The 57,671-nt window shown below is 71.7% G+C and carries 48 protein-coding genes (1 of these 48 only partly in view); 12 read left to right on the top strand and 36 right to left on the bottom strand.

Annotated features, from left to right (window positions below; all coding sequences use genetic code 11):
• The 9 genes in view from AB0F13_RS23230 to AB0F13_RS23190 are tightly spaced (at most 17 nt apart) and all read right to left on the bottom strand, a layout consistent with a single transcriptional unit that may run on beyond the window.
• Positions 1 to 975, bottom strand: partial view of an NADH-quinone oxidoreductase subunit M gene (locus tag AB0F13_RS23230; protein ID WP_362085543.1) — the 5' portion only. Its footprint begins 612 nt before the window's first position; 975 of the gene's 1,587 nt are visible here — the first part of the coding sequence; the start codon lies at positions 973 to 975; the stop codon falls past the left edge of the window.
• A 17-nt stretch (positions 976 to 992) separates the two neighbouring features.
• On the bottom strand, positions 993 to 3,002 hold the full coding sequence (locus AB0F13_RS23225; RefSeq protein WP_362085468.1) for an NADH-quinone oxidoreductase subunit L: 2,010 nt from the start codon (positions 3,000 to 3,002) through the stop codon (positions 993 to 995).
• Positions 2,999 to 3,367 (bottom strand): NADH-quinone oxidoreductase subunit NuoK, encoded by a 369-nt coding sequence (gene nuoK, locus AB0F13_RS23220; protein WP_362085465.1) that lies wholly within the window; start codon positions 3,365 to 3,367, stop codon positions 2,999 to 3,001. The genes AB0F13_RS23225 and nuoK (AB0F13_RS23220) overlap by 4 nt, the downstream gene beginning before the upstream one ends.
• The gene (locus AB0F13_RS23215; protein WP_362085462.1) at positions 3,367 to 3,951 is read right to left on the bottom strand and encodes an NADH-quinone oxidoreductase subunit J; all 585 of its coding nucleotides are present in this window, start codon (positions 3,949 to 3,951) and stop codon (positions 3,367 to 3,369) included. The genes nuoK (AB0F13_RS23220) and AB0F13_RS23215 overlap by 1 nt, the downstream gene beginning before the upstream one ends.
• On the bottom strand, positions 3,948 to 4,511 hold the full coding sequence (locus AB0F13_RS23210) for an NADH-quinone oxidoreductase subunit I (RefSeq protein ID WP_362085459.1): 564 nt from the start codon (positions 4,509 to 4,511) through the stop codon (positions 3,948 to 3,950). Before AB0F13_RS23210 ends, AB0F13_RS23215 begins: the two co-directional genes overlap by 4 nt.
• Entirely contained in the window at positions 4,511 to 5,482 is a 972-nt protein-coding gene (locus AB0F13_RS23205; protein ID WP_362085456.1) for a complex I subunit 1 family protein, read from the bottom strand. Before AB0F13_RS23205 ends, AB0F13_RS23210 begins: the two co-directional genes overlap by 1 nt.
• Entirely contained in the window at positions 5,479 to 7,002 is a 1,524-nt protein-coding gene (locus AB0F13_RS23200) for an NADH-quinone oxidoreductase subunit C (protein ID WP_362085540.1), read from the bottom strand. The genes AB0F13_RS23205 and AB0F13_RS23200 overlap by 4 nt, the downstream gene beginning before the upstream one ends.
• Before the next feature lie 8 nt (positions 7,003 to 7,010).
• Positions 7,011 to 7,616, bottom strand: coding sequence for an NADH-quinone oxidoreductase subunit B family protein (locus AB0F13_RS23195; RefSeq protein WP_362085453.1), 606 nt, complete (start codon positions 7,614 to 7,616; stop codon positions 7,011 to 7,013).
• Positions 7,607 to 8,023, bottom strand: a complete 417-nt coding sequence (locus AB0F13_RS23190; RefSeq protein WP_362085450.1) for an NADH-quinone oxidoreductase subunit A — start codon at positions 8,021 to 8,023, stop codon at positions 7,607 to 7,609. The genes AB0F13_RS23195 and AB0F13_RS23190 overlap by 10 nt, the downstream gene beginning before the upstream one ends.
• 172 nt (positions 8,024 to 8,195) lie before the next feature.
• Between AB0F13_RS23190 and AB0F13_RS23185 the strand changes: the two genes are divergently transcribed.
• The 8 genes from AB0F13_RS23185 (at position 8,196) to AB0F13_RS23150 (ending at position 19,872) form a co-directional block, all read left to right on the top strand.
• Positions 8,196 to 9,416 carry a sensor domain-containing protein gene (locus AB0F13_RS23185; RefSeq protein ID WP_362085447.1) on the top strand — a complete coding sequence of 407 codons (1,221 nt, stop codon included), beginning with the start codon at positions 8,196 to 8,198 and terminating at the stop codon, positions 9,414 to 9,416.
• 199 nt (positions 9,417 to 9,615) lie between these two features.
• Positions 9,616 to 10,971 (top strand): sensor domain-containing protein, encoded by a 1,356-nt coding sequence (locus AB0F13_RS23180; protein ID WP_362085444.1) that lies wholly within the window; start codon positions 9,616 to 9,618, stop codon positions 10,969 to 10,971.
• Positions 10,972 to 11,163: 192 nt separating this feature from the next.
• Positions 11,164 to 11,823: a response regulator transcription factor gene (locus AB0F13_RS23175; protein WP_362085537.1), complete on the top strand. Its 660-nt coding sequence runs from the start codon at positions 11,164 to 11,166 to the stop codon at positions 11,821 to 11,823.
• A gap of 264 nt (positions 11,824 to 12,087) precedes the next feature.
• Positions 12,088 to 14,058 carry a 2-oxoacid:acceptor oxidoreductase subunit alpha gene (locus tag AB0F13_RS23170; protein WP_362085442.1) on the top strand — a complete coding sequence of 657 codons (1,971 nt, stop codon included), beginning with the start codon at positions 12,088 to 12,090 and terminating at the stop codon, positions 14,056 to 14,058.
• A complete protein-coding gene (locus AB0F13_RS23165; protein WP_362085439.1) occupies positions 14,051 to 15,112 on the top strand; it encodes a 2-oxoacid:ferredoxin oxidoreductase subunit beta in 1,062 nt (353 codons plus the stop codon). Before AB0F13_RS23170 ends, AB0F13_RS23165 begins: the two co-directional genes overlap by 8 nt.
• A gap of 187 nt (positions 15,113 to 15,299) precedes the next feature.
• Entirely contained in the window at positions 15,300 to 17,270 is a 1,971-nt protein-coding gene (locus AB0F13_RS23160) for an APC family permease (protein WP_362085436.1), read from the top strand.
• 127 nt (positions 17,271 to 17,397) lie between these two features.
• Positions 17,398 to 18,390 (top strand): EamA family transporter RarD, encoded by a 993-nt coding sequence (gene rarD / locus AB0F13_RS23155; protein WP_362085433.1) that lies wholly within the window; start codon positions 17,398 to 17,400, stop codon positions 18,388 to 18,390.
• A gap of 111 nt (positions 18,391 to 18,501) precedes the next feature.
• Positions 18,502 to 19,872, top strand: a complete 1,371-nt coding sequence (locus tag AB0F13_RS23150; protein WP_362085430.1) for a M28 family metallopeptidase — start codon at positions 18,502 to 18,504, stop codon at positions 19,870 to 19,872.
• 94 nt (positions 19,873 to 19,966) lie between these two features.
• On the opposite strand, the gene AB0F13_RS23145 is transcribed toward AB0F13_RS23150, so the two are convergent.
• From AB0F13_RS23145 to AB0F13_RS23120, 6 genes are all read right to left on the bottom strand, one after another.
• Positions 19,967 to 20,851, bottom strand: a complete 885-nt coding sequence (locus tag AB0F13_RS23145; RefSeq protein ID WP_362085427.1) for an ABC transporter permease — start codon at positions 20,849 to 20,851, stop codon at positions 19,967 to 19,969.
• Positions 20,838 to 21,800 carry an ABC transporter ATP-binding protein gene (locus AB0F13_RS23140; RefSeq protein ID WP_362085424.1) on the bottom strand — a complete coding sequence of 321 codons (963 nt, stop codon included), beginning with the start codon at positions 21,798 to 21,800 and terminating at the stop codon, positions 20,838 to 20,840. The genes AB0F13_RS23145 and AB0F13_RS23140 overlap by 14 nt, the downstream gene beginning before the upstream one ends.
• 43 nt (positions 21,801 to 21,843) lie before the next feature.
• The gene (locus tag AB0F13_RS23135) at positions 21,844 to 23,148 is read right to left on the bottom strand and encodes a DUF2092 domain-containing protein (RefSeq protein WP_362085422.1); all 1,305 of its coding nucleotides are present in this window, start codon (positions 23,146 to 23,148) and stop codon (positions 21,844 to 21,846) included.
• A 259-nt stretch (positions 23,149 to 23,407) separates the two neighbouring features.
• Complete coding sequence (locus AB0F13_RS23130) at positions 23,408 to 24,418, bottom strand: polyprenyl synthetase family protein (RefSeq protein ID WP_362085419.1); 1,011 nt, start codon at positions 24,416 to 24,418, stop codon at positions 23,408 to 23,410.
• A 209-nt stretch (positions 24,419 to 24,627) separates the two neighbouring features.
• Positions 24,628 to 25,833, bottom strand: a complete 1,206-nt coding sequence (locus AB0F13_RS23125; protein WP_362085416.1) for an NAD(P)-binding domain-containing protein — start codon at positions 25,831 to 25,833, stop codon at positions 24,628 to 24,630.
• A 106-nt stretch (positions 25,834 to 25,939) separates the two neighbouring features.
• On the bottom strand, positions 25,940 to 27,205 hold the full coding sequence (locus AB0F13_RS23120) for an ATP-grasp domain-containing protein (RefSeq protein WP_362085413.1): 1,266 nt from the start codon (positions 27,203 to 27,205) through the stop codon (positions 25,940 to 25,942).
• Positions 27,206 to 27,437: 232 nt separating this feature from the next.
• Here AB0F13_RS23120 and fahA point away from each other — a divergent pair, with 232 nt between their 5' ends.
• The 3 genes from fahA to AB0F13_RS23105 all read left to right on the top strand — a co-directional run bounded on the left by fahA (position 27,438) and on the right by AB0F13_RS23105 (position 29,995).
• Entirely contained in the window at positions 27,438 to 28,634 is a 1,197-nt protein-coding gene (gene fahA / locus AB0F13_RS23115; protein WP_362085410.1) for a fumarylacetoacetase, read from the top strand.
• Entirely contained in the window at positions 28,631 to 29,359 is a 729-nt protein-coding gene (locus AB0F13_RS23110; protein WP_362085407.1) for a GPP34 family phosphoprotein, read from the top strand. The genes fahA and AB0F13_RS23110 overlap by 4 nt, the downstream gene beginning before the upstream one ends.
• 108 nt (positions 29,360 to 29,467) lie before the next feature.
• The gene (locus tag AB0F13_RS23105) at positions 29,468 to 29,995 is read left to right on the top strand and encodes a hypothetical protein (protein WP_362085404.1); all 528 of its coding nucleotides are present in this window, start codon (positions 29,468 to 29,470) and stop codon (positions 29,993 to 29,995) included.
• 88 nt (positions 29,996 to 30,083) lie between these two features.
• Here AB0F13_RS23105 and nuoN read toward each other — a convergent pair whose 3' ends face one another.
• From nuoN to AB0F13_RS23035, 14 genes are read right to left on the bottom strand one after another with little or no spacing between them, the layout of a single operon-like run.
• Positions 30,084 to 31,739 carry an NADH-quinone oxidoreductase subunit NuoN gene (nuoN, locus tag AB0F13_RS23100; RefSeq protein ID WP_362085401.1) on the bottom strand — a complete coding sequence of 552 codons (1,656 nt, stop codon included), beginning with the start codon at positions 31,737 to 31,739 and terminating at the stop codon, positions 30,084 to 30,086.
• Positions 31,736 to 33,343 carry an NADH-quinone oxidoreductase subunit M gene (locus AB0F13_RS23095; RefSeq protein WP_362085398.1) on the bottom strand — a complete coding sequence of 536 codons (1,608 nt, stop codon included), beginning with the start codon at positions 33,341 to 33,343 and terminating at the stop codon, positions 31,736 to 31,738. Before AB0F13_RS23095 ends, nuoN begins: the two co-directional genes overlap by 4 nt.
• Positions 33,344 to 35,284, bottom strand: coding sequence for an NADH-quinone oxidoreductase subunit L (gene nuoL, locus AB0F13_RS23090; protein ID WP_362085396.1), 1,941 nt, complete (start codon positions 35,282 to 35,284; stop codon positions 33,344 to 33,346).
• Between the two features lie 13 nt (positions 35,285 to 35,297).
• The gene (gene nuoK, locus AB0F13_RS23085; RefSeq protein WP_362085393.1) at positions 35,298 to 35,597 is read right to left on the bottom strand and encodes an NADH-quinone oxidoreductase subunit NuoK; all 300 of its coding nucleotides are present in this window, start codon (positions 35,595 to 35,597) and stop codon (positions 35,298 to 35,300) included.
• Positions 35,594 to 36,415, bottom strand: coding sequence for an NADH-quinone oxidoreductase subunit J (locus tag AB0F13_RS23080; RefSeq protein ID WP_362085390.1), 822 nt, complete (start codon positions 36,413 to 36,415; stop codon positions 35,594 to 35,596). The genes nuoK (AB0F13_RS23085) and AB0F13_RS23080 overlap by 4 nt, the downstream gene beginning before the upstream one ends.
• Positions 36,412 to 36,990: an NADH-quinone oxidoreductase subunit NuoI gene (gene nuoI, locus AB0F13_RS23075; protein ID WP_362085387.1), complete on the bottom strand. Its 579-nt coding sequence runs from the start codon at positions 36,988 to 36,990 to the stop codon at positions 36,412 to 36,414. The genes AB0F13_RS23080 and nuoI overlap by 4 nt, the downstream gene beginning before the upstream one ends.
• Complete coding sequence (nuoH, locus tag AB0F13_RS23070) at positions 36,983 to 38,308, bottom strand: NADH-quinone oxidoreductase subunit NuoH (protein ID WP_362085534.1); 1,326 nt, start codon at positions 38,306 to 38,308, stop codon at positions 36,983 to 36,985. The genes nuoI and nuoH overlap by 8 nt, the downstream gene beginning before the upstream one ends.
• A gap of 38 nt (positions 38,309 to 38,346) precedes the next feature.
• On the bottom strand, positions 38,347 to 40,866 hold the full coding sequence (locus AB0F13_RS23065; RefSeq protein WP_362085384.1) for an NADH-quinone oxidoreductase subunit G: 2,520 nt from the start codon (positions 40,864 to 40,866) through the stop codon (positions 38,347 to 38,349).
• A complete protein-coding gene (nuoF, locus tag AB0F13_RS23060) occupies positions 40,863 to 42,233 on the bottom strand; it encodes an NADH-quinone oxidoreductase subunit NuoF (protein ID WP_362085381.1) in 1,371 nt (456 codons plus the stop codon). The genes AB0F13_RS23065 and nuoF overlap by 4 nt, the downstream gene beginning before the upstream one ends.
• Positions 42,230 to 43,039: an NADH-quinone oxidoreductase subunit NuoE gene (gene nuoE / locus AB0F13_RS23055; RefSeq protein ID WP_362085531.1), complete on the bottom strand. Its 810-nt coding sequence runs from the start codon at positions 43,037 to 43,039 to the stop codon at positions 42,230 to 42,232. The genes nuoF and nuoE overlap by 4 nt, the downstream gene beginning before the upstream one ends.
• A gap of 35 nt (positions 43,040 to 43,074) precedes the next feature.
• Positions 43,075 to 44,415, bottom strand: coding sequence for an NADH-quinone oxidoreductase subunit D (locus tag AB0F13_RS23050; protein ID WP_362085378.1), 1,341 nt, complete (start codon positions 44,413 to 44,415; stop codon positions 43,075 to 43,077).
• Positions 44,415 to 45,137, bottom strand: coding sequence for an NADH-quinone oxidoreductase subunit C (locus AB0F13_RS23045; RefSeq protein ID WP_362085375.1), 723 nt, complete (start codon positions 45,135 to 45,137; stop codon positions 44,415 to 44,417). The genes AB0F13_RS23050 and AB0F13_RS23045 overlap by 1 nt, the downstream gene beginning before the upstream one ends.
• The gene (locus AB0F13_RS23040; protein ID WP_362085372.1) at positions 45,134 to 45,688 is read right to left on the bottom strand and encodes an NADH-quinone oxidoreductase subunit B family protein; all 555 of its coding nucleotides are present in this window, start codon (positions 45,686 to 45,688) and stop codon (positions 45,134 to 45,136) included. Before AB0F13_RS23040 ends, AB0F13_RS23045 begins: the two co-directional genes overlap by 4 nt.
• A 13-nt stretch (positions 45,689 to 45,701) precedes the next feature.
• Positions 45,702 to 46,061: an NADH-quinone oxidoreductase subunit A gene (locus tag AB0F13_RS23035; protein WP_071964090.1), complete on the bottom strand. Its 360-nt coding sequence runs from the start codon at positions 46,059 to 46,061 to the stop codon at positions 45,702 to 45,704.
• Between the two features lie 735 nt (positions 46,062 to 46,796).
• Here AB0F13_RS23035 and AB0F13_RS23030 point away from each other — a divergent pair.
• On the top strand, positions 46,797 to 47,612 hold the full coding sequence (locus tag AB0F13_RS23030; RefSeq protein ID WP_362085368.1) for an NlpC/P60 family protein: 816 nt from the start codon (positions 46,797 to 46,799) through the stop codon (positions 47,610 to 47,612).
• 574 nt (positions 47,613 to 48,186) lie between these two features.
• Here AB0F13_RS23030 and AB0F13_RS23025 read toward each other — a convergent pair.
• From AB0F13_RS23025 to AB0F13_RS22995, 7 genes are all read right to left on the bottom strand, one after another.
• Positions 48,187 to 49,470 carry a geranylgeranyl reductase family protein gene (locus AB0F13_RS23025; RefSeq protein WP_362085365.1) on the bottom strand — a complete coding sequence of 428 codons (1,284 nt, stop codon included), beginning with the start codon at positions 49,468 to 49,470 and terminating at the stop codon, positions 48,187 to 48,189.
• Positions 49,471 to 49,571: 101 nt separating this feature from the next.
• On the bottom strand, positions 49,572 to 51,962 hold the full coding sequence (locus AB0F13_RS23020) for a hypothetical protein (RefSeq protein WP_362085362.1): 2,391 nt from the start codon (positions 51,960 to 51,962) through the stop codon (positions 49,572 to 49,574).
• Between the two features lie 291 nt (positions 51,963 to 52,253).
• Complete coding sequence (locus tag AB0F13_RS23015; protein ID WP_362085359.1) at positions 52,254 to 52,949, bottom strand: demethylmenaquinone methyltransferase; 696 nt, start codon at positions 52,947 to 52,949, stop codon at positions 52,254 to 52,256.
• Positions 52,950 to 53,135: 186 nt separating this feature from the next.
• The gene (locus AB0F13_RS23010) at positions 53,136 to 53,750 is read right to left on the bottom strand and encodes a Uma2 family endonuclease (RefSeq protein ID WP_362085356.1); all 615 of its coding nucleotides are present in this window, start codon (positions 53,748 to 53,750) and stop codon (positions 53,136 to 53,138) included.
• A gap of 88 nt (positions 53,751 to 53,838) precedes the next feature.
• On the bottom strand, positions 53,839 to 54,489 hold the full coding sequence (locus AB0F13_RS23005; protein ID WP_362085353.1) for a hypothetical protein: 651 nt from the start codon (positions 54,487 to 54,489) through the stop codon (positions 53,839 to 53,841).
• A gap of 4 nt (positions 54,490 to 54,493) precedes the next feature.
• Positions 54,494 to 55,690, bottom strand: coding sequence for a cyclic dehypoxanthinyl futalosine synthase (mqnC, locus tag AB0F13_RS23000; RefSeq protein WP_362085350.1), 1,197 nt, complete (start codon positions 55,688 to 55,690; stop codon positions 54,494 to 54,496).
• Between the two features lie 80 nt (positions 55,691 to 55,770).
• Complete coding sequence (locus tag AB0F13_RS22995) at positions 55,771 to 57,414, bottom strand: serine/threonine-protein kinase (protein ID WP_362085347.1); 1,644 nt, start codon at positions 57,412 to 57,414, stop codon at positions 55,771 to 55,773.
• Between the last annotated feature and the right edge of the window lie 257 nt (positions 57,415 to 57,671).

Raw genomic sequence — 57,671 nt, 5'->3', positions numbered from 1 at the left:
GACCGAGGAGTACGCGATGAGCCGCTTGAGGTCGCCCTTGGCGCCGGTACGGGCCAGGGCCAGGCAGACCAGGGAGCCGTAGACGATGCCGACGGCCGCGAAGGCGGCCAGGTAGGGGGCGAAGGTGTGGGCGCCGTCGGGGGTGATCGGCAGGACGATGCGCACGAACCCGTACGTGCCCATCTTCAGCAGCACGCCCGCCAGGAGCACCGAGCCGACCGTGGGGGCGGCGGTGTGGGCGTCGGGCAGCCAGCTGTGCAGGGGCCACATCGGAGCCTTGACGGCCAGTCCGGTCCCGATGGCGAGAACCGCGATGACCTGCGTGGTGTGGCTGAGCCCGGACCCGTTGTCAGTGGCGAGTGCCACCATGTCGAACGTGCCGCCCTTGATGCCGATGACGAGGAGGCCGAGCAGCATCACGACGGAACCGAGCAGGGTGTAGAGGATGAACCGCCACGCCGCGCGTGTCCTTCCCTCGCCGCCCCAGCGGGCGATGAGGAAGTACATCGGGATGAGCACCATCTCGAACGCGAGGAAGAACAGCATCAGGTCGAGGACGGCGAAGGTCGCGAGGGTGCCGGCCTCGAGGACGAGGAGCAGTGCGACGAATGCCTTCGGGCTGGCGCTCCGCTCACGCGGAGGTGACCCGTAGCTGTACAGCGCGCAGAGGAAGGTCAGCAGCGCGGACAGGACGAGGAGGGGGAGCGAGACGCCGTCCACGCCGAGGTGGATCCGGATGCCGAGGGCCGGGATCCAGCTGATGTCGGTGGTCGCCTGCATGCGCGCCGGGTGGTCGTGGTCGAAGCCGGCGGCGAGGGCGATGGACAGCGCGAGCACGGCGCCCGTGACGGTGACGCCGTGCCGCAGTACGGCCTGGCCGGGGCTGGTGCCCTTGAGGCCGGGCGGGGCCGGAAGCAGGGCGGCGACGGCTCCGAGGAGGGGGACGACGACGATCGCAGCGAGGAGGATCTGCATGACGGTATGACTCACGGTCAGGCTCCGGTGGCTACGAGAACGGCGGCGACGGCCAGGACGACGGAGCCGGCGAGCAGGGCGCTGAGGTAGGTCTGCACATTGCCGGTCTGGGCGCGGCGGACGACCGCGCCGAGCAGGCGGGGGGCGGCGCCGGCGCCGCGCACGTACGCCTCGACGACCTCGCGGTCGAGGAAGTGGGCGAGCCGGGCGGCACCGCGCACGGGCCGGACCAGGAGTGCGGAGTACACGGCGTCGAGGTGGAAGCCGGTGACCGCGTGCCGGTGGAGGGCGCCCAGGAGGAGCCTGCCGGGGTCGGCGGGGTCGGGGGCGCCCGCGATGCCGCCGTAGGCGGCCTCGTGGGAGGCGATCGTCTCCTCCTCGGAGACGTACGGGGCGCCCTCGGGGTCGGCGGCGACGGCACCGAGCGGGGCGCCGGCGGCGAGCAGGCTGGTGCGGCGCCACGCCGCGTACATGACGATCGCGCCGGCGAGGGCACAGCCGGTGGAGAGGACGGAGGTGGTCAGCGTGGGGGTCAGGGAGCCCCCGTCGAACCAGTCGGGCAGCTTCCAGGCGGCCAGGCCGAATGCGGCGGTGGGCAGGAACAGCACCCACAGCACGGCGTTCATGGCCGGCGGCTGGCGGCCGTGGTCGGCGGCGTCGGCGCCCTTGCCGTGGAAGGCGAGGAGCCACAGGCGGGTGGCGTAGCCGGCGGTGAGGAGGGCGGTGACCAGTCCGGCGACCAGGACGATCCAGCCCGCCGCGCCGGGAATGCCGTGCCCGTCGCCGGTGGCGGCGTGCTCGGCGGCGCCGAGGACGGCTTCCTTGGAGAAGAAGCCGCTGAACGGGGGGATCGCGGCGAGCGCGAGGAGGGCGACGGTCATCGTCCAGTAGGCGTCGGGGATGCGCTTGGCGAGGCCGCCCATGCGCGACATCGCGGCGAGCGAGTTCGTACCGGCGGCGTGGATGATCACGCCTGCCCCGAGGAAGAGGAGTGCCTTGAACGCGCCGTGCGAGATGAGGTGGAAGACGGCGGCACCACGGTCGCCGACGGCCAGGGCGCCGGTCATGTAGCCGAGCTGGCCGACGGTCGAGTAGGCCAGGACGCGCTTGATGTCGTCCTGGGCGAGGGCGGCGAGCGCGGAGCCGGTCATGGTGACCGCGGCCATGACGGCGAGGACGACCAGCGCCGCCGCCGAGGCGGCGAAGACGGGCAGGAGCCGGGCGATGAAGTAGACACCGGCCGCGACCATCGTCGCGGCGTGGATCAGCGCGGACACCGGGGTGGGGCCGGCCATCGCGTCGGGCAGCCAGGTGTGCAGCGGGAACTGCGCGGACTTGCCGGCGACTCCGGCGAGGAGCAGCAGCGCGATGAGGGTGGGGTGCTCGATGTCGCCGGAGACGGCGGCGGTGAGGATGCCGTTGACCCGGAACGTTCCGGCGTCGGCGGCCAGCGCGAAGATGCCGATCAGGAAGGGGACGTCGCCGAGCTTGGTGACCAGGAAGGCCTTGAGGGAGGCGGCCCGCGCGGCCTCGGTCTCCCAGTAGTGGCCGACGAGGAAGTACGAGCAGATGCCCATGATCTCCCAGCCGACCAGCAGCACCATCAGGTCGCCGGAGTAGACGACGAGCAGCATCGCGGAGGTGAAGAGGGAGACGAGGGCCGCGTAGGAGGGGTAGCGGGGGTCGTCGCGCAGGTAGGCGGTGGAGTAGAGCTGCACGCAGGTCGCGACGACGCCGACGAGCACGGCGACCAGGACGGCGAAGCCGTCCAGGTGCAGGGCGAGGTCGATCGGCACGGATCCGGTGGGGGTGAGCCGGGTGGCGGCGTCGATGGCCGCACCGCCGCTGCCACCGCCCTGCCGCCAGGCGACGACGACCGCGAGGACGGCGGCGGCGAACGTCGGCAGCACGGCGAGGGGCCGTACGAACCCGGGTGCGCGGCGGCCGAGCAGCAGCCCGCCGACGGCACCGAGGAAGGGCAGGAGGGGGACGAGAGCGGCGGTGCCGGCGGTGGTCGTGGTCGTCACGCGGCGGCCTCAGCCTTCTCGTCGCGGTCTGCCGGTTCGGACGGTCCTGCCGCGTCGGTCTCCTCGTGGAGGTCGCGGAGCCGGTCGACGTCGGCAGTGCCGCGGTTGCGGTACACGAGCAGGACGATCGCCAGGCCGATGCCGATCTCGGCGGCGGCGATGGTGATGGTGAAGAGGGTGAGCGCCTGGCCGGCGTGGAGCTCGTCGCGCAGCCATACGTCGAAGGCGACGAGGTTGAGGTTGACGGCGTTGAGCATCAGCTCGACGGACATCAGGACCAGGATCGCGTTGCGCCGGGCCAGTACCCCGTACAGGCCCACGCAGAAGAGGAGGGCGGCGAGGACGGCCGGGTAGACGAGATGCATCAGCGCTCCTCGTTCTTCCTGCGGGACAGGACGATCGCGCCGACGAGCGCGGCGAGCAGCAGTACGGACAGTGCCTCGAACGGCAGCACCCAGTGCCGGAAGAGGATCTCTCCGGAGACCTTGGTGGTGCCCTGCGGCGCGCCGTCGAGGCCGATCCAGGTCGCGCGGAAGGCGTCCACGACCACCCAGACCAGCGCGGCCGCCGCGGCGAGGGCCACGGCAAGGGCGGGCAGGCGGTTGTCGGAGTCGGCGTCCGGGGAGCGGCCGATGGGGGCCTTGGTGAGCATGAGACCGAAGAGGAGGAGGACCACGACGGAACCGACGTAGATCAGGACCTGTACCCAGGCGATGAACTCCGCCGTCAGCAGCAGGTACTCCACGGCGAGGCCGCCGAGCGCCATCACCAGCCAGAGGGCGGCGTGCACCAGCTGCCTGGTGGTCACGGCGATGACCGCCGCACCCAGGGTGACGAGGCCGACCAGCAGGAAGGCGATCTCGACGCCGGTCGGCGAGAGGAAGCCGTGCGCGTGCGCGGCGAGCACGGTGCCGGTGTGGGTGCTGGCGCCGGTGTGGGTGCCGGTCATGCTTCTCCCTCCTGGTCCGCTTCCGCCGCCTGCTGTGCTGCGGCTGCGGCCAGCTTCTCGGCCGTCTTGCGGGCCGCCGCGATCTCCTTCGGCTCCTCGGCCGCCGGGTCGAGCGCGGGCGGCTCGGGCACGGTCCACATCCACTCGCGGAGCTTGTCCCGCTCGTGGGTGAGCTCCTGGATGTCGGTCTCGGCGTACTCGAACTCCGGCGACCAGAACAGCGCGTCGAAAGGACACACCTCGATGCAGATACCGCAGTACATGCAGAGCGAGAAGTCGATCGCGAAGCGGTCGAGGACGTTGCGGCTGCGCTCGCGGCCGCCCGGGGTGGCGGCGGGCACCGTCTCCTTGTGGGAGTCGATGTAGATGCACCAGTCGGGGCACTCGCGGGCGCACAGCATGCAGACCGTGCAGTTCTCCTCGAACAGTCCGATGACGCCGCGCGTGCGGGGCGGCAGCTCGGGCTGGACGTCCGGGTACTGCGCGGTGACCGAGCGGCGGGTCATCGTGCGGAGGGTGACGGCGAGGCCCTTGGCCAGGCCGGAGCCGGGAATGGGCATTACTGGGTCACCACCTTGATGACGCCGGTCAGCGCGATCTGCGCCAGGGCGAGCGGAATGAGGACGGTCCAGGCCAGCTTCTGCAGCTGGTCCTCGCGCAGACGCGGGTAGGTCACGCGCAGCCAGATGATGACGAACGCCAGGACCGCCGCCTTGAGCAGCGTCCACAGCCAGCCGAGCCCATCGGCCCCGAAGGGGCCGTGCCAGCCACCGAGGAAGAGCACGGTCGTCAGGCCGCACAGGACCACGATGCCCGCGTACTCGGACAGCAGGAACATCGCGAAGCGGAGGCCGGTGTACTCGGTGTACGCACCGAAGATGATCTCCGAGTCGGCGACCGGCATGTCGAACGGCGGCCGCTGCAGCTCAGCGAGCCCGGCGGTGAAGAAGACGACCCCGCCGACGATCTGCCACGGCACCCACCACCAGTGGAAGGCGTCGACGATCCCGGGCAGCGAGACCGTGCCCGCCGCCATGGCGACCGAGGCCGCCGCGAGCAGCATCGGCAGCTCGTACGCCATCAGCTGGGCGGCGGTCCGCAGACCGCCGAGGAGGGAGAACTTGTTCGCCGACGCCCATCCGGCCATCAGCGAGCCGAGTACGCCGATGCCCATGACGGCGAGGACGAAGAAGATGCCGGCGTCGACGAACTGGCCGACGGCGTTGCCGGGCCCGACCGGGATCGCGACGAGCACGAGGAGGTAGGGCAGCAGTGCCACGGCAGGTGCGAGCTTGAAGATCCGCCGGTCCGCGCCCGCGGGCACGATGTCTTCCTTCTGCGCGAACTTCACGCCGTCCGCGACGAGCTGCGCCCACCCGTGGAACCCACCGGCGTACATCGGCCCGAGCCGGCCCTGCATATGGGCCATGACCTTGTGCTCGGTCTGCCCGATGGCGAGCGGCAGCACGAGGAAGACGGCGAACACGGCCAGGAGGCGCAGGACGACGTCGAGAGTGTCGCTGCTGCTCATGCGGGCTCGCCTCCGGCGGGGTTCGTATCGTTCTCGGACTCGCCACCGCCGCCACCGCTGCCACCGCTGCCTGCGGCGGGGTCCGCGTCGCGGGGCTCCGCTGCGGCTCCGGCTGCGCCGGGGGCCTCACGGTCCGGCACGTTCGGCACCGCCGGGCTCCGCCGCGCGGGCTGCTCGCCGCTGCGGCGGGAGGAATCCGGCTCGGCGGAACCCGCGGCGTCCGTGTCCACGTCGCCGGCCTCGGCTGCGGCTCCGGCTGTGCCGGGGGCCTCACGGTCCGGCACGTTCGGCACCGCCGGGCTCCGCCGCGCGGGCTGCTCGCCGCTGCGGCGGGAGGAATCCGGCTCGCTGCCGGGGCCGCCTGCGGCGGCGTCCGCGTCGCCGGGCTCGTTCTCGGCTGTCGGTGCGTCCGGGGTTGCCGACGTCTCGCTGAAGGCCGGGCGGGCGTGGTGCCAGGGGGCGTCGGACGAGCGCGGGACGGGGCGGGGGCTCGTCGGCTGGGGCTCGGAGGCGCCATCCTGCCGGCTCGCCGAGCCATCGCCCGCCGAGCGCGTGCGGCGCGGCGCAGCCTCCGCCGCCTGGCTCGCCGAACCCTCACTCACACTCCGAGTACGGCGCGGCGCAGCCTCAGCACCCTCCGCCGCCTGGCTCGCCGAGCCATCGCCCGCCGAGCGCGTGCGACGCGGCGCAGCCTCCGCACCCTCCGCCGCCTGGCTCGCCGAACCCTCACTCACACTCCGCGCTCGGCGCGGCGCGGGCGCCGCAGTGTTCTCCGTCGGCTGGGCGGCGCGGCGGGGCGGGCGCTCCGCGCCGGCGGTGCCGGCCGCGGTGCGGGGGGTGCGGGTGGGGCGGGTGGGGGCTGGGGGGAGTTGGCCCTTGAGGGGGCCCCATTCGTTGGGGTCGGGGACGCCCGGGGGAAGCATCTGGCGGCGCTTGGGGCCGCCTTCCGCCGACTCGCCGGGTTCCTTCGCGCCCGGCCAGGCCTTCGCGACGCGGGCCGCGAGGACGAAGTCCTTGCGGAGCGGGTGGCCCTCGAAGCCCTCGGGCAGGAGCAGCGGCACCAGGTGGGGGTGGCCGGTGAAGCCGATGCCGAACATCTCGTGCGTCTCGCGCTCGTGCCACGCCGCACCGGCGTAGACGCCGGTCGCGGTGGGCAGCGCGGGCGCGTCGTGCGGCAGGGTGGTCCGTACGACCAGGCGCCGGACCGCGCCGGTGCCGCCGCTACCGCCCGTTCCGCCCGTTCCGCCCGGCAGCGCCGCCACGTGCGCGCAGACGCGAAAGCCCGTGCCGGGCTCGTCGACCGCGCTGAGCCAGTCGAAGAACGTGCAGCCGAGCGTCGTGCGAGCCGTCTCCAGGGCAGGGATCCAGGCCCCGGCCGGGACGTCCACGGTGAGCAGGCCGTACCCCTCCTCGGCGGTCGCGCCCTCGCCGAACAGCTCCGCCGCCCCGCGCGGCAGCCATGCCACGACCGGCTCGGGCCCGGTCTGCGGCGACGGCTCCGGCGATGGCTCCGGCTGCATCGGCTCGCTCATCCGTCCGTCTCCTCGGAAGCCGGCGCCGCCGCTGGCACCGGCACCGGCGGCGTGACCAGGCCGCTGCGCAGCGCCGCCGCGGACGGCTGGGAGTACCGCTCGCTCAGCGACTCCTGCGCGATCTTCTCCTGAAGTTTGATGATTCCCTGCAGCAGCGCCTCGGGGCGCGGCGGGCAGCCCGGCACGTACACGTCGACCGGGATGATCTGGTCGACGCCCTTGGTCACCGAGTACGAGTCCCAGTAGGGCCCGCCGCAGTTGGAGCAGGCGCCGAAGGAGATGACGTACTTCGGTTCGGGCATCTGCTCGTACAGCCGCTTCACGGCCGGCGCCATCTTGTCCGTCACCGTGCCGGAGACGATCATGAGGTCCGCCTGGCGGGGGCCCGGCGCGAAGGGGATGACACCCAGGCGGATGAAGTCGTGCCGCGCCATGGACGCGGCGATGAACTCGATCGCGCAGCATGCGAGGCCGAAGTTGAAGACCCACAGGCTGTAGCGGCGGCCCCAGTTCAGGACGACCTTCATCGGCTCGGGGGCCAGCCGGGCCAGTGTGCCGAGCCGGCGCGGCTCGGGAAGGTCGACGGACGGTGTCACGTCCATTCGAGGACGCCCTTCTTCCATGCGTACAACAGGCCCACGGCGAGGAAGCCGAGGAAGATGAACATCTCCACGAGCGTCGCTCCACCGAAGCCCGGCGCGGCGAACACCGTCGCCCAGGGGAACAGGAAGATCGAGTCCACCGCGAAGATCACGTAGAGGAAGGCATAGACGTAGTAGCGCACCTGCGTGTGCGCCCAGCCCTCGCCGACGGGGTCGACCCCGCACTCGTACGTGAGCAGCTTCTCGGGCGTCGGTACCACCGGCCGCAGCAGCCGTGCCGACCCGAAGGCCACGGCCACGAAGAGCACGCCGATCACGGCGACGAGCCCGACCACCGCATAGCTGTGGAAGTAGTCCGCCGCGAGCTGGACATCGGCGCTACTGGTGCGCACGGTCGCCTCCGGCACGTCCGCCCCTCGTTCCCTGTCCCGTTTGTTCGACGATCTGTACGCACGCGAGTCTAGGCCCTGCCACGTCCGGGGCGAGCAGCGCTGCCCGGCCGGAGGTGGGGTTATCCCCACCCACCGCCACCCATGACCCCCATGGCGGCGGTCCGCCCGGCCGGGGCAGGCTTGCCGTATGACCGCCCACACCGCCACCAGCGGAATCGCTCACGAAGCCGGCCCCGAGGCCGAGGACCGGCTGCCTCCCGTCCGGTTCGCCTTCGGCTCCACGACCTGGAAGGAGGTCGCGCACCTCCTGCTGAACCTGCCGGAGGCCCTGATCGGCTTCCTGTACGTCTCCACCTGGCTCTACGCGGGCGCGGCGCTGTCGGTCACGGTGGTGGGGCTGCCGCTGCTGGCGGTCGGCCTGATGGGGGCGCGGCTGCTGGGCCGGATGGAGCGGGGCCGGGCGCGCAGGCTGCTGGGCGTACGGGTCGACGAGCCGAGTCCGCTCCCCCGCGACCTGCGCCGGAACGGGGGTGACGGGGGGTTCTTCGGCTGGTTGTGGACGACCCTGAAGGACCCGGTGGGCTGGCGCAGCACGCTGTATTCGTTCATCCGTCTGCCATGGGGTGTTCTCACATTCGCCATCACGCTCTGCGCCCTCTTCGTCGGCTGGCCGGTTCTGGGCCACCTCGCGCGGGGGATGACGAACGCGGACCGGGCGATGGTGCGCGGGCTGCTGTCCCCGTCGAGCGAGCTGGAGCGGCGGATCGCCGAGCTGGAGCAGGACCGCGGGGTGGTGGTGGATACGGCCGCCGCCGATCTGCGGCGCATCGAGCGTGATCTCCACGACGGCGCGCAGGCCCGCCTCGTCGCCCTCGCCATGGGCCTCGGCCTGGCCAAGGAGAAGGTGCTGGAGGATCCCGAGGCAGCCGCGAAGATGGTCGGAGAGGCGCACGGCGAGGTGAAACTCGCCCTCCAGGAGCTGCGTGACCTCGCCCGCGGTATCCACCCGGCCATCCTCACCGACCGCGGCCTGGACGCGGCCCTGTCGTCGGTGGCCGCGCGCTGCACGGTTCCGGTGAAGGTGGCCGTGGACCTGCCGGCCCGGCCCGCGCCGGCGATCGAGGGCATCGCCTACTTCACCGTCTCCGAGCTGCTGCAGAACATCAGCAAGCACAGCCGGGCCCGCACCGCCGACGTGCAGCTGTGGCGCCGGGGCGACCGGCTGCTGATCCAGGTCCGCGACGACGGGACCGGCGGCGCCTCGACCGCCACCGGCAGCGGGCTGGCCGGGCTGGCGGAGCGGCTGGGCTCGGTGGACGGGCTGTTCGTCGTCGACTCTCCCGTCGGCGGTCCCACCGTCGTGACGGCGGAGCTGCCGTGGCGCGACCGTACGCCCGCACCCCGGTGATCCTGCGCCGCAGCCCCGGTGACCTGCGCCGCAGCCCTGGGGGTGGGGACAGCCCCACCCCCAGGACACCGACCTGCCGCATGGTCCCGGACCCGTCCGGCACAGCAGTCTTGAGGCATCGGGCGAGCACCGGCGGACCGTACGAAGACGAAGCGGACCGTACGAAGACGAAGACGAAGCGGACGACGGGGACGAGGACATGGCCATCGACTACGGAACTCACGATCAGCCGGGGACGGCGCCGCGGCCCCACCGGGTGCCCGCGGTACTGCGCGCGCCGGTCGAAGGCCGCACCTGGCGCGAGTTCCTGTACCTCCTGACCAGCCTGCCCGTCGCGGTCGTGATCTTCGCGTACACCGTCACGATGACCGTCCTCGGCGTCGGCCTGCTGGTCACCTTCCTCGGCGTGCCGGTCCTGGCCGGCACGCTCGCCGGGGCACGCGGGCTGGGCGCCTTCGAACGGGCGCGGGCCCGGGCGCTGCTGCGGCTGGACGTCGCCGCCCCCGGCCCCGTACGGCCCCGGCGGCGCCGGGCCGGCAAGAAGGCGGGCGGTGGCCTGATGAGCTGGGTGGGTGCGCTCCTGAAGGACGGGGCGTCCTGGCGGCACGTGCTTTACGGGGTGCTGCACCTGCCGTGGGCGATATTCGCCTTCACCGTGTCGTTCGCGGTATGGGCGGTGAGCTGGTCGCTGTTCCTGTACCCGGCCTACAAGTGGATCTACCCGAAGTACGCCGGCCAGCCGGGGATGCAGGTGTACGGCGACGACACCGGCCGCGCCCTCTACCTCGACACGCCCTTCGAGATCGGTGCCACCGGTGCCATCGGCCTGCTCCTGGTCCTGGCCGCCCCGTGGATCATCCGGGGCCTGGCCGGCGTGGACCGGCTGATGGTGTCGGGGCTGCTGGGACCCTCGCAGCTGGCGGCGCGCATGTGGGAGCTGGAGGAGGGCCGCGGGGTCGTCGTGGACACCGCCGCCGCCGACCTGCGCCGCATCGAGCGTGAGCTCCACGACGGCGCCCAGGCCCGTCTCTCCGCCCTCGCCGTGGATCTCGGCCTGGCGAAGGAGAAGCTGCTGGAGGACCCCGAGGCGGGCGCGAGGATGGTCGACGAGGCGCACGGCGAGGTGAAGCTCGCCCTCCAGGAGCTGCGCGACCTCGCCCGCGGTATCCACCCGGCCATCCTCACCGACCGCGGCCTGGGCCCGGCCCTGTCGTCGCTGGCCGCGCGCTGCACCGTGCCCGTGACGGCCGAGGTGGACCTGCCGGCCCGCCCGGCGCCCGCCATCGAGGGCATCGCCTACTTCACCGTCACCGAGCTCCTGCGGAACGTCAGCAAGCACAGCCGCGCCCGCACCGCCCGCGTGGAGCTGTGGCGCCGGGGCGACCGGCTGCTGATCCAGGTCCGCGACGACGGGACCGGCGGCGCATCGACCACCACCGGCAGCGGCCTGGCCGGGCTGGCGGAGCGGCTGAAGGCGGTCGGCGGCCTGCTGCTCGTCGACTCCCCGGCGGGCGGCCCGACCACCGTGACGGCCGAGCTGCCCTGGCGCGGCTGACCCTCCCCTTCACCTCGACTTCGCCGCCGTCCCGCCGCCCCCCGGGCCCCCGCGGCTCGTGGTCACCGTCCCGCCCGGCCCCGGAGCGCCCCGCTCCGGGGCCGGTGCTGCGATGCTGGGAGCGCTCGCGCGGTGCGCGCGAGCCAATTCAGCGTCGCCAGGGGGCCGTGGATCGTGATGGTGGAGGACAGCGTGCGGGTGGTCATCGCCGAGGACTCGGTACTGCTCCGGGAGGGCCTGACCCGCCTGCTGATCGACCGGGGGCACGAGGTCGTCGCGGGCGTGGGCGACGCGGAGGCGCTGATCAAGGTCATCGGGGAGCTCGCCGCGGAGAACGCCCTGCCGGACGTCGTGGTCGCCGACGTGCGCATGCCCCCGACCCACACCGACGAGGGCGTACGGGCGGCCGTACAGCTGCGCCGCGACCATCCGGAGCTGGGCGTGCTGGTGCTCTCGCAGTACGTCGAGGAGCAGTACGCGACGGAGCTGCTGGCCGGCAGCAGCCGTGGGGTCGGCTATCTGCTGAAGGACCGGGTCGCGGATGTCCGCGAGTTCGCCGACGCGGTCGTCCGGGTCGCCCGGGGCGGCACCGCGCTGGACCCCGAGGTCGTCGCCCAGCTGCTGGGCCGCAGCCGCAAGCAGGACGTGCTGGCCGGGCTCACGCCGCGCGAGCGCGAGGTCCTCGGTCTGATGGCCGAGGGACGGACGAACTCGGCCATCGCCAAGCAGCTGGTGGTGAGCGACGGCGCGGTGGAGAAGCACGTCAGCAACATCTTCCTGAAGCTGGGGCTGTCGCCCAGCGACGGGGACCACCGGCGGGTCCTGGCGGTGCTGACCTACCTGCGCTCCTGACGCGCCATCACCTGGCGGCGGCGGACGGCCCGGAGCTGAGACCTGGTCCGAAAGGATGAGCAGGCCCCTGGCAGGAAGGTGCCTTTAAAAGGGCGCCCCAGGGGCCTGCTAAACCATGACAAGCGGGGGCATAGCCCTGCCACCTCCTGCGCTTTATCCGCTGATCCCTCCCGTGAAGGCCACCCTTGCCCACGTACGATGGCCAGGGGAACGCCGGTCGGCGCCACCGAGTGCGCGGCGCCGCCATAAGGGAGGTCCGAAGCAGTGACCAGCCAGGTCAGCAGCCCGGCCGAGCAGGCCGATTCCGCCGAGCAGCGCGGCCAGACCGCGACCGGGGCCACGGCCCCCGACGGCGCAAAAGAGGTGCGCCGGCTCGACCGGGTGATCATCCGATTCGCGGGTGACTCCGGAGACGGTATGCAACTCACGGGAGACCGTTTTACTTCCGAGACGGCGTCGTTCGGCAACGACCTGTCGACACTCCCGAACTTCCCGGCCGAGATCCGGGCGCCCGCCGGCACCCTCCCGGGTGTGTCCTCGTTCCAGCTGCACTTCGCGGACCACGACATCCTCACGCCGGGAGACGCGCCCAACGTCCTGGTGGCCATGAATCCCGCCGCCCTGAAGGCCAACCTGGCCGACGTACCGCACGGCGCGGAGATCATCGTCAACACCGACGAGTTCACCAAGCGCCCCATGGCCAAGGTGGGTTACGACACCAACCCGCTCGAGGACGGCACGCTCGACGCCTACAACGTGCACCCCGTGCCGCTGACGACGCTGACGATCGAGGCGCTCAAGGACTCCGGCCTGCCGCGCAGGGAGGCCGAGCGCAGCAAGAACATGTTCGCGCTGGGCCTGCTGTCGTGGATGTACCACCGGCCGACCGAGTCCACCGAGGTGTTCCTGCGGAAGAAGTTCGCGAAGAAGCCGCAGATCGCGGAGGCGAACGTCGCCGCGTTCCGGGCGGGCTGGAACTTCGGCGAAACCACCGAGGACTTCGCGGTCTCCTACGAGGTCGCCCCCGCCACGGCCGCCTTCCCGCCGGGCGCCTACCGCAACATCTCCGGCAACCTCGCCCTGTCCTACGGCCTGATCGCCGCCTCCCGCCAGGCGGACCTGCCGCTCTACCTCGGCTCGTACCCGATCACCCCGGCCTCGGACATCCTGCACGAGCTCTCCCGGCACAAGAACTTCGGCGTGCGCACCTTCCAGGCCGAGGACGAGATCGCCGGCATCGGCGCGGCACTGGGCGCGGCCTTCGGCGGCGCGCTGGCCGTCACCACCACCTCCGGCCCCGGCGTGGCACTGAAGTCGGAGACCATCGGGCTCGCGGTCTCCCTCGAACTTCCCTTGCTGATCGTCGACATCCAGCGCGGCGGCCCCTCGACCGGCCTGCCCACCAAGACCGAGCAGGCCGACCTGCTGCAGGCCATGTACGGGCGCAACGGCGAGGCCCCGGTGCCCATCGTGGCGCCGAGGACACCGGCGGACTGCTTCGACGCGGCCCTGGACGCGGCCCGGATCGCGCTCACCTACCGCACCCCGGTGTTCCTGCTGAGCGACGGCTACCTGGCCAACGGCTCCGAGCCCTGGCGGATCCCCGACACGGACGAACTCCCCGATCTGCGGGTGCAGTTCGCAACGCAGCCGAACCACCGGCTGGCCGACGGCACGGAGGTCTTCTGGCCGTACAAGCGCGACCCGCAGACCCTCGCCCGGCCCTGGGCCGTTCCCGGCACCCCCGGCCTCGAACACCGCATCGGCGGCATCGAGAAGCAGGACGGCACCGGCAACATCTCCTACGACCCGGCCAACCACGACCTCATGGTCCGCACCCGCCAGGCCAAGATCGACGGCATCACCGTCCCGCGCCTGGACGTCGACGACCCCTCCGGCGAGGCCCGCACCCTGGTGATCGGCTGGGGTTCGACGTACGGCCCCATCACGGCGGCCGTCCGCCGCGTCCGGGCCGACGGCGGCAGGATCGCCCAGGCCCACCTGCGCCATCTCAACCCCTTCCCCCGGAATCTCGGGGAGGTGCTCAGGCGTTACGACAACGTGGTCGTGCCGGAGATGAACCTCGGTCAGCTCGCGACCCTGCTGCGGGCCGAGTACCTGACCGACATCCACTCCTACACGCAGGTGAGCGGAATGCCGTTCAAGGCGGAGCAGCTGGCCGCCCGCCTCGAAGAGGCGATCAACAACGGCCTGAAGGAGACCGTCCATGGCTGAGACGACGATCGAAGCGCTTTCCCTGGTGCCCAAGGCCGAGGCCAGGCAGTCCATGAAGGACTTCAAGTCCGACCAGGAAGTGCGCTGGTGCCCGGGGTGCGGCGACTACGCCGTCCTCGCCGCCGTCCAGGGCTTCATGCCCGAGCTCGGCCTCGCCAAGGAGAACATCGTCTTCGTCTCCGGCATCGGCTGCTCCTCCCGCTTCCCGTACTACATGAACACCTACGGGATGCACTCCATCCACGGCCGCGCCCCCGCCATCGCCACCGGCCTGGCCACCTCGCGCCGCGACCTGTCGGTGTGGGTCGTCACGGGCGACGGCGACGCGCTCTCCATCGGCGGCAACCACCTCATCCACGCGCTGCGCCGCAACGTCAACCTCAAGATCCTGCTGTTCAACAACCGGATCTACGGGCTGACCAAGGGCCAGTACAGCCCCACCTCCGAGGTCGGCAAGATCACCAAGTCGACGCCGATGGGGTCGCTGGACGCGCCCTTCAACCCGGTCTCGCTGGCTCTCGGCGCGGAGGCGTCGTTCGTGGCCCGTACGGTCGACTCCGACCGCAAGCACCTGACCGAGGTCCTGCGCCAGGCCGCCGCCCACCCGGGCACGGCGCTCGTGGAGATCTACCAGAACTGCAACATCTTCAACGACGGCGCCTTCGACGCCCTGAAGGACAAGGACCAGGCGCAGGAGGCGGTGATCCGGCTGGAGCACGGGCAGCCGATCCGCTTCGGCGCGGACGGTGCGAAGGGTGTGGTGCGGGACGCGGCGAGCGGTGACCTGAAGGTCGTCGCGGTCACGCCCGGGAACGAATCGCAGATCCTGGTCCACGACGCGCACGCGGCGTCCCCGACCACGGCCTTCGCCCTCTCCCGGCTCGCCGACCCCGACACCCTGCACCACACGCCGATCGGCGTCCTGCGCAGCGTGCACCGGCCGGTCTACGACACGCTGATGTCGGACCAGCTGGAGACGGCCGTCGAGCAGAAGGGCAAGGGCGACCTCGCCGCGCTCCTGGCGGGCAACGACACCTGGACGGTGGTCGGCTAGGTCTCCCCCACCCGCCCCTTCCCGCTGTATCGATGTGCGGCCCCGCCGCGTGGCGGGGCCCGCCCCCGGACCCCCGGTCCTCGATCGCCGGACGGGCTGAATTCCCGGAAGGGGCGGGTGGGGGAAAGATCCCTACCCGCCGGAGCGTCACACCCCCCTTCCACGGGGTAGCCGCTCTCATATGGGTATGGCCGACTCCGAGACGACCCCCGTCGTACGCGACCGGCTGGCGTACCGCGCCAAGAGACTGCTCCTGGGCCCGCCCCTGGTCACCGAGCAGCTCGGCCGCGAAAAGCTCTCCAATCCGATGGCGCTGGGCGTTCTCGCCTCCGACTGCATGTCCTCGACCGCGTACGGCAGCGAGGAGATGCTGCGCATCCTCGTCCCGGTCGCCGGAGTCGCCGCGTTCACGCTGCTGATGCCGGTGACGGGCGCGATCCTGTTCGTCCTGCTGCTGCTGACGCTCTCCTACCGCGACGTCGTCTCCGTCTACACGCGCGCCGGCGGCTCGTACGTCGTCGCCCGTGAGAACTTCGGGCCGCGGGTCGCCCAGATCGCGGCGGTGGCCCTGCTGGTCGACTACATCGTCACGGTCGCCGTGCAGACCGCCGCGGGCACCGACGCGCTGATCTCCCTCGCCCACCTCACCGGCAGGGGCTACACCGGGATCGACCACCTCAAGCTGCCCATCACGGCGGGCGTGGTGCTGGTGCTGGCGTACGGGAACCTGCGGGGGGTGCGGGAGGCGGGGCGGGTGTTCGCGGCGCCCGCGTACCTCTTCATGCTCGCGGTCGCCCTGATAGTGGCCGTCGGTCTCGGCCGGGCCCTGGGCGCCGGGCTGCCGCACGCGGACGTGCACGCGCCGGGGGCGCTGCCGCTCGGCTCGCCGGGAAGCGGCTGGCTCTACGGGGCCTCGCTGTTCATGGTGCTGCGCGCCTTCGCCAACGGGGGCTCCTCACTGACCGGCCTGGAGGCGATCTCCAACAGCGTCTCCGCCTTCCGCCGCCCCCAGGGCACCAACGCCCGCCGCACCCTGACCGTCATGAGCTGCGTCCTGGGCGTCATGGTGCTCGGCGTCTCCACGCTCGCCCACTACACGCACGCCATCCCCTACGAGGACGGCAACCCGACCGTCATCGCCCAGGAGGCGCACCTGGTGTTCGGTGACAGCTGGCTGGGGACCGCCGGGCTGGTGTACGTCCAGCTGGCCACGGCGCTCATCCTCTACACGGGCGCCAACACGCCCTTCACCGGCTTCCCCTTCCTGGCCAGCTTCGTCGCCGAGGACCGCTTCCTGCCCCGGCAGCTGACCCGACGCGGGCACCGGCTCACCTTCTCCAACGGCATCATCTGCCTCACGGTCGTCTCGATGGCGCTGCTGCTGGTGACCCGGGCCAATGTCGACAAGCTCGTCGCGCTGTACGCCATCGGCGTCTTCACCGGCTTCACGATGGCGGCCGCCGGGATGACGGCCCACTACTGGCGCCGCCGGGAGAGTCACTGGAAGATCGCGGTGAACCTGGTCGCGGCCGTCGTCTCGGCGCTCGTGGTCCTGGTCTTCGCGGTCACGAAGTTCACCGAGGGCGCCTGGCTGGTCGTGGTGGTCTTCCCGCTGGGCGTGTGGGCCCTGATCCGCATCAACCGCGAGTACCGGGAGGAGGCCGAGGTCCTGGAGAACGTTCCCGCGTTCACGACGGACCGGCCCCACTGGCGGCGGCACGTCGTCCTCGTCCTCGTCGAGAACCTCGACCTCGCCACCGTCAAGGCGCTGCGCTACGCCCACGAGCTGCGGCCGGACGAGGTACGCGCCGTGCACGTGGTCATCGACGAGGCCCGGGCCCGGCATCTGACCGCCCGCTGGGACGCCTCCTCGGGCACCACCGTGCCCCTGGAGCTCGTCGACTGCCCCGACCGGCGGCTGCGCCACGCCGTGGCGGCCCTGGCCGCGCGCGTGACGGCCGACGGCACGACGGCCGTGACCCTGCTGATCCCCCGTCGCACGTACGCGCTCCCCCTGGGCAAGCTCCTGCACCGCGACACGGGCGACCAGATGGCGAAGGCCCTGGAGCAGCTGCCGAACGTCGCCGTGACGGTCCTGCCGTTCGACGTGTCGACGGCCATCGAACACCTGCGGGCCGCCGGGCGGACGGACGGCTGAGAGCGGCGGGCAGCCCGTCACCAGGCCCTGTCATGACCGTCATCCGATACGCGTATGACACATCCCCCGGAACGGCGTTACCTTCGCAAGGTCGTCGTGGGCATCGGCGCCCCCTGGGAGGAAACGCGTGGAGCCGCAGAAGTCGAGGAACGAGACCCGCACCGGGCTGGTGTGCGGGGTCCTGGCCTATGGGATCTGGGGGCTGTTCCCCCTCTACTGGCCGCTGCTGGAGCCGGCGGGCGCGCTGGAGATACTCGCGCACCGCATGGTGTGGTCGCTCGGCGCCGTCCTGGTGGTGCTGGCCGTCACGCGCCGCTGGGGCTGGATACGCCCGCTGCTGCGGCAGCCCGGGCGGCTCGGGATGGTCGCGCTCGGCGCGACGGTCATCTCGGCGAACTGGGGGGTCTACATCTGGGCCGTGAACTCCGGGCACGTCGTCGAGACCTCCCTGGGCTACTTCATCAACCCCCTCGCCACCATCGGCCTCGGCGTCCTCGTGCTGCGGGAGCGGCTGCGCCCCGCGCAGTGGGCGGCCGTGGGCGTCGGCGTGGCCGCCGTCGTCGTCCTGGCCGTCGGCTACGGCAAGCCGCCGTGGATCGCGCTCGCGATCGCGGCCACGTTCAGCACGTACAGCCTGGTCAAGAAGAAGGTCGGGCTGGACGGCCTGGAGTCGATGGCCGCCGAGACGGCCGTGCAGTTCCTGCCCGCGCTCGGCCTGCTGCTCTTCCTCGGCGCGCGGGGCGAGTCCACCTTCGCCTCCGGGGGCGCCGGCCACATGCTGCTCCTGCTGGGCACCGGTGCCATCACCGCGCTGCCGCTGATCTCCTTCGGCGCGGCGGCCGTGCGGCTGCCGCTGTCGGTGGTCGGCATGCTGCAGTACCTCGCCCCGGTCTTCCAGTTCGCCCTGGGCCTGACGGTCTTTCATGAGGAGATGCCCGCCGAGCGGTGGGCGGGCTTCGCGCTCGTCTGGCTGGCGCTCGCGATGCTGACGTGGGACGCGCTGCGCACGGCCCGTCACGCACGGGCAGAGCTGAGGGCCGCTCAGGCGCGGGCCGCAACTGGTAACACAGAAAACACAATTGCCCCTCAGGTCACAGAAACCACAGCTCAGCCCGGCTGACCCCGCGCCCGATATCCGGAAAGCAGTGTTCGGTGACCGAAATCTGCCCTTGACGGGGATTCTGGGGGCCCTCAACATCATGGCCACGTCAAATGGAGTTGGGAGCCCCCCATGCTTGAACTCACCGGACCCACCCTGCCCCGAAGATCACGACGCGCCGCCGCCCTGCTGGCCACGGGCGCGACCGTCACCGCCACCCTGCTCGGCGTCTCCCCGGTCCCGGCGAACGCGGCCCCCACCGCCGCTGCCGCCACCGCCAGGAGCACCGGCACGGCGGCCGCGGCACCCGACATATCCGTCGCCAACGTCAAGGCACACCTGGGCCAGCTGCAGTCGATAGCCACCGCCAACGGCGGCAACCGCGCGCACGGCCGCAGCGGCTACAAGGCGTCCATCGACTACGTGAAGGGCAAGCTGGACGCCGCCGGCTTCACCACCACCGTCCAGCAGTTCACCTCGAACGGCGCCGTCGGCTACAACCTCATCGCCGACTGGCCCGGCGGCGACGCCGACCACGTCATCTTCTCCGGCGCGCACCTCGACTCGGTCTCCCGGGGCGCCGGCATCAACGACAACGGCTCCGGGTCCGCCGGCATCCTCGAGGTCGCCCTCACGGTGGCCAAGCAGGGCTACAAGCCGGGCAAGCACCTGCGGTTCGCCTGGTGGGGAGCCGAGGAGCTGGGCCTGGTCGGCTCGCAGAACTACGTCCGCCAGCTGCCGGCCGGCGAGCGCTCAAAGATCGACGCGTATCTGAACTTCGACATGATCGGGTCGCCCAACCCGGGCTACTTCGTCTACGACGACGACCCGCAGCTCGAGGGCGTCTTCAAGGACTACTTCGCCACGAAGAACATCGCCACCGAGATCGAGACCGAGGGCGACGGCCGCTCCGACCACGCGCCCTTCAAGAACGCGGGCGTCCGCGTCGGCGGCCTCTTCAGCGGCGCGGACTACACCAAGACCGCGTCCCAGGCGACGAAGTGGGGCGGCACGGCGGGCCAGCCGTTCGACCGCTGCTACCACGCCTCCTGCGACACCACCGCCAACATCAACGACACCGCGCTGGACAACAACAGCGATGCCATCGCCCACGCGGTCTGGACGCTGAGCGGCGGCTCCACCACCCCGCCCGGCGGCAAGGTCTTCGAGAGCAAGGCCTCGCTCTCCATCCCCGACGCGGGTGCGGCCGTCGAGTCCCCGGTCACCGTCAGCGGGATCAGCGGCAACGCGCCCTCGACGCTGAAGGCCGGTGTCGACATCAAGCACAGTTACCGCGGTGACCTGGTCATCGACCTCGTCGGCCCCAGCAGCCGCACCTACCGGCTGAAGGACTCGAGCACCGACGACTCGGCCGCGGACGTCGTCGCCACCTACACCGTGAACGCCTCGGCCGAGCCGGCGAACGGGACGTGGAAACTGCGCGTCCAGGACGTGGCGGCTCAGGACTCGGGCAGCCTCAACAGCTGGAAGCTGACGTTCTAGGGGCGGCTGACGCTCCAGGGGCGGCTGACGCTCCGGGGCGTGCGCGTCTCGTTCCCGGGCGCCGGACGGGCTGGATCCAGCCCGTCCGGCTGCTTCACGCCGTGATGTCCTTCGCCGTGAAGCGCGCCCACGCCGCCGAGCCGAACACGGCCACGTACAGCGCCTGCAGGCCCAGGTTGCGCAGCAGCTGGTCCCAGTAGACCGGGTCCCGCAGCAGGTCGGCGAAGCTGAGCCAGTAGTGCGGGAAGAGATACGGCTGGACGGCGCTCAGCTGCGGGAACTGGTCGATGATCTGGACCGTGATCAGCAGGCCGACCGTCGTGGCCATCGCGGCGATGCCGCTGCCGGTGAGCGTGGAGACGAACAGACCCAGCGCCGCGACGCCGGTGAGCGAGGCCGCCACCACCGCCGCGATCAGCAGCGTGCGCAGCAGACCGTCCGTGAACGACACCGTCGTGCCGCTGATCAGCGTGACCTCGCCGAGGGGGAAGAGCAGCGCGCCCACCGTCAGCGCCGAGACGGTGACGACGAGCGTGGCGGCGCAGCAGAAGACCACCGTCGAAGTGAATTTGGCGAGAAGCAGCCGGGTCCGCCCGGCGGGGGCGACGAGCAGATAGCGCAGCGTGCCGGAGCCGGCCTCGCCCGCGACGGAGTCGCCCGCGATCACCCCGATGGCCATCGGCAGGAAGAACGGCAGGGTCGCGGCGAGCGAGGTGAAGACCAGGAAGAGGCCGTTGTTGGTGACCTGGCTGATGAAGGCGGGGCCGCCGCCCCCGTGACCGGCCGGGCCGCCGTCGTCCCCGGTCTGGGCCTTCACCGCGATCCCCACCAGGACCGGCACGACGGCGAGCACACCGAGCAGGGCGAGGGTCCGCCAGCGCCGGAAGACAGTGCTCACTTCGCTGCGGAAGAGCGACAGCGTCCACAGCCGGCCCGGGGCCCGGCCTCCCCGCACACCGGCCGGTTCAGCCCGCGACATCGAAGCCCTCCCCGGTGAGGGCGACGAAGGCGTCCTCCAGGGAGGCCCGCTCGGTGCCGAAGGCGCGGACGCGCACCTGCGCCCGTACGAGCGCGGCGTTGAGGTCGGCGAGTTCCACGGGCGGGCCGGCCGGGAGCTCGCCGGTGACGCGGTCGTCGATGACCGTCAGGTCGTTCACTCCGTGCTCCTTGAGGACGCGGACGGCGTCCGCCGTGTCGGGGGTGGTGACGATCAGCCGGTCCCGGGTGGAGGAGGCCAGCTCGCCCACGGGCCCCTGGGTCAGGAGCCGGCCCCGGGCCATGACGGCGGCGTGCGTGCAGACCTGCTCGATCTCGTCGAGGAGGTGGGAGGAGAGGAAGACCGTCGTGCCCTCCGCCGCCAGGCCGCGCACCAGGGCCCTGATCTCCCGCATGCCCTGGGGGTCCAGGCCGTTGGTCGGCTCGTCGAGGACCAGCAGTTCACGGGGCTGGAGCAGGGCGGCGGCCAGGCCGAGGCGCTGCTTCATGCCCAGGGAGTACGCGCGGGCCTTCTTGCCGGCGGCGCCGGTGAGCCCCACCCGTTCCAGGGCGAGGCCCACCCGGGCCGTGCGGGTGCGGGGGTCGGCCGTCGGGTCGGCGGCGTCGAACCGCACGAGGTTGTCGCGGCCGGTGAGGAAGCCGTAGAGCGCGGGGCCCTCGATCAGGGCCCCCACCCTGGGCAGCACCCGCCGCCCGGCCCGGGGCATCTCCTCGCCGAGCACCCGGGCGACCCCGGAGGTCGGCTCGATCAGGCCCATGAGCATGCGGATGGTGGTGGTCTTGCCCGACCCGTTGGGGCCGAGGAAGCCGAAGACGCTGCCGCGCGGCACGACGAGGTCGAGGCCGTCGACCGCGAGCTGCCCACCGCCGTAGCGCTTGGTGAGCGCACGCGTGGCGATCACCGCTTCTCCGTCGGCGGACGGCTCCCGCATCGCATTCCCCCCGTGTGCCTGTCCCGCTGCGGTCCCCGCGCGCCTACTTGGCGGCGTTCGCCGCCTTGACCAGCGCGTCCTTGGAGACGGCGCCGACAAAGACCTTGCCGTCGTCCGTCATCAGGGCGTTGACGATCCGGGTGCTGAAGACACGGCCGGAGCCGAAGTCGCCCGACACCTTGGAACCGAAGCTGTCCAGCAGCGCACCGGCGGCCTCGGCGTTCTTCCGGCCGTCCCGGTCGCCCTTGACCGCGCTCTTGCCCTTGCCGGACAGGGCGCCACCGGCGTCCTTGCCCGCGTCGAACTCCGCGATCGAGGCCCAGCCCTCACCGGTGACCTTCGCCTTGTCGCCACCGGCAGCGGGCAGGCCCAGCCCCTCGGGCAGCTTGCCCTTGTGGTCGCGCCCGGCGGACGCGGCGTCCTTGCCGTCGCGCTCGGTCACCTTGGCGCCCTTGGGCGGGGTGAAGGCGAAGGTGTCCGCGCCCGGCCTGCCGAAGTCGACCTTGGTGAAGGCGGCGTCGACGACCGCCTTGCCGCCGCCCTTGGGGGCGAGCGTGAACCTCAGCGGCACGCCGTTCTTCGCGTCGACCGCGATCCGTACCGAACCGACCGTGGACTCGCCCTGCTTCGGCTTGATCACCAGCTGGTAGGCGTCCCGGCCGGCCACCTTGGCCGTGCCGCCGACGGTGATCGTCGTCGAGGAGTCCGCACCCTCGACGACCTTCTTGGCCAGCTCCTGCGGCGAGGCGCCGCTCAGCTCTCCCGGCAGGCCGGCGAGCGGAGCGTGCTTGTCGTCGGCGGCCTTGTGCCGGGGTGCCTTGGAGTGCAGGGCGGTGTTGCTGGAGCTGTCGTACGCCCAGGCCTCGTCGCCGTTGTGGATGACGCTGTACTCGGCGGCGCGCTCCACCAGGGACAGGCGCTGCCTGTCGGGGCCGTCGACGGCCACCCGCAGCGTGTGCGTACCGGAGGAGAGTTCGCTCAGCTTGCTCTCGGGGGAGGGGGCGTTGCCGCCCTTCTTGCCGCCGCCGCCCTCCTGGCCGAACGACATGCCCGAGGGCAGCGACGGCAGGCCCAGGTCGGTGGTGATCTTCACCGAGCCGGACATCTGCTGCGTGCCGGACGCGGCCATCCTGGCTATGAGCTCCTGCGCGCTGATCTTCGGCAGGTCCGGGTCGCCGGTGCTGGCGAGCGCCGAGCCGATGCCGATCGTCGCGGCCGCGATGCCCGCCACGGCGACCGGTACCGCGTAGCGGACGGCCTTGCGGCGGCCCGTGGACGTACCCGTGGTGCCGGCCTCGCCCGTACCGTCGGCCCCGTCGGTGCCCGGTGTCGGTTGGATCCGTGCCATGTGCTCTACCTCCGTCGTCGGCGGCGGTCTCTCGCGTCGTGCACTCGGCCACATCCAGGCTCATTGTGGCCCGACCGCTCAAGGGTGGCGCGGGTGTCCGGGGAATCCCCCGGAGAAGACGCTTTCCATTGCACCAAACCGGCCACGCGCGGTCGTCAGCCGACGGGATCAAGTCCCTGTACGTCTCCGGTATGACGCCCCCTAAGGGGCAGCCCGTCCAACGGCGGAGCTCCGGGCGGCGCGAGGACCCGGGCGGGCCTCAGCCGGCCCGGTGGACGACCGCGTCGCAGAGCTGCTCGAGCGCGCCCTTCGCGGAGCACTCGGGCAGCGGCGCCAGCGTCGCGCGGGCCTCCTGGGCGTAGCGCACCGTGTCACGTCGCGCCTGCTCCAGGGCCGGGTGGACGCGCAGCCGGCGCAGCACCTCGGCGAGCAGGTCGTCGTCGGCGAGGTCGCCGGAGAGCAGCTCGCACAGCTGGAGGTCCTCCGGCGAGCCCGTGGCCGCCGCCTGGGCCCGCAGGTGCAGCACCGGCAGGGTGGGGATGCCCTCGCGCAGGTCGGTGCCGGGCGTCTTGCCCGACTCGTGGGAGTCGCTGGCGATGTCGAGCACGTCGTCGGCGAGCTGGAAGGCGACGCCGAGCCGCTCGCCGTAGTGGGTGAGGGTCTCCACGATCCGCTCGTCGGCGCCGGACATCATCGCGCCGTAGCGCCCGGCGACGGCGATGAGGGAGCCGGTCTTACCGGCGATGACGTCCAGGTAGTGCTCGATCGGGTCGCGTCCGCCGCGCGGTCCGGCCGTCTCCAGGATCTGGCCGGTCACCAGGCGCTCGAACGCCTCGGCCTGGATGCGTACGGCCTCCGGGCCGAGGTCGGCCAGTATCTGCGAGGCGCGGGAGAAGAGGAAGTCACCCGTCAGGACCGCCACCGAGTTGCCCCAGCGGGCGTTGGCGCTGTCCACGCCGCGCCGCACCTCGGCCTCGTCCATGACGTCGTCGTGGTAGAGCGTCGCCAGGTGGGTGAGCTCGACGACCACGGCGGAGGGCACCACGCCCGGGGCGTACGGGTCGCCGAACTGCGCGGCGAGCATCACCAGCAGCGGGCGGAACCGCTTGCCTCCGGCCTGGACGAGGTGCTGGGCGGCCTCGGTGATGAAGGGCACGCCACTCTTCGTGGCTTCGAGGAGCCCCTCCTCGACAGCGGCCAACCCGGCCTGGACATCGGCTTCAAGAGCCTGGTCCCGCACGCTCAGCCCAAAAGGCCCGACGACGGTCACGAGGGGTACTCCTGTCTGCCTGCGAACACGGGGATTGTCGATGTGTCGCTGTCTTCACCAAAAGTCAGCGTATCCGGTCGGCTGTCGATCACCGTGGGCGCCGTCCCCTTCGACCGTCCATCGCCGGGGCTGTGCCCCGGACCCCGGTCCCCGGACGCCGGGCGGGCCGAATTCCGGCCCGCCCGGCGTCCGGGGACGTCCCGGCACCCCTACATGGCCGCCACCGCCCGGGCCAGGCGCGGGGAGGCGTACTCGGTGCCGCACACGAACCGCATCACCGGGCCGAAGCTGGCCGCCGCCGGCAGTCCCGTGAAGAACAGCCCCGGCACCGAGGAGCGGTAACCGGCGCCCAGCCGGGGGCCGCCCGCGCTCACCGCGAGGCGGGTGCGCAGCCCGGGCCCGAGGAAGTCCATGGCCGCCACGTCGACCCGGTAGCCCGTGGCCGCGATGACGTGCTCGGCGCGCAGCTCGTCCTGGGGGCCCTCCGCCTCACCGGCCAGGGTCAGCACCGGGCGCCCCGACTCCACCCGCGCCCGCACGATCTGCTTGCCCTCGGTCACCTGCACCCGGCCCACGAACCGCTCCCGCAGCCACCACGCGCCCAGCGGCCCCAGCACCCGGCGCACCAGGAACCGGCGCGTGGGCGCCGGAAGGTGCCGGAAGCCGTCGGCGTGGTACGAGAACGCGTACAGCGACCAGGCCCGCCCGAAGGGGGTGTCCGGCTTCAGCGGCGACTGTCCGTCCGGCGCCGCCCCGAACCGCACCGCACCGCGCCGCCGGGCCAGGACCCGTACCGCGCCGGCGCCGGCCTCGGCCAGCAGCACCGCGGTCTCCAGCGCGGACTGCCCGGCGCCGACGACCACCACGTCGCGCCCGGCGAGGGCCGACAGGTCGCGGTGCTGCGAGCTGTGCGAGATCGCGCCGCTCACCGAGGGCCCGTCCGGGACGGCCGTGGCCAGCTCGGGCGGCAGCTGGGCGAACCCGCTCAGGCCCGTGGCGACCACCACGGCCCGCGCGGCGAACTGCTCCCCCGAGTCCAGCTTCAGCTCGAAGCCCGACCCGGAGCTGCGCCGCTCCACCGACACCACGCGCTCCCGCTCCAGGGCGGGCACCAGCCGCTGCTGGAACCACAGCCCGTAGCGCGCGAAGGTCTCCACGGGAATGGTGTCCCAGTCCGACTCGAACCGCCGCTCCCCCACGTCCCGGCAGAAGTCGGAGAGGGTGTGGCCCGGCTGCGGGGCGTCGATGTTCGAGGCGGTGGGGGTGGATTTGAGCAGCATCCCGGCGGGCATGTGCTCCCGCCAGCTCACCATCGGCGAGCCGAAGACGCGCGTCGGCACGGCGCGCGCCTTCAGATGAGCTGCGGTCGAGAGGCCGTACGGACCGGCCCCGATGACGGCTACGGGAAGTGTCACGGGTTCCCTCCCAGGGCATTGCGCGGCACACGGCCGGGCGACGTCGATATGCGGATTCGTCGGTACGCGGGTTTCGTCGGTACGCGGATTCGTCAGTACGCGGGATTCAGTCGGCTTGCTCGGCGACGGCGGCGGAGTGGCGCCTGGAACGCCACAGCTGCCACAGATGCCGCGCGCCCGGCCGCACGAACCGGGCGAGCATGGTGAAGAACGGCTTCATGTCGTCGCGGGCGGCCCACGCCAGCTCCGTGCCGTTCGCCCGGGCGGGGGCGTGGGGGGTGGTGTAGCCGCTGCGCCGGTAGGCGGCGAAGGCGGGCAGGTCGATGTTCTCCACGATGAACCGGCGGCCCGTGAGCTGCTCGGCCTCCGGAACGGGCCGCCCGGTGAGGTCCAGGTGCTGGGCCCGTACGACGTCGATGCCGGCCTCGTTCTCGAAGAGCCGGAACTGGGCGCCCATCCGGGGGTTGAAGTCCAGCAGCTTGTACCGGCCGTCGCGCCGGTCGAAGCGCCAGTCCAGGTCGACGATCCCGCAGAACCCAATCTGTTTGATGAACTGCGCTGCCATGGCGGCCAGTTCGGGGTTGTCCACGACGTAGGCGTTGGCGGTCATGCCCGCGTGGGGCGGCCAGGAGCGCACCTTCACGCCGGTGAACATCGCCAGCGGGGTGCTCTCCGCGTCGAAGTAGGCGTGCACGATCCAGTCCTCGGCCTCCTCGCGCGGCAGGTACTCCTGGAGGATCACCCCCGGCGACGGGCCCCAGCCGCGCGCCATCTCCAGCAGCTCGCGCGGGCCGCCGATGCGGGTCGTGCCGTGCACGGCGGGGTGCAGGCGCCGCTCGAAGGCCTCGCGGTTCTTTGCCACCAGCGGGAAGGACGCCACCGACGCGTACTTCTCGATCTCCGCGTACGAGGCCGGGAACAGTGCCGCCGGGGAGGGCACGCCGTGCTCCGCGCACAGTTCGTGCAGCCCCTGCTTGCTCGCCAGCCGGCGCGGCAGCGCGTGCTCGACGGGCGGGAAGAGAAAGGAGCTCCGCAGGGCCTCGGCGTGCTCGGCGATCAGCACGGCCGCCTCCTCGTCGGTTGGGATCAGCACCGCCGGCCGGCCGATCTTCCGCCCGATGCGCAGCAGGCCCCCCACCAGCTCCTCGGGCCGCTCGGTGCCCGTGGTCGGCCAGACGAAGCCGGAGCGCAGATAGCGGGAGGCGGCGGCGGGAGTCCATCTGTCCTCGGTCACGGCGTACATCGGGACACCCAGCCGGCCGAGGCTGCGGATCGCGCCCACCCCGCCGTGGTGCAGGGGGTAGTCGCCGATCTTCACAATCAGCCCGGGTACGGACCGGTCCGCCGCTACGGGCGCGCTCCTGCTCGCCACCAGCACCCCCCTCGGCCACCCAGCCTCAGCGGCCCCCCACTGTGTGTGACCCGACTTAGGACGCTACTTCGGAATCGCCGCGTCCAGCAAGGAGTTACCGGACATTGCCCTCCCTTTAGCCTCCGGTCGGACACCAGTCGGACACCTCTTGCCCAGCAGCGGTCACCACGTAATGTGTGGCACGGTCCACCAGCTCGCAAGGAGCGTCCAGGAGAAGGCGAGGCAGCGTCCCATGCCCCAGCACAGCCCCCGTGAGCTGCCCGAAGGCGACCCCTTCGGCGCGCACACCCTCCCGTACGGCGTCTTCACCACCGCGGACGCGCCCGACCGCCCGCGCATCGGCGTCCGCTACGGCGCGTACGTCCTCGACGCGGCGGCCGCGGCCGCCGCTCACGGTTCCGCTTACGCCTCCCTGCTGGACCGCCCGACCCTCAACCCCCTGATGGCCGCGGGCCGGCCGGCATGGCAGGCGGTACGGGCCGAGATCCGCGGCTGGCTGGCCGACGGGGCACACTTCCACCCGCTCGCGGACGTCACGTTGCACCTGCCGTTCGAGGTCGCCGACTACGTGGACTTCTACGCCAGCGAGCACCACGCGAGCAACGTGGGCCGCATCTTCCGCCCGGACGCCGACCAGCCGCTCACGCCCAACTGGAAGCATCTGCCGATCGGTTACCACGGCCGATCCGGCACGATCGTCGTCTCCGGCACGGACGTCGTCCGCCCGCAGGGCCAGCGCAAGGCCCCCGCGGACTCCGCTCCTTCGTTCGGCCCTTCCCTGCGCCTGGACATCGAGGCCGAGGTCGGCTTCGTCGTCGGCACGCCGGCACCCGTGAACACGCCGGTGCCGCTCGACGCCTTCCGCGAGCACGTCTTCGGTGTCTGCCTCGTCAACGACTGGTCGGCGCGCGACATCCAGGCCTGGGAGTACGTGCCGCTGGGCCCGTTCCTCGGCAAGTCCTTCGCGACGTCCGTCTCGGCGTGGATCACCCCGCTGGACGCCTTCGACGAGGCCCGCACGGCGCCGCCGGAGCGCACCCACCCGCTGCTGCCCTACCTCGACGACGCGGCCGCCGAGCCCGGCGGCATCGACCTGCGCATCGAGGTGACCATCAACGGCGAGACGGTCTCCCGGCCGCCCTTCGCCGCCATGTACTGGACGGCCGCCCAGCAGCTCGCCCACATGACGGTCAACGGCGCCTCGCTGCGCACGGGCGACCTCTACGCCTCCGGTACGGTCAGCGGCCCCGAGCCCGACCAGCTGGGCTGTCTGCTCGAACTCACCCAGGGCAAGGGCCCCTACCTGGCGGACGGCGACGAGGTCACGCTCACGGCGTGGGCCCCCGGCCCGGACGGTGCGCGGATCGGGCTCGGAGAGGTCACCGGCCGCATCGTCCCGGCACGCACGGCGCGCGACACGGGCGCGTGAGCGCCTCTTCCACCCCCGGGCTCATGCTGCCCGAGGAACTACTGCTGCTCGCGCACGCCCCGGCCGACGGCAGGAAGCTGTGCCCGCCCCGGGACCTGGAGTACGGGCTGGCCGGGGCCGTGCTGGCGGAGCTGGAACTGTGCGGGCAGGTCGTGGCGGAGCGGGGCCGGCCGGTCGCGGCCGCCCCCGCTCCGCCCGAGGACCTGCGGCTCGCCAGGGCGCTGGCGAGCCTGCCCGCGCCCGGCGGCCGGGGCATCACGACCTGGAAGTGGATACGGACCACCTCCGAAGGCCGCGAGGCGTCCTGGGCCATGGGGCTGCTGGATCGCAGGGCGCTGCGCGTGGAGAGGCAGTCCGTGGGCACCGTCCGGCGCCTGAGCTACCCCGTGGGCACGGTCGACCTCACCACCCCGGCGCGGCAGCGCTTCGAGAGCGCCCGGCATGCGGGCTTCCCCGATCCCCGGAGCCGGGCGCTGGCCGCCCTGGCCGCCGCCATAGGCCTCACCGCCACCTTCTATCCGGGCTGGGGCGGGCGGCAGGACCGCAGGTCCGCGCGTCGCCTCATGCAGGAGCAATGGATCGCCCGTGCGGTCCGCCGGAATGTGCGAGTGGTCTCCTCCTCGGACGGCGGGGGCGGTTGTGGCGACGGCGGGGGCGGCTGCGGCGACGGCGGAGGCAGTTGTGGCGACGGCGGGGGCGGGGGCGGCTGCGGAGGGGGCGACTGAAGGGCGCCGACCGGTCCCCGGCGACTTCCGTGGCCCTTCCGGTGGTGCTGCTAACTTGTCGTGTCCAGTTCCACCAGGGGCTGAGCCACGACGGAGGAGAGAGCGCACGTGCGCAAGGCAGTACAGATCACGGGGGCGGCGATCATCGCCGCTGTGCTGATGACCGGTTGCAGCAAGAGCAGCGACGACGAGGGCAAGAAGACCGGCGCCACGCCCAGCGCGGACGCCGGCAAGCAGACGCCGGGCGACGCCTCCAAGGGGCAGACGCCGGGCGGCACTCCGGGCAAGAACAACGTCTCGGCCGCCGACCTCGCGGGCGGCTGGTCGAACGGGGGCAAGCTCACTGACAAGAGCCTCGTCATCCTGTCCTTCGCCCAGAGCACGGTGATGCTGAGCGGAAAGACCGCCTGCTCGGGCACGCTGGTCGACAACGCGCAGCCGGTCACCATCAACATCAAGCGCTGCCAGGACGGCAGCACCGACTACACCACGGGCACCGTCAAGAACTTCGACGGCAAGTCCTTCACGGTGGCCTGGGCCTCCGGCAAGGAGGACAAGTTCAGCAAGGCCGTGGGCGCCGACGGCAAGCCCGCCGCCGGCCTCCCCGGCGGCATCCCGGCGAAGCCGGGCAGCTGAACTCACCGGCACCGGTATCCGCAGACATGCCGCCGCCCGGTGCCCCGTCACTGGGGCGCCGGGCGGCGGGCGGCGGCGTGTGAGGTGACTACCTCACGAACGTCCCCGCCTGGCCCGCCAGGTCCAGGAAGTACTGCGGTGCCACCCCGAGAACCACGGTGACCGCGACGCCCACGGCGATGGCCGTGGACGTCAGCGGGCTCGGCACGGCGACGGTCGGGCCGTCGGTCTTCGGCTCGCTGAAGAACATCAGCACGATCACCCGGATGTAGAAGAACGCGGCGATCGCCGAGGACAGCACGCCCACGATGACCAGCGGCACGGCCCCGCCCTGGGCCGCCGCCTTGAAGACGGCGAACTTGCCCACGAAGCCGCTGGTCAGCGGGATGCCCGCGAAGGCCAGCAGGAAGACGGCGAACACGGCCGCGACCATCGGTGAACGGCGCCCGAGACCGGCCCACTTGGCGAGGTGGGTGGCCTCGCCGCCCGCGTCGCGCACCAGCGTCACCACCGCGAAGCCGCCCAGCGTGACGAAGGAGTACGCGGCCAGGTAGAAGAGCACCGAGGAGACGCCGTCGGGGGTGGTGGCGACGACACCGGCGAGGATGAAGCCCGCGTGGGCGATGGAGGAGTAGGCCAGCAGCCGCTTCACGTCGGTCTGGGTGACGGCCACGATCGCGCCGACGAGCATCGTGACGATCGCGACGCCCCACATCACCGGCCGCCAGTCCCACCGCAGGCCCGGCAGGACGACGTACAGCAGCCGCAGCAGGGCGCCGAAGGCGGCGACCTTCGTCGCCGCCGCCATGAAGCCGGTGACCGGCGTCGGGGCGCCCTGGTAGACGTCGGGCGTCCACATGTGGAACGGCACCGCCCCCACCTTGAACAGCAGCCCCATCAGCACCAGGGCGCCGCCGATCAGCAGCAGCGCGTCGTTGCCCATCGTGCCCGCGAGCGCGGGGTCGAGGGTGCGCGTGGCACCGCTGACGACGTCCGCGATGCCGGAGTACGTGACCGTGCCCGCGTAGCCGTACAGCAGCGCCACCCCGAAGAGCAGGAAGGCGGAGGAGAAGGCGCCCAGGAGGAAGTACTTGACCGCCGACTCCTGCGAGAGCAGCCGCTGGCGGCGGGCCAGCGCGCACAGCACGTACAGCGGGAGGGAGAAGACCTCCAGCGCCACGAAGAGCGTCAGCAGGTCGTTGGCGGCGGGGAAGACCAGCATGCCGCCGATCGCGAAGAGCAGGACGGGGAAGACCTCGGTGGTCGCGAGGCCCGCCTTGACGGCCCTGCGCTCGGCGTCCCCGCCGGGCACGGCGGCGGCCTGCGCGGCGAAGGAGTCCACGGGCCGGCCGTGTACGGCCGGGTCGAGCCGGCGTTCGGCGAAGGTGAGGACCGCGACCAGGCCGACGAGGAGCACGGTGCCCTGGAGGAACAGCGCCGGGCCGTCGACGGCGACCGCGCCCATGGCGGCGATGCGGGCCTTGTCCGAGGCGTAGCCGCCTGCCGCCAGCGCGATGACGGCGGCGAAGGCGGCGGCCAGGCCGACGAAGGCCAGCATGAGCTGGGCGTGGTAGCGGGCGCGGCGCGGCAGGAAGGCCTCGACGAGGACGCCCAGGAGGGCGGCGCCGAGCACGATCAGCGTCGGCGAGAGCTGGGCGTACTCGATGTGCGGGCCGGGGATCTTCTTCGGCGCCTCGGCCGCCGCCATTGTCCACAGGCTGTGGACAGATGCTGCGTGGCTCACTTCGCGGCCTCCACATCGTTCACGCGAACAGCGGGCTCGGGATCGCCCTTCTCCACCTGCGACATCGTGTGCTCGACCGCGGGTTCGAGGATCCGGGTCACCGGCTTGGGGTAGATGCCGAGGAAGAGCAGCAGCGCGATCAGCGGGGCGACGACCAGGAGCTCGCGCACCCGCAGGTCCGGCATCGACCGCACCGCCTCCTTCACCGGGCCGGTCATGGTGCGCTGGTAGAGCACGAGGACGTACAGCGCGGCCAGCACGATGCCGGCGCTCGCCACGATCCCGGCGGCCGGGTAGCGGCTGAACGTGCCGACCAGCACCAGGAATTCGGAGACGAAGGGCGCGAGGCCGGGCAGCGACAGCGTGGCCAGGCCGCCGACCAGGAAGGTGCCGGCCAGGACGGGCGCCACCTTCTGCACACCGCCGTAGTCGGCGATGAGCCGGGAGCCGCGCCGCGAGATCAGGAAGCCCGCGACCAGCATCAGCGCCGCCGTGGAGATCCCGTGGTTGACCATGTAGAGCGTGGCACCGCTCTGGCCCTGGGTGGTCATCGCGAAGACGCCCAGGACGATGAAGCCGAAGTGGGAGATCGAGGCGTAGGCGATCAGGCGCTTGATGTCCCGCTGGCCGACGGCCAGCAGCGCTCCGTAGAGGATGCTGATCAGTGACAGCACCAGGATCACCGGCGTCGCCCACTTCGACGCCTCCGGGAAGAGCTGGAGGCAGAAGCGGAGCATCGCGAACGTGCCGACCTTGTCCACCACCGCGGTGATCAGCACGGCGACGGGGGCGGTGGCCTCGCCCATGGCGTTGGGCAGCCAGGTGTGCAGGGGCCACAGCGGTGCCTTGACGGCGAAGGCGAAGAAGAAGCCGAGGAACAGGGCGCGTTCGGTGCTGGTCGCGAAGTCCAGCTTCCCGTCGGCGCGGGCCTGGACGATCTCCGTGAGGGAGAAGGTGCCGGTGCCCAGCTGGTGGGCGGTGACCGCGTAGAGCCCGATGACGGCGGCCAGCATGATCAGGCCGCCGATGAGGTTGTAGAGCAGGAACTTCACCGCGGCGTACGAGCGCTGGGCCGCCGTCTCCGCTTCCCCGCGCTCCCCCGCCCCGTCGCCGAAGCCGCCGATGAGGAAGTACATCGGGATGAGCATGGCTTCGAAGAAGATGTAGAAGAGGAAGACGTCAGTGGCCTCGAAGGCGATGATCAACATCGCCTCGACCATGAGGATCAGCGCGAAGAAGCCCTGGGTGGGCCGCCAGCGCGAGGAGGACGTCTCCAGGGGGTCGGCGTCGTGCCAGCCGGCCAGGACGATGAAGGGGATCAGCAGCGCGGTCAGCGCGATGAGCACCACCGCGATGCCGTCCACGCCCAGGTCGTACCGCACCCCGAAGTCCTTGATCCAGGCGTGCGACTCGGTGAGCTGGAAGGGGCCCTCGGCGCCGGGGTCGAAGCGCACGAGCTGGACCGCCGCGAGCGCCAGCGTGGCGAGCGAGAAGGCCAGCGCGAGCCACTTGGCGGCCGTCCGGCGCGCGGCGGGGACGGCGGCGGTGGCGACCGCCCCGAGGGCGGGCACCGCCGCCGTCACCGTCAGCAGGGGAAATGACATTTAGACCGCCCTCATCAGCAGGGTCGCGGCGATGAGCACCGCCGCACCGCCGAACATCGAGACCGCGTACGAGCGCGCGAAGCCGTTCTGCAGCTTGCGCATCCGGCCCGACAGCCCGCCGACGGAGGCGGCGGTGCCGTTGACGACGCCGTCGACCAGGGTGTGGTCGAGGTAGACCAGGCTGCGGGTGAGGTGTTCACCGCCGCGGACCAGCACGACGTGGTTGAAGTCGTCCTGCAGCAGGTCGCGCCGGGCGGCCCGCACGAGCACGTTGCCGCGCGGGGCGGTGACCGGCACCGGCCCGCGCCCGTACTGCGCCCAGGCCAGCGCGACGCCGACGAAGAGCACGACCATGGTGGCCGCGGTGACCTGCACGGCCGTGACCGGGGAGTGGCCCTCCGCGTGCCCGGTGACCGGCTCCAGCCAGTTCAGGAAGGCGTCGTTGACGCTGAACAGGCCGCCGGCGAGGACCGATCCGAAGGCCAGGACGATCATCGGGATGGTCATCGTCCGCGGCGACTCGTGCGGGTGGGGCAGCTCGCCCTCGCCCCGGGTCTTCGCCGCGGGCTCGGCACTGGGCTCGTCCGGCGAGGGCGCCGGGCGCCACCTCTCCTCGCCGAAGAACGTCAGGATCATCACCCGCGTCATGTAGTACGCCGTGATGGCCGCGCCCAGCAGGGCCGCGCCGCCCAGGATCCAGCCCTCGGTGCCGCCCTTGGCGAAGGCCGCTTCGATGATCCTGTCCTTGGAGAAGAAGCCGGACAGCCCCGGGAAGCCGATGATGGCGAGATAGCCGAGCCCGAAGGTCACGAACGTGACCGGCATGTACTTCCGCAGCCCGCCGTAATGCCGCATGTCGACCTCGTCGTTCATGCCGTGCATCACCGATCCGGCCCCGAGGAAGAGCCCCGCCTTGAAGAAGCCGTGGGTCACCAGGTGCATGATCGCGAAGGCGTAGCCGACGGGGCCGAGGCCGGCGGCGAGGATCATGTAGCCGATCTGGGACATCGTCGAGCCCGCCAGGGCCTTCTTGATGTCGTCCTTGGCGCAACCGACGATCGCACCGAAGAGCAGCGTGACCGCGCCCACCGTGACGACCGCCGTCTGGGCGTCCGGCGCACCGTCGAAGATCGCCCCGGACCGGGTGATCAGATAGACGCCGGCGGTCACCATCGTCGCCGCGTGGATGAGCGCGGAGACCGGCGTCGGGCCCTCCATGGCGTCCCCGAGCCAGCTCTGCAGCGGCACCTGCGCCGACTTGCCGCAGGCGGCGAGCAGGAGCGTGAGCCCGATGGCGGTCAGCTTGCCCTCGCCCGCCCGGTCCGCGCTGTCGAGCACGGGGCCGAACGCGAAGGTCCCGAAGGTCGTGAACATCAGCATGATGGCGATCGACAGACCGACGTCGCCCACGCGGTTGACCAGGAACGCCTTCTTGGCGGCCGTGGCCGCGCTCGGCTTGTGCTGCCAGAAGCCGATCAGGAGGTACGAGGCGAGGCCGACGCCTTCCCAGCCCACGTACAGCAGCAGGTAGTTGTCGGCGACGACCAGCAGCAGCATGGCGGCGAGGAAGAGGTTCAGGTAGCCGAAGAAGCGCCGCCGGCGCTCGTCCTGCGCCATGTAGCCGATCGAGTACAGGTGGATCAGCGAGCCCACGCCCGTGATCAGCAGGACGAAGGTCATCGACAGCTGGTCGAGCTGGAAGCCCACGTCGGCACGGAAGCCGCCGACGGGCACCCAGCTGAAGACGGTCGCGCCCAGCTCGCGGTCCTCGCCGTCGCGGCCCAGCATGCCGGCGAAGAGCACCACGCCGATGACGAAGGACAGGGCGGCGAGCAGCGTGCCGATCCAGGGGGCGCTGCTGTCGAGCCGGCGGCCGCCGCACAGCAGCGCGCCCGCGCCCAGCAGGGGCACCAGGACGAGCAATCCGATGAGGTTCTCCACCGTCAGTGTCCCCTTACAGCTTCAGCAGGCCGGCGTCGTCGACCGAGGCCGAGTGACGGGAGCGGAAGATCGTCACGATGATCGCGAGACCGACCACGACTTCGGCGGCGGCCACGACCATCGTGAAGAAGGCGATGATCTGGCCGTCGAGATTGCCGTGCATCCGGGAGAAGGTGACGAACGCCAGGTTGCAGGCGTTCAGCATCAGCTCGACGCACATGAAGATGACGATCGCGTTCCGCCGGATGAGCACACCGGCGGCACCGATGATGAACAAAAGGGCCGCCAGATAGAGGTAGTTGACCGGGTTCACTTGGCTCCTCCCTCCGAACGGTCCTTGTCCCGCTCCAGCCACCTCTGCGACCGCTGTTCCAGCGCCGCCAGCTCCGCGAGCGCCTCGCCCGACACGTCGCGGATCTGGCCCCGCGCGCGCAGCGTGGGGTTGACGGTGAGCCCGGACGGCGTCCCGTCGGGCAGCAGGCCGGGGATGTCGACGGCGTTGTGGCGGGCGTAGACACCGGGCGCGGGCAGGGGCGGCAGGTGATTGCCGCGCACGCGGGCCTCGGACAGCTCGCGCTGGGTGGCGGCGCGCTCGGTGCGCTCGCGGTGGGTGAGGACCATGGCCCCCACGGCCGCCGTGATGAGCAGGGCACCGGTGATCTCGAAGGCGAAGACGTACTTGGTGAAGATCAGCGCCGCCAGCCCCTGGACGTTGCCGTCGGAGTTGGCCTGGCCCAGCCCGTTGAACTGCCGCAGCGAGGCATGGGCGATACCGGTCATCAGCAGGACGCCGAAACCCAGCACGCACAGCCCGGCCAGCCAGCGCTGGCCCCTGATCGTCTCCTTCAGCGAGTCCGCGGCGGTGACACCGACCAGCATCACGACGAACAGGAACAGCATCATGATCGCGCCCGTGTAGACGACGATCTGCACGATGCCCAGGAAGTAGGCGCCGTTGGCGAGGTAGAAGACCGCCAGGACGATCATCGTTCCGGCGAGCGACAGCGCGCTGTGCACGGCCTTCTTCATCAGCACCGCGCCCAGGGCACCGGCCACGGCGACGACGGCCAGCAGCCAGAACTGGACGGCCTCGCCGGTCGACGTCGTCGAGGCGGCGGCAGCGAGGCTCATGCCTCCACCCCCTCATCCGCGGGCTTCTCGCCCTTGGAGACGGCCACCTGCCGCACCGTCCCCGGCGCGGCCTCCGTCACCAGGCCCCGGTAGTAGTCCTGTTCCGTCATGCCGGGGAAGATCGCGTGCGGGGTGTCGACCATGCGGTCCTCAAGGCCCGCCAGCAGCTGTTCCTTCGTATAGATCAGCGACTCGCGGCTGGAGTCCGCCAGTTCGTATTCGTTCGTCATCGTCAGCGCACGGGTCGGGCACGCCTCGACGCACAGCCCGCACAGGATGCAGCGGAGATAGTTGATCTGGTAGACGCGGCCGTAGCGCTCGCCCGGGGAGTAGCGCTCCTCGTCGGTGTTGTCCGCGCCCTCGACGTAGATCGCGTCCGCCGGGCAGGCCCAGGCGCACAGCTCGCAGCCGATGCACTTCTCCAGGCCGTCGGGGTGCCGGTTGAGCTGATGGCGGCCGTGGAAGCGCGGCGCCGTGTGCTTCTTCTGCTCCGGGTACTGCTCGGTCAGCCGCTTCTTGAACATGGCCTTGAAGGTCACGCCGAAGCCGGCCACGGGGTTCTGGAAGTCAGACACCGTCAGCCTCCTTTCGGTCACTCTGAGTGTCCACCCCACCACTGACAATCAGCTCGCCGTCGCGGCGCGGACGGCGCCGGGGCACCGGCGGCGGTGTCTGACCGGGCAGCGGCGGCACGGGGAAACCGCCCGCCATCGGGTCGAACGCGGGCGGGGGCACCTCGGCGCCCGCACCCGCCTTGTCGCCGTCCTGGCCGCGGTAGATGTCGGCGAGGAGCGAGAGCAGCAGGATCGCGAGGACCGCGCCCCCGACGTACAGCACGATGTCCTGGAAGTCGTAGTTCTCGTTCCGCAACGCCCGTACGGTCGCCACGAGCATCAGCCACACCAGCGAGACCGGGATGAGCACCTTCCAGCCCAGCTTCATCAGCTGGTCGTAGCGCACCCGGGGCAGCGTGCCGCGCAGCCAGATGAAGAAGAACAGCAGCAGCTGCACCTTGATGACGAACCACAGCATCGGCCACCAGCCGTGGTTGGCACCCTCCCAGAAGGCGGAGAGCGGGTACGGGGCCTGCCAGCCGCCCAGGAAGAGGGTGGTCGCGACCGCCGAGACCGTCACCATGTTCACGTACTCGGCCAGCATGAACATCGCGAACTTGATCGACGAGTACTCGGTGTTGAAGCCGCCGACGAGGTCGCCCTCGGACTCCGGCATGTCGAAGGGGGCCCGGTTCGTCTCGCCCACCATCGTCGCGATGTAGATCAGGAAGGACACCGGCAGCAGCAGCACGTACCAACGGTCGTGCTGGGCCTCGACGATCGTCGACGTCGACATCGAGCCGGAGTAGAGGAAGACCGACGCGAAGGCCGCGCCCATCGCGATCTCGTAGGAGATCATCTGCGCGCAGGAGCGCAACCCGCCGAGCAGCGGGTACGTCGAGCCGGACGACCAGCCGGCCAGGACGATGCCGTAGATGCCGATGGAGGCGACCGCGAGGATGTAGAGGATCGCGATCGGCAGATCGGTCAGCTGCATCGTGGTGCGGTGACCGAAGACCGAGACCTCGTTGCCGGCCGGGCCGAAGGGGATCACCGCGATCGCCATGAAGGCCGGGATCGCCGCGACGACGGGCGCGAGGACGTAGACGACCTTGTCGGCGCGCCGGACGATCACGTCCTCCTTCAGCATCAGCTTGATGCCGTCGGCCAGCGACTGCAGCATGCCCCACGGGCCGTGCCGGTTGGGGCCGATGCGCAGCTGCATCCAGGCTACGACCTTGCGCTCCCAGACGATCGAGAAGAGCACCGTCACCATCAGGAACGCGAAGCAGAAGACCGCCTTGATCACCACCAGCCACCACGGGTCCCTGCCGAACATCGACAGGTCCTCGGCGGCGAGCCCAGTCAGCGCAGGGTTCACGAGCGCACCTCCCGTCCCGCGTCCCCGGCGCCCTCGGCGCCCTTGTCGGCGGACGCGCCGATCCGTACGAGCTCTCCCGGACACGCGCCGGTGTCGGAGGCGACGCCGCCGCCCACCGAGTTCAGCGGCAGCCACACCACCCGGTCCGGCATCGGCGTGATGCGCAGCGGCAGCCTGAGCGTGCCGGCCGGGCCGGTCACCGCCAGCCACTCGCCGTCACGCACGCCCGCCTCGGCCGCCGTGGCCGCCGAGAGGCGCGCGAGCGCCGCGTGCCGGGTGCCGGCCAGCGCGTCGTCGCCCTCCTGCAGCCGGCCGCGGTCCAGCAGCAGCCGGTGCCCGGCCAGCACCGCCTCACCACGCTCCGGGCGCGGCAGCGGCCGGCCCGGTTCCGCCGGACCGGCCGCACGCTCACCGCCCCAGCGGCCCAGCCGTGCCAACTCCGCCCGCACCGCCGCGAGATCGGGCAGCGCGAGGCCGGCCTCCATCGTGTCGGCGAGCATGTGCAGCACCCGTGCGTCCGGCAGCGCGTGCCGCCGGGTCACCTGGTCCGGCTTGACCGCGGCCTCGAACGGCCGGGCCCGGCCCTCCCAGTTGAGGAACGTCCCGGACTTCTCCACGACGGCCGCGACCGGCAGCACCACATCCGCCCGGTCCGACACCTCGCTCGGCCGCTGCTCCAGGCTGACGAGGAAGCCCACCGCGTCCAGCGCCTCCCGGGCCCGCGCCGGGTCCGGCAGGTCGGCGACCTCCACGCCGCCCACGAGCAGGGCCGCCAGCTCGCCCGTCACCGCCGCCTCGACGATCTGACCGGTGTCCCGGCCGGGGCTGCGCGGCAGCTCGCTCACACCCCAGGCCGCCGCCGTCTCCTCCCGCGCCCGCGGATCGGTCGCCGGACGCCCGCCCGGCAGCAGCCCCGGCAGGGCCCCCGCCTCGACGGCGCCCCGCTCGCCCGCCCGGCGCGGCATCCACACCAGCCGCGCACCCGTCGCCGTGGCCGCCTCCACGGCGGCCGTCAGCCCGCCCGGCACGCCCGCCAGCCGCTCGCCGACGACGATCACCGAGCCCGCGACGCGCAGCGCCTCCGCCGCCGCCCGGCCGTCCGCGTCCAGGCCCGAGGAGCCCGCCAGGGCCCGCATCCACTCGGTCTCGGTGCCGGGCCCGGCCGGCAGTAGCGTGCCGCCCGCCTTCACCAGGCCCGGCGTCGCGTGCGTGGCCAGCGCGAACGTGCGCTGACCGCGCTTGCGCCACGCCTTGCGCAGCCGCAGGAAGACGCCGGGCGCCTCCTCCTCGGCCTCCAGGCCCACCAGCAGCACCGCCGGGGCGTTCTCCAGCGCCGTGTACGTCACCCCGGTGCCGTCGAGGTCCCTGCCGTGCCCCGCCACGCGGGCCGCGAGGAAGTCGGCCTCCTCGCCGCTGTGCACCCGCGCCCGGAAGTCCACGTCGTGCGTATCGAGCACGACCCGCGCGAACTTGGCGTAGGCGTAGGCGTCCTCCACGGTCAGCCGTCCGCCCGTCAGCACCCCGGCCCGGCCCCGCGCCGCCGCCAGCCCGCGCGCCGCCGCCTGAAGCGCCTCCGGCCAGCTCGCGGGCTCCAGCGCCCCGGCCGCGTTCCGTACGAGCGGGGTCTGGAACCGCTCCGGCCGCTGCGCGTAGCGGAACGCGAAGCGGCCCTTGTCGCACACCCACTCCTCGTTGACCTCAGGGTCCTCGGCCGCGAGGCGGCGCATCACCTTGCCGCGCCGGTGGTCGGTGCGCGTCGCGCAGCCGCCCGCGCAGTGCTCGCAGACCGACGGCGAGGAGACCAGGTCGAAGGGCCGGGCGCGGAAGCGGTAGGCCGCCGACGTCAGCGCTCCCACCGGGCAGATCTGGATGGTGTTGCCGGAGAAGTACGACTCGAAGGGGTCGCCCTCGCCCGTGCCCACCTGCTCCAGCGCCCCGCGCTCCAGCAGCTCGATCATCGGGTCGCCCGCGATCTCGTTGGAGAAGCGGGTGCAGCGCGCGCACAGCACGCACCGCTCCCGGTCCAGCAGGATCTGCGGGGAGACCGGCAGCGGCTTGGCATACGTGCGCTTGTGGCCCTCGAAGCGGGTGTCGGCCTGCCCGGCCGTCATGGCCTGGTTCTGCAGCGGGCACTCGCCGCCCTTGTCGCAGACGGGGCAGTCCAGCGGGTGGTTGATCAACAGCAGCTCCATCACGCCGCGCTGCGCCTTCTCGGCGACGGGCGAGGTGAGCTGCGACTTGACCACCATGCCGTCGGTACAGGTGATCGTGCAGGAGGCCATCGGCTTGCGCTGGCCCTCGACCTCGACGATGCACTGCCGGCAGGCGCCGACCGGGTCCAGCAGCGGGTGGTCGCAGAAGCGCGGGATCTCGATGCCGAGGAGCTCCGCGGCCCGGATGACGAGAGTCCCCTTGGGCACGGAGATCTGGATGCCGTCGATGGTGACGGAGACGAGATCGCCCGGTGGGACGGCCGCGTTCCCTCCTCCGGAGGGGGCGGACGTGGTGACTGTCATGCGTTCACCCCCAGGTGAGCGTGCTGGTGGTTGGCGGGGCCGTCGGCCCACACCGTCGACTTCGCCGGGTCGAAGGGGCAGCCCCGGCCCCTGATGTGCTGCTCGTACTCGGCGCGGAAGTACTTCAGCGAGGAGAAGATCGGGCTCGCGGCGCCGTCACCGAGGGCGCAGAAGGACTTGCCGTTGATGTTGTCGGCGATGTCGTTGAGCTTGTCCAGGTCGCTCATGCGGCCCTTGCCGGCCTCGATGTCCCGCAGCAACTGCACGAGCCAGTAGGTGCCTTCGCGGCAGGGCGTGCACTTGCCGCAGGACTCGTGGGCGTAGAACTCGGTCCAGCGCGTCACCGCCCGCACCACGCACGTCGTCTCGTCGAAGCACTGCAGGGCCTTGGTGCCGAGCATCGAGCCCGCCGCGCCCACGGCCTCGTAGTCGAGCGGTACGTCCAGGTGCTCGTCGGTCAGCAGCGGGGTCGAGGAGCCGCCCGGGGTCCAGAACTTGAGCCGGTGGCCGGGACGCATGCCGCCGCTCATGCCGAGCAGCTGGCGCAGGGTGATGCCGAGCGGCGCCTCGTACTGGCCGGGACCCGCGACATGGCCGCTGAGGGAGTACAGCGTGAAGCCCGGGGACTTCTCGCTGCCCATCGAACGGAACCACTCCTTGCCCTGGTTGAGGATCGCGGGAACCGAGGCGATGGACTCGACGTTGTTCACGACGGTGGGGCAGGCGTACAGGCCCGCGACCGCGGGGAAGGGGGGCCGCAGGCGGGGCTGGCCGCGCCGGCCTTCGAGCGAGTCGAGGAGGGCCGTCTCCTCGCCGCAGATGTAGGCCCCCGCCCCCGCGTGCACGGTGATGTCGAGGTCGAGTCCGCTGCCGAGGACGTTCCGACCGAGATAGCCCGCCGCGTACGCCTCGCGCACGGCCTCGTGCAGCCGCCGCAGCACGGGGACGGTCTCGCCGCGCAGATAGATGAAGGCGCGGCTGGAGCGGATCGCCCAGCAGGCGATCACCATGCCCTCGATGAGGGAGTGCGGGTTGGCGAAGAGGAGGGGGATGTCCTTGCAGGTGCCGGGCTCGGACTCGTCGGCGTTGACGACGAGGTAGTGCGGCTTGCCGTCGCCCTGGGGGATGAACTGCCACTTCATCCCGGTCGGGAAGCCGGCGCCGCCGCGGCCGCGCAGCCCGGAGTCCTTGACGTAGGCGATGACGTCGTCGGGGGTCATCGCGAGGGCCTTGCGCATGCCCTCGTAGCCCTCGTGGCGCAGATAGGTCTCCAGCGTCCAGGAGCGGGGCTCGTCCCAGAAGGCGCTCAGGACGGGCGCGAGCAGCTTCTCGGGACTGGTTTCGAAGATCTCGGGTGCCACGGTCATCCCTCCCCCTCCTCGGTGACCGGCCCGCTGGGGTGATCCGGGTCCGAGGCGGATGTCTTCTGGGGCGCGTCGTGGGCGCTGAGGTGCTCCGGGGGGCGCTCGTCGCGTGGGGGCGCGCCCCGCGGGGGCCCGACCCGGGCGGCGCCGCTCTCCCCCTTGGCCAGCCGCAGCCCGGCCAGCGAGGCCGGTCCGGCGCCGCCGCTCGCCTCGACCGCGCCGGGGCGCCGGTCGGGGAAGCCGGCCAGGATGCGGGCCGTCTCCTGGTACGTGCACAGGGGCGCGCCGCGGGTGGGCTCGACGGTGCGGCCGGCGCGCAGGTCGTCGACGAGCCGGGTGGCGCTCTCGGGCGTCTGGTTGTCGAAGAACTCCCAGTTGACCATCACCACGGGCGCGAAGTCGCAGGCCGCGTTGCACTCGATGTGCTCAAGGGTGACCTTGCCGTCGTCGGTGGTCTCCCCGTTGCCGACGCCCAGGTGGCGCTTCAGCGTGTCGAGGATGGCGTCGCCGCCCAGCACCGCGCACAGGGTGTTGGTGCAGACGCCGACCTGGTAGTCGCCGCCGGCCCGGCGGCGGTACATGGTGTAGAAGGTCGACACCGCCGTGACCTCGGCCGTGGTGAGCCCGAGGAGCCCGGCGCAGAAGCGGATGCCGGTGCGGGTGACGTGCCCCTCCTCGGCCTGCACGAGGTGCAGCAGCGGCAGCAGCGCGCTGCGGCTGTCGGGGTAGCGGGCGATCACCTCCCGGGCGTCCGCCTCGAGCCGCTCCCGGACGTCGGCGGGGTAGTCGGGGGCGGGCAGCGGCGGCATCCCCAGCTGCACTTCGGGGTTGCTCGGTGTGGCGCTCACCGGTCGACGCCTCCCATCACAGGGTCGATCGATGCCACGGCGACGATGACGTCGGCGACCTGGCCGCCTTCGCACATGGCCGCCATGGCCTGGAGATTGGTGAAGGAGGGGTCCCGGAAGTGGACCCGGTAGGGGCGGGTGCCACCGTCGCTGACGACGTGCACGCCGAGCTCGCCCCTGGGCGCCTCCACGGCCGTGTAGGTCTGCCCGGGCGGCACCCGGAAGCCCTCCGTCACCAGCTTGAAGTGGTGGATCAGGGCCTCCATCGAGGTGCCCATGATCTTCTTGATGTGGTCGAGGGAGTTGCCGAGCCCGTCCGGCCCGAGGGCCAGCTGGGCGGGCCAGGCGATCTTCTTGTCCGCGACCATGACCGGGCCGGGCTGGAGCCGGTCCAGGCACTGCTCGACGATGCGCAGCGACTGGCGCATCTCCTCCAGCCGGATCAGGAAGCGCCCGTAGGCGTCGCAGGTGTCGGCGGTGGGGACGTCGAAGTCGTACGTGTCGTAGCCGCAGTAGGGCTGGGCCTTGCGCAGGTCGTGCGGGAGGCCGGCGGAGCGCAGGATGGGCCCGGTGGCGCCGAGCGCCATGCAGCCGGTGAGGTCGAGGTGGCCGACGTTCTGCATACGGCCCTTGAAGATGGGGTTCCCGGTGGCGAGCTTGTCGTACTCGGGCAGGTTCCTGCGCATCTTCTTCACGAACTCGCGCACCTGGTCCACGGCGCCGGGCGGCAGATCCTGGGCGAGGCCGCCGGGGCGTACGTAGGCGTGGTTCATGCGCAGGCCGGTGACCAGCTCGAAGATGTCGAGGACGAGCTCGCGGTCCCGGAAGCCGTAGATCATGATCGTGGTGGCGCCGAGCTCCATGCCGCCGGTGGCGATGGCCACCAGGTGGGAGGAGATCCGGTTGAGCTCCATGAGCATGACCCGGATGACCGAGGCGCGGTCGGGGATCTGCTCCTCGATGCCCAGGAGCTTCTCCACGCCGAGGCAGTACGCCGTCTCGTTGAAGATGGGCGTCAGGTAATCCATGCGCGTGACGAACGTGGTGCCCTGGGTCCAGTTCCGGAATTCGAGGTTCTTCTCGATGCCGGTGTGCAGATAGCCGATGCCGCAGCGGGCCTCGGTGACCGTCTCGCCGTCGATCTCCAGGATGAGGCGGAGCACCCCGTGGGTGGAGGGGTGCTGGGGGCCCATGTTGACGATGATGCGTTCGTCGTCGGCCTGCTCGGCGGCGGAGGCGATCTCGTCCCAGTCGCCGCCGGTAACGGTGTAGACGGTGCCCTCGGTGGTCTCGCGGGGCCCGGCGGGGGCTTCGTGGGGAGTGGAGGAAGTGGACATCAGCTGTACGACCTCCGCTGGTCCGGGGCCGGGATCTGGGCGCCCTTGTACTCGACGGGGATGCCGCCGAGGGGGTAGTCCTTGCGCTGCGGGAAGCCCTGCCAGTCGTCGGGCATCATGATCCGCGTGAGCGCCGGGTGGCCGTCGAAGACCAGGCCGAAGAAGTCGTAGGTCTCGCGCTCGTGCCAGTCGTTGGCCGGGTAGACGCCGACGAGGGACGGCAGGTGCGGGTCGTCGTCGGGGACGCCGACCTCCAGCCTGATCAGCCGGTTGTGGGTGATCGAGCGCAGGTGGTAGACCGCGTGCAGCTCGCGGCCCCGGTCTCCGGGGAAGTGCACTCCGCTGACGCCCGTGCACAGCTCGAAGCGGAGTGCGGGGTCGTCGCGCAGGGTGCGGGCGACGAGCGGCAGCTGCTCGCGGGCGATGTGGAAGGTCAGCTCGCCGCGGTCCACGACCGTCTTCTCGATCGCGCTCTCCGGGAGGATCCCCTGTTCCTCCAGGGCGCCCTCCAGCTCGTCGGCCACCTCGTCGAACCATCCGCCGTACGGCCGGGCGGTGCCGCCGGGCAGCACCACGGTGCGCACGAGCCGGCTGTAGCCGGTGGTGTCGCCGCCGTTGTCCGCGCCGAACATGCCGCGGCGGACGCCGATGACCTCGCCGGAGTCCTCCCGCTGGGCGGGAACCTGATCGGCGGGGCCGGGGGTCCGTTCGTGCTCGCTCACCGGAGCAGCCCCTTCATCTCGATCAGCGGCAGGGCCTTGAGCGCCGTCTCCTCCGCCTCCCGCTCCGCCTCCTCGCGGTGGGCGCCGAGCTTCTCGGACTGGATCTTCTTGTGCAGCTTGAGGATCGAGTCGAGGAGCATCTCGGGCCGGGGCGGACAGCCGGGCAGGTAGATGTCGACCGGCACGATGTGGTCGACGCCCTGCACGATCGCGTAGTTGTTGAACATGCCACCGCTGGACGCACAGACGCCCATGGAGATCACCCACTTGGGGTTCGGCATCTGGTCGTAGACCTGGCGCAGCACCGGCGCCATCTTCTGGCTGACCCGGCCGGCGACGATCATCAGATCGGCCTGGCGGGGCGAGCCGCGGAAGACCTCCATGCCGAAGCGGGCCAGGTCGTAGCGGCCCGCGCCGGTGGTCATCATCTCGATGGCGCAGCAGGCGAGGCCGAAGGTGGCCGGGAAGACGGACGCCTTGCGCACCCACCCCGCGGCCTGTTCGACGGTGGTCAGCAGAAAGCCGCTGGGCAGCTTTTCCTCGAGTCCCATGTCGCGAAGCCCCCTAGTCCCATTCCAGGCCGCCGCGGCGCCAGACGTAGGCGTAGGCGACGAAGACGGTGAGCACGAAGAGGAGCATCTCCACGAGCCCGAACAGCCCCAGGGAGTCGAAGGTGACGGCCCAGGGGTAGAGGAAGACGATCTCGATGTCGAAGACGATGAAGAGCATCGCCGTCAGGTAGTACTTGATCGGGAAGCGGCCGCCACCGGCCGGGTGCGGGGTCGGCTCGATGCCGCATTCGTACGCCTCGAGCTTGGCGCGGTTGTACCGCTTGGGCCCGATGATCGATGCCATGACCACGGAGAAGATCGCGAAGCCTGCACCGAGGGCTCCCAGTACGAGGATGGGCGCGTAGGCGTTCACCGCTCCTCGCTCCTTCCAGTCTGTCGACGCTGACTGCTGGCTGACCGGACCCGGTGGCGGGCTCACGGCCCCCCTGCCGGCGAGTCGTTCCCCGCGGGGCCGCCGCGAAGATCGCCGGCATGTGAGGCAGTTCACAAGCCCGGGTCGATTGCATCCTATGCCCGTCGGTCTGTGATCTGCGACACGGCGAACGCGACCACGTTTGTGATCTCCACCACCTGACGAACGATCATGAAGTCGGATGAGCAGTGATCTTCATACGCGAAGCGGTCGAGTGGTCACCAGGCGTGACATTCCGGGGCTCCGGCGCTGGTCGGAGCGGTGAGGCATTATCAAGCCGTGGTGCATCCAAGCAAATTGGCGCTACCCGCTGCCAACTGATAAGAGGCACGCATTCCCTGGAGCGGCGACCATCGGCACGCGCTGCCGGACGGGAGGCCGCCGAGACTCCGGGAGGGGCGGGCGTTGCGTGAGTTCCGCCACGCGCCGAGAGGTTCGGGGTCCGGTTTTGCTGGGTAGCCTCGACGGGCAGGCCGTAAAGGTGATAAGACCACCGGCGGCCGTCGGTTCGATCGTCAAATGCCGTGCTGAGGCGCCTGATCGCCCTTCCGGGACGGGTCCGTGCCGTGACCCTCCCGTGACCAGATGGCCCGAATTCTGGGCGCGTTCACATCAATTGTGACGCACGTCACTTACCTTGAACTCAACCTGCGCGTACTGATAGTCCGTTGTCCCATGTCCCCGAACGCGCACATAACCAGCCACCGGAAGCCCCGTCGCCCCGCGACCCAGTCGTGGGTCGTCCGCACGGGTGTTGCCGGTGGCGTCCTCAGCACCCTGGCCGTGGCCGGCACCGCTTCCGCCACCACCGCCGAGAAGCCCACCGAGGCGACCATGGAGATGCCCGCGTTCAACGCGGCGCTGTCCACCTCCATCGCGCAGAGCGCGGTCGCCACGCAGCAGACCGCTGTGGACTACCAGGTCCGCGCACAGGTGGAGGAGGCGGTCGACCAGGCCAAGGCCGACGCCAAGAAGGCGAAGGAAGAGGCGGAGCGCAAGGCCGAGGCCGAGCGCAAGGCCCAGGAGAAGCGCGAGGCCGACGAGGCCCGTGCCTCCCGCACGAGCGAGCGCGGCTCCCTGGGCACGAAGGCGACGTCCGCGTCCGGTTCCTCCTCCTCGTCCTCCTCCGCCGCGACGGGCAGCTCCTCCGCCCTGGTCTCCTTCCTGCGCGCGCAGCTCGGCAAGGCCTATGTGATGGGCGCCACCGGCTCGTCCTCGTACGACTGCTCGGGCCTGGTCATGGCTGCCTACAGCCAGATCGGCATCGACCTGCCGCGCGTCTCCCAGGACCAGTCGACGGCCGGCACCCAGGTCTCGACCTCCAACCTCCAGGTCGGCGACATCCTCTACTGGGGCGCCGCGGGCAGCGCGTACCACGTGGCCGTGTACGTCGGCGGCGGCAAGTTCATCGGTGCGCAGAACCCCAGCACCGGCATCGTCGAGCGCGACATGAGCTACTCCCCGCCGACGGGTGCCGTCCGCGTCATGTGACGCGCGTTGCGCCTGCCGCACAGCGACACACAGAAGGGCCGCCGTTCCCCCCGCTCGGGACGGCGGCCCTTCGGCATACCCCGGGTGCCCACCCCCGTTGTCCACGGGCACCCGGTTCCCCCTGTGCCGGTTCCCGAGTGTGCGCCGGTGCCCGCCGACAGAGCAAACCCCTTCGGCCCGGATCGAATTCGCATGTATGCATGACGGGGTCCGGGCCGGAAACCCGCAGGTGGCGGTCGGTGAGCGCCCGGACACTGGACCGCCCGCCGTGCGGGGGCGTTCGCACGGCGGGCGGGGTGCGGGGCGGTGTTCCGTGCCCGTGGGTCAGGGGTGACGGCCGGCGGCGCGGCGACCGGCTCCGTCCATGACGCGGTCGGCCATGACGCGGTCGGCCATGAAACAGCCGTTCATGACGCAGCCGTTCATGACGCGCACAGTCCCTTCACGAGGGAGCCGTCCCGAGCTCAATCGGAATGGCTTCTCCTCATTACTTCCGTAAAGCCAACACGCCGAAACGGCGCGAAAGCTACTCGAAAGGGTGAATCGACTCGGTCCGCAACCCGGTCCGCAACCTCTAGGAGCGCGGCGCGACCTTGCTCAGACCGTTGATGATGCGGTCCATCGCGTCGCCGCCCGTCGGGTCGGTCAGGTTCGCCAGCATCTTCAGCGTGAACTTCATCAGCAGCGGATGCGTCAGCCCGCGCTCCGTCGCCAGCTTCATGACCTTCGGGTTGCCGATGAGCTTCACGAACGCCCGGCCGAGCGTGAAATAGCCCCCGTACGTGTCCTTGAGGACCTTCGGATAGCGCAGCAGTGCCAGCTCCCGCTGGGCGTACGAGGAGCGGGCGTGCGCCTGGACGATGACGTCGGCGGCGAGCTGCCCGGACTCCATGGCGTAGGCGATGCCCTCGCCGTTGAAGGGGTTGACCAGGCCGCCCGCGTCACCGACCAGCAGCAGGCCGCGCGTGTAGTGCGGCTGGCGGTTGAAGGCCATGGGCAGGGCGGCGCCGCGGATGGGGCCGGTCATGTTCTCGGGGGTGTAGCCCCAGTCCTCGGGCATCGAGGCGCACCAGGCCTTGAGGATCTCGCGCCAGTCCAGCTCCTTGAAGGAGTTGGAGGTGTTCAGAACGCCCAGGCCGACGTTGCTGGTGCCGTCGCCCATGCCGAAGATCCAGCCGTAGCCGGGGAGCAGCCGGTCCTGCGGGCCGCGCCGGTCCCACAGCTCCAGCCAGGACTCCAGGTAGTCGTCGTCGTGGCGCGGGGAGGTGAAGTACGTGCGGACGGCCACGCCCATCGGGCGGTCCTCGCGCCGGTGCAGGCCCATGGCCAGGGACAGCCGGGTGGAGTTGCCGTCGGCCGCGACGACGAGGGGGGCGCGGAAGAGCGCCGGGGCCTTCTCCTCGCCGAGTCTGGCGTGCACGCCGGTGATGCGGCCCGTGCGGTCGTCGATGACGGGCGCACCGACGTTGCAGCGCTCGTGGAGCCGGGCCCCGGCCTTCACGGCCTGCTGGGCGAGCTGCTCGTCGAAGTCGTCACGCTTGCGGACCAGCCCGTAGTCCGGGAACGAGGCCAGGTCGGGCCAGTCGAGCTCCAGACGCACGCCGCCGCCGATGATGCGCAGGCCCCTGTTGCGCAGCCAGCCCGCCTCCTCGGAGATGTCGATGCCCATCGACACGAGCTGCTTGGTGGCGCGCGGGGTGAGGCCGTCGCCGCACACCTTCTCGCGCGGGAAGGCCGTCTTCTCCAGGAGGAGGACGTCGAGGCCGGCCTTGGCGAGGTAGTACGCGGTCGTGGAGCCGGAGGGTCCGGCCCCGACGACGATCACATCAGCGCTGTGTTCGGTAGGGGACTCGGTCACGGCGGCTCTCCCGTTCGGCGAGGGGATGGTCGCCGCCGAGTCTATGAGCCGGAGGGGAACGGAAGGTCGCCGACCGCCCGTTCCCCTCCGGCCCCCGGTCGTCAGCCGACGTCGTACGGACCGACCCACCAGAACTTCAGGGCCGTGTCGAAGATCGTCCGCGCGTCGGGGTAGAAGCGCTCGCGCTCCGAGAACATGATCGCGTACTCGGTGCCGTTGGCGTCCACGTACGCCTGGTTGAGGGCGTGCATGACCTCGCCGTTCTTCTCCTTCCAGGACCATTCCCACAGGGCGCCCGGCCGGCCCAGGAAGGTGTTCGCGGTCATCTGCAGCCGCTGGTAGCCCTCCTGCTTACCGACCTGCTTCTCCATCTCCTGGAAGTGGTCGTACGCCGACTTGCCTTCGCTCGGCACGATGCCGATCCGGAACTGCCCGGGGCCGGTGGGGCCCGAGTAGTCGATCTGGTTGCCTCCCCCGGTCCTGCGCTGCCAGTACTCGGGAATCGCGAAGGAGAAGCCCTCCGGAGAGGTCATGAGCTGGTAGCCCTTGGGCGGCTGACCCTTGGGAGGGCGGGGCTTGGCGGCCGACGCGGACGGCGACGGGCCGGTGCCGGGCCCGGACGGCCGGTCCTTGGCCGCGTCGCCCCGGCCCCCGGTGGGGGCCCCGGACGGCGCCGGGCTGTGCGCGGCGGCAGGCGCCTTGGCGTCCTGGCCCTTGTCGCCCTTGTCGCTGTTCCGGACGATCATCACGCCGGCCGTCGCGGCGCCACCGACGAGGAAGGCCGCCAGGCCGATGGCCACCCATACGAGCGGCCGGCTCACGGAGCGGGCGGGGGCGGCGGGGGGCGGGGTGGTGGGGGCGAACGGCGACGCGGGGACCGGAGCGGGGGCCGGAGCTTGGGTCCGGGCCGGGGCCTGAGCCGGAGCGGGGGCCGCTTGAGCTTGGGCCGGAGCTTGGGCCGGTGCCGCAGCCTGGGCCGGAGCCGGGCCCTGTGCCGAAGCCTGGGCCGGCGCGGACGGCGCGGACGGCGCGGACGGCACAGACGGCGGCGGTGCGAACTGCGGCATTGGCGGCGACTGCGACGGCTGGGGAGCCGGTGCCGGCTGCGGCGACGGCTGCTGCGCCGGCTGCGCGGACGGCACGGGCGGCGCCGAAGGCAGCGGGGGCGACACAGGGGCCGGGGCCGGGGCGGGCGCGGTGAGGCCCGTACGCGTCATGAAGCCCGTACCGCGTGTCTGTCCCAGCACCCCGGCGAGCAGCACCGCGCCCGCGGTCCACAGCAGGCCGAACAGCAGCAGTTCGCCCACGTTCGTGGCGACCGACGCGTCGGTGCCCCGCGGCCGGGACGAGAAGGAGGACGAGGACGACCCCGTCGTCATCTCCATCGCACCGCCGGAGACGAAGGACAGCAGCCACAGCGCCGCCAGGAAGAACACCCCGGACAGCACCTGCTCGCCGCGGCCCGCCGAACGCCGGGCCGCCGTCACGGCCAGGATCACCGCGCAGGCCACACCCACCCCGACGGCACCGGCCTGGGCCCAGCCGCCCGCGAGGTCACCGATTTCGGAGAGGCCGAGGGTGCCGCCGTTGTGACGGCCGTGCTCGGTGCTGGAGCCTTCCACGCCCGCGCCCCAGGACACGCCGAGCGCCATGAGGCCGAGGTTGGCCAGGACGGGCAGCGAGCCGGCCCAGGCCCAGTCGCCCGCCTCGTCCGGATGGAAGGCGATGACGAAGAAGACGATCAGGCCGCACAGCGCCACCGCCAGCCCGAGGGCGCGCAGGGCCGTGCCCCACGCCCGTACGGCCGCCTGTGCGCCGGCGCTCAGATGCCCGGCGGCCTCGTCGCGGCAGAGCACCGCGCCGCCCACCACGCCCGCCAGGGCGAGCGAGAACAGCGCGGCGAGCACCGGGGTGGTGGAGACGGTCACGATCTCCAGGTCCGGCCGGCCGACGAGGCCGAGCACCAGCACGACGGCCGCGCACAGCAGCGCGATCCGCAGGGCGGCCTCCGCACCGCCGCCGTGGCCTGCGGGCCGCGAGCGGCGCAGCCGCTTGGCGCCGAGGGCCACCGCGCCCGCCCACAGGGCGGTGACGGTCAGCGGCCATACGGACAGCGAGCCACTGCCGCGTATGAACAGCGACAGCAGACCGCCGCCACCGCCGGCCTCCACCTCCAGGGTCGCGCCCAGGCCCTGCAGCAGCAGGGCGACCGCGGTCTGGAAGCGGTCGGACCAGTTGCCGAGCCCCAGGCGCTCGTAGGCGTCGGGCGACGGCAGCGAGATGACGAGCGCCAGGCCGAGCAGGAGAGCCGCCGGCCACGCCGCGGCCTTCGCCGATCCCGCCCAGTCACCCGTGAGGGCGCGGCGCAGGAACAGCGCCCCGCGCGAGGGCGGGGCGTAGGGGGCGTACGGCGGTGGGGTGCCGGGCAGCGGCGGCCGCCCCGGTGGAGCCGGGGACGTGCCGGAGGGCGGCGGCGGGGGCCCGGGCGGCATCGCGGGAGCCGCAGCCGGGCCCGCGGCGGTGACCGCGGGAGCTACGGAAGCCGCGGCTGCGGCAGCCCTCTCCGCCTCCGGCCGTTCCTTTCCGCACTTCATGCAGAAGCGCGCGTCCGGTACGAACGCGGAACCACAGGCGGGACAGAACGAGGGCATAGGGCCTCCGGGATTCGGGCTGGATCATGACCGTGGAAGGTCAAGATCGTACCGATCGCCGGGGGCCCGCCCATGACAACGGCAGGACGCGCAATAAGCCTGCCCTGCCCGGTATTTACCCGTTCCGCAGCGCTACGCGAGCTTGGTGCCGCGGTGCAGCGCGACGACCCCGCCCGTCAGGTTGCGCCAGGCCACCTTCGTCCAGCCCGCCTCCTGCAGGCGCGTCGCGAGCCGCGGCTGGTCCGGCCACTCCCGCATCGACTCGGCGAGGTAGACGTACGCGTCCGGGCTGCTGCAGACGGTCCGCGCGAGCGGCGGCAGCGCGCGCTTGAGGAACTCGGTGTAGACCGTGCGGAACGGCTCCCACGTGGGGTGGCTCGACTCGCAGATCACCACGCGCCCACCGGGCTTCGTCACGCGCAGCATCTCGCGCAGCGCGGCGCCGGTGTCCTGGACGTTGCGCAGGCCGAAGGAGATGGTGACGGCGTCGAAGACGTCGTCCGCGAAGGGCAGCTTCGTCGCGTCGCCGGCGGTCAGCGGCAGCCACGGGTTGCGCTTCTTGCCCTCGCGCAGCATGCCGGTCGAGAAGTCGCACGGCACGACGTAGGCGCCGTCGGCGGCGAAGGGGAGCGAGGAGGTTCCCGTGCCGGCCGCGAGGTCGAGGACCTTCTCGCCGGGGCGGGCGGCGACGGCCTGCGCCACGGCCTTGCGCCACAGGCGGGCCTGGCCGAACGTGATCACATCGTTGGTCAGGTCGTACTTCGCCGCCACGTCGTCGAACATCGCGGCGACTTCGTGCGGCTGCTTGTCCAGGGAGGCTCGGGTCACGGACCCATTGTTCACCACGGGCCCGCGCGGCTTCGGACGGGGACCGGACGGGGACGGCTCGCCCGGGAAGGACCGGCCGTCCCCGCACTGCTCGTCCTGCCGGGCGGAAGGGGCGGGGGCGGCTCGCGTTGATGCCGCCGCTCTGACGTGCGGAGCGGCGGCCCTTACGGAGCACTGATGGGTCGCTCAGAGTTCGACCAGGCTCCCCAGATCAATAGTGACGGGGAACGGCTGGTCGGTCTCCAGCTTGCTGGTGTGACAGGGGCGGACAGGACGCGGGATGTACACGCCCGTGTCGGTGTTGAGCCAGTACTCATGCACTTGGGGTAGGCCGTCTTCGCCCCGCTCCACACGCCAGTAGCACGGCACACCCGCTGAGGCATACAGGGCCGGCTTGCGAACCCGGTCGTCCTGCTGCGAACCCGGGGACACGACCTCGACCATGAGAACAACCTTCTCCACGAGAATGTGCTTCGCTTCCATGATGTCGATGCCTCGCTTGTCGAAGACGACGACATCAGGAACCGGAGGGTTGTACTTGTCGATCAGAACGCACTGTTCAGAGAGAACGGCGTAGGGCTCCTGAAGGCAATCATTCAGCCGCCTCTCGATACCCGCACGCATCATGTTGTGCCACAGGACCGGCCTCCCCCGAACCACGATCATTCCGTCCACGAGCTCCCAGTCGACCGGCAGCTCCAGGTCCTCGACCAGATCCACCGTCCAGCCTTTCTCAGGCGGGAACATCCAGTTCTCAGGAGTGGCCTTCTCCAGCCGTTCTGCGATCATCACTGCTCCCATAGATGCGAGTGTGGACGCGGGTGCGGATCGCGGTCCCATATACGACGGTAGCGTCACCCGAAGTAATGAACGGGCCCCCACGCCGCCCTCAGCGCCCCCGGAACACCAGCCGCCCCGCAAGCACCGTCGCCACGCACGTCCCCGCGCCCGCCTCGACGAGCGCCGCCTCATCGCGTACAGCGAACGCCGCGAGATCGGCCCGTCCGCCCACGACGAGCGGCTCCGCGATCGCCCCCGCGAGGTCGTACGCGTGCTGGAACGGGTCGAGATCGGGCTCGCCCACCTGGACGCCCGGCGCCTGCACCGCGGACACGACCCGCAGCCCCGACCGCGCGACCGCCGTCGACACCACCGGGTCGCCGAAACCACCGGCCACCGCCGTCGTGCCGTGCCGCAGCATCTGCTGCAGGCCGCGGCGGACGCTGCCCGCCCAGCGGGTCCCCGTCATCTCCAGGGCCGCCAGCCGCTCGCCGGTCAGCATCCGCTCGCCCAGCTCGTCGTACTCGCGCGGGTCCGGGTGGTAGGCGCACTCCAGCAGCCACTTGGCGTGCCACTGGCGCAGGCCCGGCGTGAGCACGCCCGGCCAGCGGCGCACCCGCGCCCCCGGGTGGTCGGCGGCGAGCTGCTCGTACGGGCCCGTCGCCGCGACCCGGTCGCCGTCCACCGCCACCGCCCCGCCGGGCACGGCGGCCGCGCCGGAGCCGGTCAGCAGCAGGTCGGCGACGTGGAGCGTGAGCAACGCGTCAGCTCGCCTGGACGATCTTCAGCTCGGGATGGGCCGTGCCGCCCTCGATCGCGGTCGAGGACAGGTGCGAGACGACGCGGTCGTCGACCGGGTCGTTCGCCGGGTCGTCGTGCACGAGCAGGTGCTCGTACGTCGTGGCGCGCTGCGCCGGGACGCGGCCCGCCTTGCGGATGAGGTGGATGAGCTCCATGCGGTTGGAGCGGTGCTTGGCGCCGGCCGAGGAGACCACGTTCTCCTCCAGCATGACGGAGCCCAGGTCGTCGGCGCCGTAGTGCAGCGAGAGCTGGCCCGCCTCCTTGCCGACCGTCAGCCAGGAGCCCTGGATGTGGGCGACGTTGTCGAGGAAGAGGCGCGCGACGGCGATCATGCGCAGGTACTCGAAGATCGTGGCCTGCGTGCGGCCCTTCAAGTGGTTGTTCTCGGGCTGGTAGGTGTACGGGATGAAGGCGCGGAAGCCGCCCGTACGGTCCTGCACGTCACGGATCATCCGGATGTGCTCGATGCGCTCGGCGTTGGTCTCGCCGGTGCCCATGAGCATCGTGGAGGTCGACTCCACACCCAGGTTGTGGGCGAGCTCCATGATCTCCAGCCAGCGCTCGCCGGACTCCTTCAGCGGCGCGATGGCCTTGCGCGGCCGCTCCGGCAGGAGCTCGGCACCGGCGCCCGCGAACGAGTCGAGACCGGCGGCGTGGATGCGGCGGATGGCCTCCTCGGCCGGGACACCCGAGATGCGCGACATGTGCTCGATCTCGGAGGCACCGAGGGAGTGGATGACGAGCTGCGGGAACTCCTTCTTGATCGCCGCGAAGTGCTCCTCGTAGTACTCCACGCCGTAGTCCGGGTGGTGGCCGCCCTGGAACATGATCTGCGTGCCGCCCAGTTCCACGGTCTCCGCGCAGCGGCGCAGGATGTCGTCGAGGGGGCGGGTCCAGACCTTGTCGCTCTTCGGCGGGGCGTAGAAGGCGCAGAACTTGCACGCGGTGACGCACGAGTTCGTGTAGTTGATGTTCCGCTCGATGATGTACGTCGCGATGTGCTCGGTGCCCGCGTAACGCTTGCGGCGCACCGCGTCGGCCGCGGCTCCCAGCGCGTGCAGCGGCGCGGAGCGGTAGAGCTCGAGCGCCTCCTCCGGGGTGATCCGGCCACCGGCGGCGGCGCGGTCGAGGACGGACTGAAGGTCGGCGTTCTCGGTCACCGGGCGTCCCTTCGGAGGGGGTATGCGGATTTCCGGACCAGCGTACGCGAGGGGCCTCGGCGGGCTCGGGACGGGGCCGGTCAGCCGCCGCTCCTGGTGAGCGTCGCGGTGGGCCTGCCGCCGCGGGGGTCGTCGGAGGTGAAGGCGAGCCTGCCGCCCGCGGCGAGGGTGTACGTCACGGTCGCCGTCTCGCCCGTGCACAGGGCGGACTTCTCCCCGTCGGTGACCTCCTCCAGCGTGATCCTGGTGCTCGTGGCGGAGATGAGCTTCGCCTTGCTGCGGCACTCCAGGAGGCCGAGCGCGGAATAGTTCGTACGCACGACGTAGGCGCCCCTGCCGCCGGCGGTGACGGTGCTGGTCATGGTGCCGTTGGGGGTGCCGTCGGACTGGATGACCGAGCCGGTCCAGGTGCCGAGGAATTCTTTCGGGACGGCACGGGCCGACGCGGGGCCGCTGGAGCCCGCCGGCGGGTGCGACGCCTTGCCGGCGTCGTGGCTGCCGCCGGGCAGTACGTCCAGGACGAACAGCGCCGTCGTGGTGGCGGCCAGGGCGCCGGCGACGGTCAGCACGAGGGTGCAGCTGAGGCGGCGCCTTTTGCGCATGGCAGCGGCGCCGTGGGCGGTCTCCGTGGGTGCCTGCGCCGGGTCTTGCCCCTGCCCCGCCCTTTCACCTCCCCCAGCTACCGCTGGGAGGTGCCCCCATGTCCTCATTCGCCGGACAGGCTGGTTGTTGCCCGGAACCGGCTGCGAATTGCTGCCCGGAACCGGCTGCGAATGCAGCCCGTTCGGCGATTGAGGACCGGGGTCCGGCGCGGAGCCCTCCAGGTCGAGCAGTTCCACCGCCTGCCGGCTGACCCGCTCCACGAGCGGCCCCGGCAGCCATCCCGGGCGCGGGAGCGCGCCGGCGCCCTCCGGGCCGGCGAGGAGGCGCGCGATCTCCTGAGGGGCCGGCCGGTCCTGCGGGGCCTTGGCCAGGCAGGCCGTCACGAGCTCCCGCAGGCCGCCCGTGAGCGCGGGGCCCAGCACCGGGCTCTCGTGCACGACCTTGTAGAGCAGGGCCGCCGAGCTGTCGCCGGGAAAGGGCGGCTCGCCCGTGGCCGCGTACGTCAGGACCGCGCCCAGGGAGAAGACGTCCGCCGCTCCGGTGACGCCCTGGCCCAGGATCTGCTCGGGCGCCATGTAGCCCGGGGAGCCGACGGAGACGCCGGTGGAGGTCAGGGAGACCGTCCCGTGGACGGCCCGGGCGATGCCGAAGTCGATCAGGCGGGGGCCGTCGAGGGCCAGCAGGACGTTCGACGGCTTGACGTCGCGGTGCACCAGCCCCAGCCCGTGCACCGCCGCCAGCGCCTGTGCGAGGCCCGCGCCCAGCGCCCGTACCGTCCCCGGCGGCAGCGGGCCCGCCTCGGCGACGGCCTGGGTGAGCGAGGGCCCGGCCACGTAGCCCGTCGCCACCCACGGCACCGCGGCGTCCGGGTCCGCGTCCAGCACCGGCGCCGTCGCGCCCGCCAGGGCGACCCCGACCCGCCGGGCCGACTCCACCTCTCTGCGGAAACGCGCCCGGAACTCCTCATCGAGGGCGAAATGTGGATGGACCACCTTGACGGCGACCGTGCGGCCGCCCGCGCTGCGTCCGAGGTACACCCGCCCCATGCCGCCCGCGCCGAGCCTGCCCAGCAGCCGGTACGCGCCTATGACCTGCGGGTCGTCCACCGACAACGGCTGCATCGGGCCTTTCGCCTCCCCCTTGAGGGGGCCCTGCGGCCCCGATTCGAGCCTATGACTCAATTCACGGGACGTCCCAGGAACCCCGACCCCTGGTTTGCCCATCCCCTAGGACGGAACAAACCGTCATGTCCTTCGGGGCAGCAGCATCATCCGGAGCGACGCGATGGCGCACTCACCCAGCGGGGGCTACCAGCCCAACGGGGGCTACCAGCAGACGGGCGGCTACCCGCCGCCTCCCCCCAACGGCTACCAGCAGC

The sequence above is a fragment of the Streptomyces sp. NPDC026206 genome (assembly GCF_040638465.1).
Lineage (GTDB): Bacteria > Actinomycetota > Actinomycetes > Streptomycetales > Streptomycetaceae > Streptomyces.
This window is presented reverse-complemented; position numbering and strand designations above follow the sequence as displayed.

Coding starts and splice junctions, on each gene's coding strand:
- AB0F13_RS23040 (WP_362085372.1), bottom strand. CDS start 45,688: ATGGGACTCGAGGAAAAGCTGCCCAGCGGCTTTCTGCTGACCACCGTC.
- AB0F13_RS23010 (WP_362085356.1), bottom strand. CDS start 53,750: ATGGGAGCAGTGATGATCGCAGAACGGCTGGAGAAGGCCACTCCTGAG.
- AB0F13_RS23215 (WP_362085462.1), bottom strand. CDS start 3,951: ATGACCGGCACCCACACCGGCGCCAGCACCCACACCGGCACCGTGCTC.
- AB0F13_RS23160 (WP_362085436.1), top strand. CDS start 15,300: ATGGCCGACTCCGAGACGACCCCCGTCGTACGCGACCGGCTGGCGTAC.
- AB0F13_RS23050 (WP_362085378.1), bottom strand. CDS start 44,415: ATGTCCACTTCCTCCACTCCCCACGAAGCCCCCGCCGGGCCCCGCGAG.
- AB0F13_RS23195 (WP_362085453.1), bottom strand. CDS start 7,616: ATGGACGTGACACCGTCCGTCGACCTTCCCGAGCCGCGCCGGCTCGGC.
- AB0F13_RS23135 (WP_362085422.1), bottom strand. CDS start 23,148: ATGGCACGGATCCAACCGACACCGGGCACCGACGGGGCCGACGGTACG.
- nuoE (WP_362085531.1), bottom strand. CDS start 43,039: ATGCCGCCGCTGCCCGCCCCCGACTACCCCGCCGACGTCCGGGAGCGG.
- AB0F13_RS23080 (WP_362085390.1), bottom strand. CDS start 36,415: ATGAGCCTCGCTGCCGCCGCCTCGACGACGTCGACCGGCGAGGCCGTC.
- AB0F13_RS22995 (WP_362085347.1), bottom strand. CDS start 57,414: ATGCAGCCGTTGTCGGTGGACGACCCGCAGGTCATAGGCGCGTACCGG.
- AB0F13_RS23020 (WP_362085362.1), bottom strand. CDS start 51,962: ATGCCGCCCGGGCCCCCGCCGCCGCCCTCCGGCACGTCCCCGGCTCCA.
- AB0F13_RS23165 (WP_362085439.1), top strand. CDS start 14,051: ATGGCTGAGACGACGATCGAAGCGCTTTCCCTGGTGCCCAAGGCCGAG.
- AB0F13_RS23065 (WP_362085384.1), bottom strand. CDS start 40,866: ATGACAGTCACCACGTCCGCCCCCTCCGGAGGAGGGAACGCGGCCGTC.
- AB0F13_RS23210 (WP_362085459.1), bottom strand. CDS start 4,511: ATGCCCATTCCCGGCTCCGGCCTGGCCAAGGGCCTCGCCGTCACCCTC.
- nuoF (WP_362085381.1), bottom strand. CDS start 42,233: ATGACCGTGGCACCCGAGATCTTCGAAACCAGTCCCGAGAAGCTGCTC.
- AB0F13_RS23145 (WP_362085427.1), bottom strand. CDS start 20,851: ATGTCGCGGGCTGAACCGGCCGGTGTGCGGGGAGGCCGGGCCCCGGGC.
- AB0F13_RS23205 (WP_362085456.1), bottom strand. CDS start 5,482: ATGAGCAGCAGCGACACTCTCGACGTCGTCCTGCGCCTCCTGGCCGTG.
- AB0F13_RS23150 (WP_362085430.1), top strand. CDS start 18,502: ATGCTTGAACTCACCGGACCCACCCTGCCCCGAAGATCACGACGCGCC.
- AB0F13_RS23030 (WP_362085368.1), top strand. CDS start 46,797: ATGTCCCCGAACGCGCACATAACCAGCCACCGGAAGCCCCGTCGCCCC.
- nuoH (WP_362085534.1), bottom strand. CDS start 38,308: ATGTTCGGCAGGGACCCGTGGTGGCTGGTGGTGATCAAGGCGGTCTTC.
- AB0F13_RS23095 (WP_362085398.1), bottom strand. CDS start 33,343: ATGTCATTTCCCCTGCTGACGGTGACGGCGGCGGTGCCCGCCCTCGGG.
- AB0F13_RS23140 (WP_362085424.1), bottom strand. CDS start 21,800: ATGCGGGAGCCGTCCGCCGACGGAGAAGCGGTGATCGCCACGCGTGCG.
- AB0F13_RS23200 (WP_362085540.1), bottom strand. CDS start 7,002: ATGCAGCCGGAGCCATCGCCGGAGCCGTCGCCGCAGACCGGGCCCGAG.
- nuoK (WP_362085465.1), bottom strand. CDS start 3,367: ATGCATCTCGTCTACCCGGCCGTCCTCGCCGCCCTCCTCTTCTGCGTG.
- AB0F13_RS23185 (WP_362085447.1), top strand. CDS start 8,196: ATGACCGCCCACACCGCCACCAGCGGAATCGCTCACGAAGCCGGCCCC.
- fahA (WP_362085410.1), top strand. CDS start 27,438: ATGCCCCAGCACAGCCCCCGTGAGCTGCCCGAAGGCGACCCCTTCGGC.
- AB0F13_RS23180 (WP_362085444.1), top strand. CDS start 9,616: ATGGCCATCGACTACGGAACTCACGATCAGCCGGGGACGGCGCCGCGG.